The 57,671-nt window shown below is 53.3% G+C and carries 33 protein-coding genes (1 of these 33 running past the window's edge); 18 read left to right on the plus strand and 15 right to left on the minus strand.

The genetic code is table 11. From position 1 onward, the window contains the following. On the plus strand, positions 1-2,270 hold the 3' portion of the coding sequence (locus LOC67_RS13620) for a beta strand repeat-containing protein (protein WP_230263156.1). It extends 1,945 nt beyond the left edge of the window; only the last 2,270 of its 4,215 coding nucleotides appear in the window; the start codon falls outside the window, past its left edge; the stop codon is at positions 2,268-2,270. A 206-nt stretch (positions 2,271-2,476) separates the two neighbouring features. Here LOC67_RS13620 and LOC67_RS13625 read toward each other — a convergent pair whose 3' ends face one another. From LOC67_RS13625 to LOC67_RS13645, 5 genes are all read right to left on the minus strand, one after another. After that, positions 2,477-3,331 (minus strand): hypothetical protein, encoded by an 855-nt coding sequence (locus tag LOC67_RS13625; protein ID WP_230263157.1) that lies wholly within the window; start codon positions 3,329-3,331, stop codon positions 2,477-2,479. Continuing rightward, the gene (locus LOC67_RS13630; protein WP_230263158.1) at positions 3,328-4,158 is read right to left on the minus strand and encodes a hypothetical protein; all 831 of its coding nucleotides are present in this window, start codon (positions 4,156-4,158) and stop codon (positions 3,328-3,330) included. Before LOC67_RS13630 ends, LOC67_RS13625 begins: the two co-directional genes overlap by 4 nt. A 29-nt stretch (positions 4,159-4,187) precedes the next feature. Continuing rightward, positions 4,188-5,120, minus strand: coding sequence for a putative 2-dehydropantoate 2-reductase (locus LOC67_RS13635; protein WP_230263159.1), 933 nt, complete (start codon positions 5,118-5,120; stop codon positions 4,188-4,190). Between the two features lie 54 nt (positions 5,121-5,174). Further along, the gene (locus LOC67_RS13640; RefSeq protein WP_230263160.1) at positions 5,175-5,825 is read right to left on the minus strand and encodes a hypothetical protein; all 651 of its coding nucleotides are present in this window, start codon (positions 5,823-5,825) and stop codon (positions 5,175-5,177) included. Positions 5,826-6,106: 281 nt separating this feature from the next. Then, positions 6,107-7,228, minus strand: coding sequence for an SDR family oxidoreductase (locus LOC67_RS13645; RefSeq protein ID WP_410001136.1), 1,122 nt, complete (start codon positions 7,226-7,228; stop codon positions 6,107-6,109). 487 nt (positions 7,229-7,715) lie between these two features. On the opposite strand from LOC67_RS13645, the gene LOC67_RS13650 reads away from it, so the two are divergent. From LOC67_RS13650 to LOC67_RS13700, 11 genes are all read left to right on the plus strand, one after another. Continuing rightward, positions 7,716-10,259, plus strand: a complete 2,544-nt coding sequence (locus tag LOC67_RS13650; RefSeq protein ID WP_230263161.1) for a polysaccharide biosynthesis tyrosine autokinase — start codon at positions 7,716-7,718, stop codon at positions 10,257-10,259. A 79-nt stretch (positions 10,260-10,338) separates the two neighbouring features. Further along, positions 10,339-12,243, plus strand: a complete 1,905-nt coding sequence (xrtU, locus tag LOC67_RS13655; RefSeq protein ID WP_230263162.1) for an exosortase U — start codon at positions 10,339-10,341, stop codon at positions 12,241-12,243. A 1-nt stretch (position 12,244) separates the two neighbouring features. Further along, the gene (locus tag LOC67_RS13660) at positions 12,245-13,861 is read left to right on the plus strand and encodes a hypothetical protein (RefSeq protein ID WP_230263163.1); all 1,617 of its coding nucleotides are present in this window, start codon (positions 12,245-12,247) and stop codon (positions 13,859-13,861) included. A 236-nt stretch (positions 13,862-14,097) separates the two neighbouring features. Beyond that, positions 14,098-14,487, plus strand: a complete 390-nt coding sequence (locus LOC67_RS13665; RefSeq protein WP_230263164.1) for a hypothetical protein — start codon at positions 14,098-14,100, stop codon at positions 14,485-14,487. 386 nt (positions 14,488-14,873) lie between these two features. Further along, on the plus strand, positions 14,874-16,469 hold the full coding sequence (gene cimA, locus LOC67_RS13670; protein ID WP_230263165.1) for a citramalate synthase: 1,596 nt from the start codon (positions 14,874-14,876) through the stop codon (positions 16,467-16,469). Then, positions 16,466-19,567 (plus strand): valine--tRNA ligase, encoded by a 3,102-nt coding sequence (locus LOC67_RS13675; protein ID WP_230263166.1) that lies wholly within the window; start codon positions 16,466-16,468, stop codon positions 19,565-19,567. Before cimA ends, LOC67_RS13675 begins: the two co-directional genes overlap by 4 nt. Positions 19,568-19,659: 92 nt before the next feature. After that, complete coding sequence (locus LOC67_RS13680) at positions 19,660-19,908, plus strand: hypothetical protein (RefSeq protein ID WP_230263167.1); 249 nt, start codon at positions 19,660-19,662, stop codon at positions 19,906-19,908. A 173-nt stretch (positions 19,909-20,081) separates the two neighbouring features. After that, complete coding sequence (locus LOC67_RS13685; RefSeq protein WP_230263168.1) at positions 20,082-23,960, plus strand: CARDB domain-containing protein; 3,879 nt, start codon at positions 20,082-20,084, stop codon at positions 23,958-23,960. A 113-nt stretch (positions 23,961-24,073) separates the two neighbouring features. Further along, positions 24,074-24,844, plus strand: a complete 771-nt coding sequence (locus tag LOC67_RS13690) for a hypothetical protein (RefSeq protein WP_230263169.1) — start codon at positions 24,074-24,076, stop codon at positions 24,842-24,844. Between the two features lie 69 nt (positions 24,845-24,913). Next, positions 24,914-25,450 (plus strand): sigma-70 family RNA polymerase sigma factor, encoded by a 537-nt coding sequence (locus tag LOC67_RS13695; protein ID WP_230263170.1) that lies wholly within the window; start codon positions 24,914-24,916, stop codon positions 25,448-25,450. Positions 25,451-25,495: 45 nt separating this feature from the next. Then, positions 25,496-28,999, plus strand: a complete 3,504-nt coding sequence (locus LOC67_RS13700) for a serine/threonine-protein kinase (RefSeq protein ID WP_230263171.1) — start codon at positions 25,496-25,498, stop codon at positions 28,997-28,999. Here LOC67_RS13700 and ggt read toward each other — a convergent pair. Together ggt and LOC67_RS13710 are read right to left on the minus strand one after the other, a co-directional pair. Then, positions 28,918-30,678 (minus strand): gamma-glutamyltransferase, encoded by a 1,761-nt coding sequence (ggt, locus tag LOC67_RS13705; RefSeq protein ID WP_230263172.1) that lies wholly within the window; start codon positions 30,676-30,678, stop codon positions 28,918-28,920. The genes LOC67_RS13700 and ggt overlap by 82 nt on opposite strands. 54 nt (positions 30,679-30,732) lie before the next feature. Next, positions 30,733-32,313, minus strand: a complete 1,581-nt coding sequence (locus LOC67_RS13710) for an arylsulfatase (RefSeq protein WP_230263173.1) — start codon at positions 32,311-32,313, stop codon at positions 30,733-30,735. A gap of 243 nt (positions 32,314-32,556) precedes the next feature. Here LOC67_RS13710 and LOC67_RS13715 point away from each other — a divergent pair, with 243 nt between their 5' ends. The 6 genes from LOC67_RS13715 (at position 32,557) to LOC67_RS13740 (ending at position 43,864) form a co-directional block, all read left to right on the plus strand. Next, entirely contained in the window at positions 32,557-33,387 is an 831-nt protein-coding gene (locus LOC67_RS13715; RefSeq protein WP_230263174.1) for a hypothetical protein, read from the plus strand. A gap of 578 nt (positions 33,388-33,965) precedes the next feature. Beyond that, the gene (locus LOC67_RS13720; protein WP_230263175.1) at positions 33,966-35,267 is read left to right on the plus strand and encodes a DUF1501 domain-containing protein; all 1,302 of its coding nucleotides are present in this window, start codon (positions 33,966-33,968) and stop codon (positions 35,265-35,267) included. An 82-nt stretch (positions 35,268-35,349) separates the two neighbouring features. Beyond that, entirely contained in the window at positions 35,350-37,794 is a 2,445-nt protein-coding gene (locus LOC67_RS13725) for a pre-peptidase C-terminal domain-containing protein (protein WP_230263176.1), read from the plus strand. A gap of 77 nt (positions 37,795-37,871) precedes the next feature. Further along, positions 37,872-40,340 (plus strand): DUF1549 and DUF1553 domain-containing protein, encoded by a 2,469-nt coding sequence (locus LOC67_RS13730; RefSeq protein ID WP_230263177.1) that lies wholly within the window; start codon positions 37,872-37,874, stop codon positions 40,338-40,340. Between the two features lie 14 nt (positions 40,341-40,354). Then, complete coding sequence (locus tag LOC67_RS13735; RefSeq protein WP_230263178.1) at positions 40,355-42,361, plus strand: c-type cytochrome domain-containing protein; 2,007 nt, start codon at positions 40,355-40,357, stop codon at positions 42,359-42,361. 495 nt (positions 42,362-42,856) lie between these two features. Beyond that, positions 42,857-43,864 carry a PIN/TRAM domain-containing protein gene (locus LOC67_RS13740; protein WP_230263179.1) on the plus strand — a complete coding sequence of 336 codons (1,008 nt, stop codon included), beginning with the start codon at positions 42,857-42,859 and terminating at the stop codon, positions 43,862-43,864. Positions 43,865-43,894: 30 nt separating this feature from the next. Here the strand turns inward: LOC67_RS13740 and LOC67_RS13745 are convergent, their stop codons facing one another. The 8 genes from LOC67_RS13745 to LOC67_RS13780 all read right to left on the minus strand — a co-directional run bounded on the left by LOC67_RS13745 (position 43,895) and on the right by LOC67_RS13780 (position 57,650). Further along, positions 43,895-45,430 (minus strand): anti-sigma factor family protein, encoded by a 1,536-nt coding sequence (locus LOC67_RS13745; protein ID WP_230263180.1) that lies wholly within the window; start codon positions 45,428-45,430, stop codon positions 43,895-43,897. Continuing rightward, positions 45,423-46,061, minus strand: a complete 639-nt coding sequence (locus tag LOC67_RS13750; protein ID WP_230263181.1) for an RNA polymerase sigma factor — start codon at positions 46,059-46,061, stop codon at positions 45,423-45,425. The genes LOC67_RS13745 and LOC67_RS13750 overlap by 8 nt, the downstream gene beginning before the upstream one ends. Positions 46,062-46,453: 392 nt before the next feature. Then, positions 46,454-47,554, minus strand: coding sequence for a YbhN family protein (locus LOC67_RS13755; RefSeq protein ID WP_230263182.1), 1,101 nt, complete (start codon positions 47,552-47,554; stop codon positions 46,454-46,456). Further along, positions 47,551-50,172 (minus strand): hypothetical protein, encoded by a 2,622-nt coding sequence (locus LOC67_RS13760; RefSeq protein ID WP_230263183.1) that lies wholly within the window; start codon positions 50,170-50,172, stop codon positions 47,551-47,553. The genes LOC67_RS13755 and LOC67_RS13760 overlap by 4 nt, the downstream gene beginning before the upstream one ends. Before the next feature lie 227 nt (positions 50,173-50,399). Further along, positions 50,400-51,323: a DUF4339 domain-containing protein gene (locus LOC67_RS13765; RefSeq protein WP_230263184.1), complete on the minus strand. Its 924-nt coding sequence runs from the start codon at positions 51,321-51,323 to the stop codon at positions 50,400-50,402. Positions 51,324-51,329: 6 nt separating this feature from the next. Next, entirely contained in the window at positions 51,330-54,203 is a 2,874-nt protein-coding gene (locus LOC67_RS13770) for a hypothetical protein (RefSeq protein WP_230263185.1), read from the minus strand. A gap of 7 nt (positions 54,204-54,210) precedes the next feature. Beyond that, on the minus strand, positions 54,211-56,241 hold the full coding sequence (locus LOC67_RS13775; protein WP_230263186.1) for a hypothetical protein: 2,031 nt from the start codon (positions 56,239-56,241) through the stop codon (positions 54,211-54,213). 80 nt (positions 56,242-56,321) lie between these two features. After that, a complete protein-coding gene (locus tag LOC67_RS13780; RefSeq protein WP_230263187.1) occupies positions 56,322-57,650 on the minus strand; it encodes a hypothetical protein in 1,329 nt (442 codons plus the stop codon). Between the last annotated feature and the right edge of the window lie 21 nt (positions 57,651-57,671).

Consider the following 57,671-nt stretch of genomic DNA (forward strand, 5'->3'; position numbering starts at 1 on the left):
AAGACGACAACACGACCGGTTCGGTCATCGCCGGTGAACAGTTCACCTATACGATTACCGTGTTCAATGATGGGCCCAATACGGCCACCGGCATCGTAGTAACAGACAATCTGCCAGCGGACCTGTCATTCGTCAGCGCATCGTTCACGACCGGTTCAGGAACCGTGACCGAGACGCCCGCAGCCAGCGGTCAGTTGACAATCAATGTTGATGACTTGGCAGATCAAGCCAGTGCGGTCATCGACGTGATTGTCTTGGTCGATGCGGCCGCCGGGACATCGATCGTCAACACCGCAACCGTTGTCGGCTCGCCGGATATCGACCCGGACACGAGCGACAACACCGCAACCGAGACAACCCCGGTTGTGCGGAACGTTGATGTCGGTGTGACCAAGTCCACCACGGACACTGCCGTCGCCGGCAGCAGTCTGACTTATACCTTCGCGGTAACCAACAATGGTCCAGGCGATGCTCGCGCCGTAACGGTGACCGACACCTTGGATTCTGCATTGACGTTTAGCTCGTTTGATGCCGGAACGTCGGGCGTCACGATTACCCAGAATGGTCAAGACTTGACCTTCGACGTCGGAACACTCGTCGACGGTCAAACGGAAACGTTTACGATCACGGTTGACATCGCTTCGTCAGCAACCGGGACGATTAACAACCAAGCCGACATCACCACCTCGGACAACGATACGCAAGCGAGTAACGATAGCAGCGATATCGATATCGTCATCAATCGAACCACCGATTTGATTCTGACCAAGACTGTCGATTCGGCGACCGCGATACCAGGCCAGGACACGCTGACCTATACGATCACGATTGAGCATGACACGGACAGTATTAGCGATTCGGGGATCGTAACTGTGACCGATGTTTTGCCAGCGGGATTGACCTTGGGACAGATCTCCGCGCCGAATGCGACATCGCAAGGCTTTGACAGTGGATCAAGCACGATTACGGTCGTCTTTGATCCGATCGCGATCGGTTCGACAGAGTCCTTCACATTCACCGCAACGGTGGACGAAGATGCGACCGGAACGATCGACAACACGGCAACACTGTCGGTGGCCGGTGGAGATATCGATACCAGCAACGATAGCGATGACGCCCAATCGACGCTTTCGCCCGAATTCGATGTCACGATCGCAAAGAGTGCATCAGATTCGACGCCGGCTTCGGGTTCCAACGTTACTTACACGATCGATCTGACGAACGATGGGCCGAGTACGGCCACCGGAGTGATCCTGACCGACGATATCCCATCAGGTCTGACATTTGTCAGTGGGACCTTGGATGGTCAGTCGGCGACATCCAACGGAACGACGGTGACGTTCCCTTCGGTCACATTGTCTGACGGCGAAACGAAGTCTGCGACATTGGTTTTCACCGTTGGTGCTACCCAAGACGGGACGATCACTAACACCGCATCGGTGACGGCGGATGCCGGAGAAACCGATACGTCCAACAACAGTGATTCCGTAGACGTGACGGCGACGCCAGAAGCTGATCTGACTGTCGCGAAAACAGTCGATTCGGCAAACGCACAAGCCGGTGACACCTTGGTCTACACCATTACGATCACCAACGACGGGATTTCGACGGCGGAAGGCGTGACGGCCGCGGACGTCTTGCCGAGCGGTTTGACGTTCGTCAGTGCGAATACGCCGGGTGGCGAAACGGTAACAACGAACGGTCAGACGGTCAGTGTGGACGTCGGCGATATCGTCGCCAGCGGAACGTTTACATTCACCATCAACGCGAGCGTCGATAACACGGCGCCAGCGACTGTCACGAACACGGTTTCTGTCCAAACCACAACCGGTGAAACTGATTTGACGAATAACTCCGCGACAGCAGAAACCGCTGTCGAGGCGTTCCAGAGCTCGATCGGTGGTGTTGTCTATGTCGACGCAAACGACAACGGTGTTCAAGATTCGGGTGAAGCCGGAATCGCTGGCGTTACGATAACACTGACTGGGACGAATGTCTTCAACGAGTCGGTTACACGTGTCGTTACGACCAACGATGACGGCGAATACTTGTTCTCGCAACTGGCAGCGGGAACTTACGACATCACCGAGACTCAGCCAGAGGACTTTGTCGATGGCCAAGAGACCGCAGGGACTGGTGCTTCAGCGACCATCAATCCCAACGCCTTCAACAGTTTGACCTTTGACGACAGTCCGGGCACCGCAGTCGATTTTAACTTTGGTGAAATCGCGGCGGTCCTGTCAAAACGACGTTTCCTCGCTTCTTCCTGATAACGCACTCATGACTTGTTTATAGCAACGTGATCGAAAATGCTGCCAACGGGAGCCGGTGGTGAATGTAGCAGCATGCGAGTCGGACGCGACGAGGAAATCAGTAACGCACGGTCTTTCGGGGGGAAGGCCGTGCGTTTTCTATTTGCACAGGGATCAAAATCTGGATTGGGTTGTTGATCCAATCATTCTTTGCTCGATCAATCTTAGTTCGACGCAGCAAACGGCCACTCGGTGAACGGCACATAGACTTGGTAGGTCCCATCGCCCAGGTAATCCCCCAGCCAATCATCGCGAGCGACGATGGTTGCGTTATCAACCAACGTCGCTGGAATCCGGCTGGGGCCGTTGGAAATTAAACTGACTTTCGCGATCCAATTCGCTCCCGATTCACGAGAGTGACGATCGGGTTGAATCGTCGCCAATGTCACGGAAGGACGTAGGTCTGGACTTCCCTGCGGACTGATGATCGACCGAGCATTGATTTGATTCGGATAGACGACTTCAGATCGATTCAGCTGCGCAACGTACCAAGTCGATGGCAATTGAAGATCAATTGTCATTGCACCGAAATGTCGATCAGAACCGTCAATTGCGAGTTGCAGTTTGCTTGGTGTGTCTGGCGGCGTTTGAAAGTCCAAGAGATAGCTGCATTGACCCGCCAACGGAATCAGCCGAGGTTCGTCTTCGTTCGGGCTCTGGACTTTCAGGAAATGCTCACCGCTCGGAACGTAAACCTTCATCGGCTTTCGCGGTCGAGCTGCGATGACGAAGAACGGGACATCAAGCCGAGGCATTTCCTCGGGCGTACGACATGGTTCAAGCAGTTGCGGTAGTAGCCGATCGTGGCTGCGCCCCCGCTGGCCAATGAATTCCATTCTGTCGACGGCATCGTGCATCTCGTTGACTGCGGTTGAGGCTGCCTCGATCTGTCTTTTGATAGACCGCGATCTTTCTACCAAGAACCCGAGAACGGACAATTGAATGCCAACCATGACGCAGAATAAGACCTTCAGACGGTAGCGTTTCTTGCGTCCTGGTGCCGGTGAATTCGATGTCATTGGTCAGCACTTCCTTCGATTGGATCGGAAGGAAACGGCTGTAAATCAGATGAACGATCACTGAGCCAAACAGCGAGCCAACGCTGGTCACGTTCATTGCCGTTTGCATCAATTTCGATTTTGATGTCGCCCTGTGGTGCGCGATTCGGCTTGATCTGCAAACCGAGCACAGGAAGCCTCTGGCTATCGTTAAATGTCTGCTTGGATTCAATCGCTGCAACCATCCAACGCGCGCTCGTTTTGAAAGGGAATCTAAATGTCAATCCATCGATCTTGATCTGCAACGTTTCGTCGCTGTGAATCAACGCGATGCCGTGGGGCTGTGCCGAAAGACGGCGCTGGAAAGATTCCGCCGCCAGAAGCTCGCTATCTAGAATGCGTGATGAATATGGCGGCTCTTCTGTCGATTTGATGATGCCGACTTTTAAAAAGCATGGGCGAGTTGCGGGAACGTTCAAATGGTATTGAGTGATCAGCCCCAGTTCCCTTTTCGATCCAACCCATGAAAGCTGTGGGAACGATTGAATCGCAAAAGTTTCCGGAGTGAAAGAGATCTCGTCGATTTGTTTTTGCCGAACGGCGATGATGTTCTTTTGGGCAATCTCGACGGCTTCGTTCAGAATCGCTTCTTGCTCGAACAACTTGGTATGTCGATCTTTGACACCTGGCATGTCCCACTGAAGTCGTCTGGTCAACTGCTGGTGGACTATCTGAGCTTCCTGCAGTACAGATGTTGCGCGTTGCAAAGTGGTGTAGCGTTGCCAGATCGCAAAGCTCAATGAGACGACCAGACTGATTGCCAGAAGAGAGCGGATCGAAAACTGCATTGTCGCAACCAATCAAGCCAGGTTCGATCCTAGCGATTTTGAAGCCGGTTTTGCATAAAGCACAGCGTCTGGAAAAGCATCTCCGTCTTGGGCATCGAGACGCCGACTTCTTTGGCGGCAGCGATTGGGTTTGCAAGGATCGCCTGCAGCTCCATCTCACGACCAGCTAGATAATCCAATCGCATGCTGCTGTCGTACGGAACCATGGTCCGCGTATGATCGATTGTTTTTTCGATCCAGCTATCGTCGATCTGGGCACCGCTCGCGACTGCTGCTCGGTGGACTTCGGTGATGATATCGCGGATCAGTGCGACGCTACATTCGTCCCCGATCAATTTGTCGGTCGAGGCATCCAAGGCTACAGACAAACCGTTAAACGGGATGTTCCACATCAGTTTGCGCCAGCGGACGAGGTTTAAGTCGTCGGAGGTCTGTGCTTCGATCCCGGAGGCAACAAGTTCTTCACAGATGCGTTCGGCGAGGCCAATCGAATCGGGAGAGTTTTGGAATGGGCCAAAGACGATGCGTCCATAGTCGATGTGCCGAATATGGCCGGGGCCAACCTTGTTGCTACACAAGAAACAGCAACCGCCCAGCACGCGTTCGGGGCCGAACAGATTGGCGACCTGAGCTTCGACGCCAAGTCCGTTTTGCAAAACGAGCACCACACCTCTGTCGCCCATGGGGCTTGGCAATAGACGAGGCAACAAGTCATTCTTGACGGTTTTCAGCGCCAAGATGGTCACGTCACATGGCGGAAGGTTTTCTGCGGATTGGTAAACATTGACGTCGGGCAGTTCGAAGTCGCCCCAATGACTTTCGATGTTCCATCCGTGTTCTTTGACATGATCAAAATCGCTTCGACAAAGGAAGTGAACCTCGTGGCCTTGGCGTGCGAGCATGGCTCCGTAAAGGCCGCCAACGGCGCCGCTTCCGATGATTGCGTAACTTAGTTTTGACATTGTCTATGGTTGGTGCGAATGGGGCCAACTTGAGCCATTCTGAACGCGGGCTCGCTAGGCTTCTTCACCGTTTGGAGACGACTCAAGTTTGTTTGCCTCAAGTTCTTTCAAGGCAATCTTGTCGCGTTCCAGATCGTCTCCGGTCACTTGGTCTTCATCCAAGTTGGCTTCGGCGAGCAACATGATCTCTCCCATCTTTTCGCGATCATATTTGAAGTCATCCATGATGAACTTTTTGGACTTCCCATCGACTTCGTAATGAATCTTGGCAATTCCCTTCTCAGCCCATTTATGCTTGTCGATTTTGGAAATCGCTTCGATCGGGACGACTTGGCCTTTGCTGTTTCGGATGATCGTCTCGTCGCCTTCGACCCAGGTTCCCTGGCCTGACATGTATTTTAGCAGTGCGGGAATCGCAAAGATCCCGCATAGGACTGCCATCATGAATTGGCTGCCGATTTTGTGCCGCATCTCTTCAGCCGAATTGGCGGGTGTCCGGGTCGGCCAGCCCTTTTCGGTCGCCAAGTCTTTCCAGGCATCTTGCCGGCCGTCTTCGGGCAATGCTTCATACGCCTCTGACATGCTTAGCTTTTTAGGGTAGGCAACTAAACCGTCGTATAGACAGTAGGCGCCAAAGGCGATGCATCCCAAAAAGACGAATAGGAATTTTCGAAAGAACGGCGTGTGGACTTCGGCGCGAATCATTGACGGGAATGTCGAACGGGTAGGGGCAGCGTTTATTTGGCGATGATCGTCGGAAGCCGAAACTGAACAGGTAGCTTTTCGCGTTTGTTGCCGACGTCAAATTCACAACGACGTCCAGCGGGACGGCAGATAGCCACCGCAGGGAGCGACAAGCCGGGCAGTGTTAGCTTCGACAGATCTAGTGTAGACAGCGGGATCAATCATCCGTCGACCAGGCATACCGACCGTTGTGGTGCAACTATTATGCTCGCTGGACGCCTGAGGAGAACCCACGCAGCTGCCTAACTCTTTGCGGAGCTACCAGCTGGGCTGCAAATCGATCGATAGTATTCCACGCTTTGCTGGAGTCCTACGTCGATCGTCACCGAAGGCTCGAACAGCAAATGCGTTCTCGCTTCGGTGATATCAGCGAGCGAATCTTTGACGTCGCCAATTCTGGGCGGGTCGTGGATCGGCTGAATATCCTGCCCCAAGATCTCGCGAAGGTTTGTCAGCAGATCCAACAGTGTCGTGCGGCGACCGCATGCGATGTTGAACGTCTTGCCCGAGATCCCCGGAACGGTTGCCGCCAGTAGGTTCGCTCGAGCGACGTCACCGACGTAAACGAAATCTCGCGACTGTTCGCCATCGCCGTAGATGATCGGGCGTTCGCCAGTAAGGATCATCGAGACGAAGCGTGGGATCACCGCGCTGTACTCGCTTTTGGGATCCTGACGCGGGCCATAGACATTGAAGTATCGCAGGATAACAGTTTCGACGTCCGAGGTACGAGCGAAGGATTGCATGTACGCTTCGGCAGATAACTTGGCTGCCGCATAGGGGGACAGCGGCGCAGGCGGGTCGGATTCCCGTTTGCTAACCCAGGTCGAGTTCCCGTAAATCGCACTCGTGCTGGCGACGACAACACGCCGGATGCCGTGCTCCTGAGCTGCGGCCAGCAAGTTGACGGTGCTTGTTGCGCACCAGGCGTGACACAGTTGCGGTTCACGCATGCTCCGCGGAACGCTCGCCATCGCGGCGAGGTGAAAGATGTAGTCACAGCCTTTTGTTGCGTCCATGACGGTGTCAGCACACGCCGCGTCTCCTTCGATCAGTTCGACTTTGGCGTCATCCGGGCGGTGTTCCAGGTTGGTTCGAAAGCCGGTGCTGAAGTTATCCAGGATTTGAACGCTGGCGCCTTGCGCCAATAGTGCATCGACGACATGTGAACCGATGAAGCCCGCACCGCCAGTGACGAGACATCGTGAGCCTTTCAGCGAGGCTGCTGATTCGGGAAGCGTAAACGGAGCAGTCATATTGGAACGTAGGGGTGTAGGGCTGTAGCGAATCGGTGCAGAAGCGAATCGGTGACGAACGCGAAGCACCATTAGAGTGGTCGCTGGATTGTTCTTGTCAGTTCGCATTCACGCAAGGCTGTGCATAAAACCGTCGCCCGCCTTGTCGCAATTTAGGGGATCAAGAGATTTAACGAATCTAGCGATCAGAACACTCGAAACCTTCATGCTCGAAAGTGTCGCTATTCGCCCGAGAATATGTGGGTCAGCACGGATTTGACGACTCTTGGCCGATTTTGACACCCGTGAAACTCAAAACCGCTATGGACCTCACAAATTGAGGGTTAAACTACAACAGCACGGGGTCCGGTACTTGTTGGGAGAACTGTTTTGACAGGGCTCCGGGACAGCCAGGCCCAAAATGACTGCCCCACAAACAATTGAGCTGAACAAGTCGACCTTTCGTGCGTCTAAGGTGACGGATTGCCCTAAGCGACGCTGATTCGCTGGATGAATGCTTGTGTCCAGGTTTCTTCGCGACCAGACTGCCGACCCCCGACTGGCACCCTGACCAGCCGGTCAACTCAAAGCTCTGCCGAACAAGACATTTCCCCACATGATCGCAGAATCATCGAAACCCGAAACGAGCCATCGCAATCGTCAGGTTTCCAGAAGCCGTCAAATCTCGCCTGCAGCTCAGCCGCTTGATATCGCCGGTGCACTTTGGCGATATCGCTGGGCGGTTGTCCTCCCGGCGATCCTGTTTGGGGTCATCGGCTTCCTCGCTTACCTAAAGCTGGAGGAAACCTACCGCAGTTCCACACGGCTGATGGTTGAATCCATCCGCCCACCCGTGCTGGACACTGTTACAGGTGAAGTTCTTGGCGGTGTGCCCGATATCGAAGTATTGCAGGCACAGTTGTACAGTGATCGTTTGGCCAAAATGGCGTTCGAGCATCCTCGCATGCAGCCTTTCAAAGAGCTGTATGACAACAACCTGAATCAGTTTTCACGCGACGTTCAAAAATCGTTGTCGCTTGAACCCGAAGTCACGGACGTGAAATCTGCACAGTCGTTGATCACGCTGTTGCACTTCGATCACCCGAATCCCGAGCACTGCGAAGCGGCGACACATGCTTACAGCGATTCGTTGCAAGAGTTCTACAACGAACGACACAAGAACACGCAGCATGGCCTGACCGAGGTCATGAACAAAGCCATCAGCGAGATTCAGCCTAACTTGGCAATGATCGAGCGACGCTACAACGAATTCCGCCGCGACGCTCCGTTGGATTGGGACAGCGAAGGCAACGCGATCAACCCGCACCGGGAACGTCACCTGTCGCTTGTGGAAGAGCGGTCCAAGCAATTCCAGCTGTTGCGTGCTCAGGAAATCGTGCTGGGCCAAATGGAAGGCGTGATCGAGCAATCCAAAGATCCACGGATCGTGTTGAACGTGATGAGCCAGTTGCTCGGCGTGAAAGTCAACACGGTTTCGGACAGCAAACGTGAACCAGACCCACTGGTCGGCGACAGTGCCCTGGCCGCAATTGACGTGCAAAAGACGTTGTTGCCTCTAATGGTCGAGCGAAACATGAACGCTCGGGAATTCGGTGAGTCTCACCCGACGGTCAAGGCGTTTGATGAGCAACTTGAAACCACGCGTGACGAATTGCTCAGCCTGGTCCAACAGCAATCCGATCGTATCACGCAACTGCGCGAGAAGTGGTACGAGGCCATGTACGGTGATCCGATCGCCCGTGCGAAGGAAACCGTCGACGCGGTTCTGTATTCACACAAAACGATGGTCAAGATGCAGCAATTGCACATCAAAGAACTTGATGAGCAAATCGCATTGGAAAAACGCGAAGCGGCCGAATTGGCCCAATATGAACAAGAAAACGCAGGCATGGTCCGAGAGATCGAACAGCACCGCGAGCTGCTGCACCAGTTGACCGAAAGCCTTCGCAAAACCAAGCTTAGCGACGACGAAAGCGTTACGCAGATTCACGAGCTTTGGGAACCAACCCGAGCCAGCTTGGTCGGACCGACATTGTTGAAGACCGTCGGTTTGGGAACCGTGCTAGGAATCCTGCTCGGCAGTGGCCTTGCTGTTCTGCTGGAAAAGAACGCCAACACATTCCGCGACCCAGAAGAGGTCAGTGCGACATTGGGCGTAGCGATTCTGGCACACGTACCATATTTTCGCGGCAAGCGTCGCAAGACCAAGAAGGGCGAACTGGATCCCTACAAATCGCTTTCGACGGACTTGGCGGTGGTTCATCAACCGGCCAGCATCACTGCCGAAGCGATACGTTCTTTGCGTACGGCGACCTTCTTTGACATGAGCGGCTTTGACCGTGGCCGAATCATTCAGGTCACCAGCCCACTGCCTGGCGACGGTAAAAGCACGATCGCGTGCAACCTTGCCTGCTCGATCGCCCAGAGTGGCAAACGGGTCTTGGCGATCGATTGCGATTTGCGTCGACCACAATTGACGGACAACTTTGCCAGTGAAGACAAGCTTGGTTTGACCAACGTCTTGAACGGTGAATGTGATCCGCTGGACGCCGCCCATGCGACTCCGCTTCCGAAGTTGCACGTGATGCCATCGGGGCCGATCCCATCCAACCCGGCAGAAGCGTTGACCTTGCCGATGATGAACGAACTGTTGGACTACCTACGTGAACAGTTCGACTACATCATCCTTGACACGCCGCCGTTGTTGGTCGTCACCGACCCAAGCATCACCGCCAGCATGGCCGACGCCGTTGTGCTTACACTGCGGATCCGCCGTAAGAGCAAGCCCAATGCACGTGAGTCGCTGAATATCTTGAACGGTATCGGTGCGAACGTCTTGGGTGTGGTCATCAACAACTCAGACGAGGCGACCGGTGCGGACGGATATTCCGGCTATGGCTACTACCGATACGGTCGTTACGGCGGTCAGTACTATCGTCGCAATAACCAGGGAACTCCTGCGACCGTCACGGTAACGAATAATCGCTCGTTGAAGAAATCCGGAAGCAGCAGCTCCAACGGGTTTGCGTCGGAGCAGATCGCTACCAACGGATCGAGCAGTAACAGTTCGACCGCCGTGTTGCAAACCAAGACCAAACAGCTGCAATTGGATTCGGAAACGGACAATCTGGATCAGTAAGAAGCTACCCACCGCTTCAGTGCATGATTTGAACTGAGCCGTGCTTCGATAAGGTTGTTGGGTACGGTTCGTTTGTAAATTGAATACTCGAACACCGTCACCCAACACCATGTCGTCTGCGGATTCTCCCCAGGTGGAGAGCTCGGCTGCAGAGCCACCGATCTCTTCATCGTCCGGTCGCGATAGCTCATTCACCCCACACCCCAATTGGCGTTGGTTCTGGTTGGCACTCGGCATCGTTTCGGTGCCATTGCTGGTCCCATACCTGATGACGCTATGGGCAAATCCCAGCTATCACTACATGCCATTTGTGTTTGGCATTGTCGGTTGGCTGGCTTATCAACGGAGCGATGGGCATCTCTATCCGCCACGCGGGACTACCAGTTGGTTGGCAATCGCGTTCGGATTGTTCTTGGTGGTGTTTGGCGCGGTATTGAAGTTCCCTTGGTTTGGCGGCGTCGCGTTCGTCATCTTTGCTGCGGCGATGCTGCGATCGATGCGAGGCCCTTCTGATCGGTCCTTGCTCGTTCTCGCACTGCCATTGCTTTTGATAATTCAACTGGTCCGTTTGGACACGTTGTTGGTCATTCGGCTTCAGCGAATTACCACTTGGATGTCCAGTGTTTTGCTGGATGGATTGGCGATCCCACACGCGGTGGCAAACAATGTCATTCAGCTTGCCGACCGAGAGCTTTTCGTGGCGGAGGCTTGCAGCGGAATCCAGTCCGTTTTCACACTCGCCTTTTTAGCGCTCGCGGTTGTCGCTTGGAGGCGTCGTCGGATTTGGACAGCGCCGATCTACTTGGCCATCGCATGTTTGCTTGCCGTGTTCTCGAACGTCATGCGAGTGACCGTCGTCGCTGTTGCGGAGAGTTCTTACCAGATTGATCTCGCTCAAGGTTGGCCGCACGAATTACTCGGCTACATCGCACTCGCGTTGTCGTTCGGATTTCTGTTGTCGTTCGACTACTTGATCACCACCATGTTCCATGAGGTTGCCGACGAAAGCGACTACAACCCGCTGGTGAATGCTTGGAACTGGATCGCGGTTCGACAGGGTGACGAGGATGGTAGTCGATCGACACAGCGAGAAACGGTTCAGTGGAATGAATCTGATCGGAAAGGTTTCTTATTTGAAAAAGCGCAGGGGCTCGTACTCAATCGAAATGCTCAGATTGCTTTCCTAGTAGTCATCGTCTTGATCGGTGGTTTGTCGATCTATCAAGTCGCTTCGTCGCGTCGCCCGGAAGACCGTGTCCAAGGTGAAACTGATTTGGTGTTTGACCCACCGAGCGACCTTATTGGCGCGTTGCAAACGTTGACCGTGGTAGGTCATATCTCCAACCGCAATTACGAAGTTCCCTACCTGGGAGCGAACTCCGACGTCTGGGAGTGTTCCTGGGATGACATGACCGCCCAGATCGTACTTAGTCAGCCACACCAAGGTTGGCACGAATTGTGTGACTGTTACGAGCGTCTGGACTGGGATCTGTTAGATCGCGATATCAAATCACCCGACGCGATGGATAGTTTTGAAGTCGAAGCTCGCAACCCCGATGCTTTGAATACGACCTACGTCGTTGCAAGATTCAAGCAAGGTCCGACGGCACGCGGCTATCTATTGTTTTCGGGGATCGGTAGTGACGGGACATTGATAGACGCACCCAACAGTTTGGCCGCTTTCACGCACCGTGTTTGGAACCGTATCGATTCCACAGGAGTTTGGGATCAGAACGAAGTGTTGATGTTTCAGATGTGGGTGATCGTTCCGGACAAGCTTGACCCCAAGCGGCTCAGCGCGTTGGAACAAGACTTTATCGCCATGCGTGCCAAGATCGCCGATGAAATTGCGGCGAACGCTGGGCGTCAGCTCCCTTCTGTGAATACACCGAAAACGGAATCAAACCCGACCGCCGCGATACAGACGCAAGTCGAAAGCGAAGTCGCTGCCGGAAACGCACAAGCCACTGCGGAGGTTCACTGAAATGGAATCGCTCAATCCACTCGTTTGGTTCCGCTGGGTTGCCGAATTTGTACGCGGCTGGTTCGTCGGAATTCCCTGGCGTGACGCACCAAAAGCAATCCCTGCGATGATTCTTTCGATCGTGCTATTCGTGACCGGGTTCATCGCCTTTAGCGGGGGCACGGGTTGGCGAAATCGCCGGCTGGATCGCCAATGGCTGGTCTCCATGGAAAAGGATGATTTCCCAACGGCCGAAATTGTGATCCGTCGCCAATTGGAAGCCGAGCCGGAAAATTTGGAGCTACTGCATCGTTTCGCTTGGGTGCGGAATGCACAAAACGAAACCGAGGAAGCGACAAGGATCATGCGCAAGCTGGTCCAACGCGGTCATGTCCCGGCAGCTCGTTGGTTGCTACAGAATGAGATGTTGGGAAAGAAGTGGACCGACTTCGATGAGGAGCAACTCGATGAAGCCGGTTTGATTCTGGAAACATTGACGGAGGCTGATAAGAAGGACCTCAACCTCAAAAAGATGTATGCCGACTACACGATCTTTCGTCAGCGCTATGCCACCGCGATCGAAATGCTCAATGAACTTTCCCAGGCGGAGCCACTGTTGGGTTTAAAGGCTGCCGAGCTTTCGCGTCGAATTGGCGATACCGACCAAGCCGAATTGCTGGCTGAGAAAACGCTTGAGACCGTTCAGGAAATGCAAAAAGACAGCCCTATGGATGCGAATTTGGCATTCATGGTTGCCCGCAACTTGCTGTTTTTGGACCGCTATAGCGAAGCGATCCGTGCCTTGAATCGTAGTCTTGCGATTGCGCAAGCACCGCAGGAGAAAAAGCTGTTAACGCTGGCTCTTGGTGATGCGATCGTCGCATACGTCAACTTCATTGAGCAGTCGCCGACGGATACCGTCAGTGAGCGATTGCGGGTGATGAAGATGTTGGAGCTGGCAATCCAGATCGCGCCAAACAACCCTCGCGTCGTGACGATGTTGGCCGACCACGTTCTGGCAAACCTGGACGAAACCAACGAAGAAATCATCAGCGTCCGCAACGGACTGGTGAAGGGATCGCCTCTCTGGATTTCACACTTCATCAAAGGAACCGCGGCCTTGATGAAGGATGACCAAAAAAATGCCGAGCTGCATTTGGGATTGGCAGCAGACTTGTCCGAAGATCGCAAGAGTGCAGCGGTGCTGAACAATCTGGCCGTCGCGCTGGCGATGAGGGAGGAACCGGATCTGGAACGCGCCTACACTGTCTCTGATGAAGCGATCAAATTGGCCGGATCTGCCTCGCCCCACTTTTACGAAACACGCGGACAAATCCTGTACCGTTTGGAACGATTCCGCGATGCGATTACGGACCTTGAACGGGCACTTCCTGCGCCCTCATTAAAGCTGAATGCACATCGCATGCTGGCGAAATGTTACGACGAAGTCGGTGACAGCGAACTCGCACAGCAGCATCGTGATGAAATTGCCAAGCTGGAAAAAGAGTCGGCGGCGGGCAATTTAGATTTTGGCGGGAACGGCAAAAAGCAGGACTCAGCCATCGAAGAGTCAAATGACAACGAGTCAGCGGAGTCAGATGAGGCGGCGTCATCAGCGGAAGTGACTCCGTCGCAGTGACGACAGTTTTGTCCGGCATCAGCCGTAGCCAAAGCTGCGATTGTCGATTTGGCGATGCGTCGCCGTTATAAGCGGAATCCGCAGGCGAAATTTTTCAGATATTGACGCCTGTGGAGATTGGTGGATTTATCCATTTGGGCTGACATTGCCGACTGATCAGAGGTAGGATTGGTAGCGGATCGGTCAGCCGATCTACTACCTACATGGCGGTACTCCTAGGTTGAAAAAGTCGGTCAATGGCGCGGTTTGGCATCGTATCTGGACTTTTGTTGTGTATTGACACCGCGATGGCGCTGTTCGGGTCCATCGAAAAAGTCCCTCTGCTATTTATCCCCATGATGTTGGGGATTCCGATCCTGTTTTTCGGGGTTGTGGCACTGAATCCCCATCGAAAGCGGCAAGCATTGGCGACCGCTGCAGGGGTTGGCAGTTTGGGGTTATTGATCGGCTGTGGCCAAATTTTTCATTTTATGGCCGTCTGGAAAAACGCCGGTAATGTGAACCTGCATTTTGCCAGAATTGTCGCGGTGATGATCGCGATTTGCATCGCGTTTGTGATTGGCTATTGCTGGACAATGGTTCGCGGCCAAGGATTTCGCCTGCGACGGTCGACATCGGTCCGCTAGTGATCGGTTCGTGAATGATTAAATCGGCGGCAGCCTGTCGGTGAGTTTCTAAGCTGTCGGCTGACATCTGTCCTTTGCCGCCGTGGACCGGGTGAATTGACACGATTGACGAACGTTACGTCCAAACGTATTCTCAGCGGACGTCGAAAAACGCAACCACAACATCGAAAATGTCTCCAAAGACTGTAAGTGCCATTTTTACCGGCGTCATTACTTGCCGCGTCCCTGGCTCGATTTGCCAGTGATGACGCGGGGGAAACGACGCCCTGGAATTCCCTTCACGATCGCTTCGACGTGAAGACAGAACCCGGAGACGCGGCAGTTCAAGCATACAGCACCCCCGTAGCATTCCCGCTTCGGGGGTTTTTTTGTAAATCAAAGTAGCCATGACTTCCAAATCAATCCAAATCTACGACACCACACTCCGCGATGGCTCGCAGGGCGAAGGTGTCAGTTTCTCGCTCAACGACAAGATTCAGATCGCCTTGCGGTTAGCCGAAACCGGAGTCGACTTTATCGAAGGCGGCTATCCGCTGAGCAACGAAAAGGACGTCGCCTTCTTTGAGAATATCCGCAAGCATGACTTGGGCGGAACGAAGGTTTGCGCGTTCGGAATGACTCGTCGCCGGTCGATGAAAGCCGAAGATGATCCGGGCATGCAAGCCTTGGTCGCCGCACAAACGCCTGTCATCACCGTTGTAGGTAAGACTTGGGACTACCACGCGACTGAAGTCTTGCGTGTCTCGCTACAAGAAAACGTCGACATGATCGGCGAAAGCGTTGCGTTTTTGAAAAAGTCTGCGGACGTCATTTACGACGCCGAACACTTCTTTGATGGGTATCGTGCCAACCCAGAATACGCGATCGAAACTTTGCGCGCGGCCGCTGCCGGTGGCGCAACCACGATGGCGCTGTGCGACACCAATGGAGGATCCCTGCCTGAGCAGATCGCGGAAATTACCAAAGCTGCGATGGAAGGGTTGAAGGATTTCCCCGAAGTCATCTTTGGGATCCATTGCCACAACGATAGCGAACTTGCCGTCGCGAACTCTTTGGCTGCCGTTGATGTTGGCGCGATGCAAGTCCAAGGCACTATCAACGGAATCGGCGAACGTTGCGGCAACGCCGACTTGTTGTCCGTGATTGGTAACTTGGCCTTGAAGAAAAAAGGCTACACGGTCTTGGGCGGGAAAGGACTTCAGCACCTAACTGAACTGAGTCGCTTCGTCTATGAAACCGCAAACCTGCAATGGCGTGGCAATCAGCCCTTCGTGGGGCAGAGTGCATTTGCACACAAAGGCGGAATGCATGTCCATGCGATCAACAAAGCGGCCTCGACTTACGAGCACATCAATCCTGAATTGGTCGGGAATGAACGCCGGATTTTGGTGAGCGAGCTATCAGGACGCAGCAATATCGCGGCGGTGGCAAGCCAGCACAGCATCGAAAACGATCGTGAAGTTCAGGACAAAATCTTGTCCGAAGTGGTGCGTCTGGAGAACCAGGGCTTTCAGTATGAGAACGCCGCGGGCTCATTCGACTTGCTAATCAAACGCACAATTGGATCGTTTACGCCGCATTTCAGCCCGATCAAATACCGAGTCGTGGCGGGGGAAACATCGGCCGATGAGAAAGATGTTTACGCCGAAGCGATTCTGAAAATCCGTGTCGGCGACCAAGATTGCTTCGCCGCTGCCGAGGGGCACGGACCTGTTAACGCGCTCGATTCGGCACTGCGTCAGGTGTTGTTGCCGTTCTATCCGTCGCTACGCGAAATGCACTTGGTCGATTACAAGGTGCGGATCTTTAATAACGGCAGCGGGACCGCTGCGGGAACACGCGTCAACATTGAAAGTGCCGACCAAAACGAAAGCTGGGGCACGATCGGCGTCAGCGACAACATCATCGAAGCTAGTTTCCAGGCTTTAATCGATTCAGTCGAATACAAATTGCACAAAGACAACATTACTCCAGCGACATGAACGAAAACTCCATCCCGATTCGGTTCGATCACTCAACCGCGGCCGAAGAAATCGCACAGCGGTGGGAAAAAGCTGGATGTAGCCACGCAGAGGTCAATCCAGACAAAAAGCCCTACACGATTGTTATTCCGCCGCCTAATGTCACCGGTGCGCTGCACCTCGGTCACGGTTTGAACAACACCCTGCAGGATGTTTTGATTCGAACCAAACGCATGCAGGGATTTGAAACCCTCTGGATGCCTGGCACGGACCATGCCGGGATCGCTACCCAGGCGGTCGTCGAACGTCGATTAAAATCACAAGAGAATCTTTCGCGTCACGATATCGGACGCGAAGGGCTGGTGAGCCGTATCTGGGATTGGAAAGATCAATACGAGAAACGAATCCTTGGACAGCTTAAACGCATGGGCTGTAGCTGCGACTGGCGGCGAACCAGATTCACGTTGGATCCGATGTGTGCCGCCGCAGTACGGGCAACTTTCTTCGATCTGTTCAATAAGCAGCTGATCTATCGCGGCAAACGCTTGGTCAACTGGGACACGTTTTTGCAGACAGCTGTCAGCAATGACGAAGTCGAAAATGTGACCAAGAAAGGTCACTTCTATCACTTCCGTTATCCGGTTATCGATCCCCAAGAAGGCGAGCCCGCGTTCGTTGAAATCGCAACGACTCGGCCTGAGACGATGCTGGGCGATACCGCGGTCGCGGTTCATCCCGATCCGGCTGCGGCTCTCGACAAGCTCGAAAAAGAACTTCAGGAAAAGCTCTCGTCGGTGGCTACGAAAGAGAAGCCTGAAATTCAGTCACAGCTTGATGCGATCATCGAACGTCGTCAGACAATGTTGCCGAAGTTGGAATTGCTGCGCGACATGGCTGCTGACGGTCGGAAATTGATGCTGCCCTTGGCCGATCGAGAGATCCCCTTGGTCACCGACCAATGGGCGAAGCCCGAACTGGGCTCCGGCTGCGTGAAAATCACGCCAGCACACGACCCGAATGACTATGAAGTTGGGAAGCGGCAACAGCTGCCGATGATCAACATTCTGAATGCGGACGGAACGATCAATAATGTCGTTCCCGCTTACGAAGGCTTGACCATTCCGCAAGCACGCAAACGCGTCGTTGCCGATCTGGAAGCCGCCGAACTGCTCGGTGATATCGAAGACCGCGATATCGAAATGCCGCTATCGGATCGAAGCAAGACCGCAATCGAGCCCTACTTGGCGGATCAGTGGTTCGTCAAAATGGACGAGCTTGCCCAGTCAGCGATGGATGCTGTCAGCGACGAACGGGTCAAGATTTTTCCGACTCGCTACCGCAAAGGGTACTTGGACTGGTTGGGGGAAAAGCGTGACTGGCCTGTCAGTCGTCAGCTTTGGTGGGGACACCGAATTCCAATTTGGTCCGCGACGTTTGATACCGAATCCGAAGCCACTGCGATTTGCGACAAAGCAAAATCGTTGGGCGATGATAGTCAGCTGTCGGCAATCGTTCAGGCAGACGAAGATGCCGGAACCTTCAGTGTGTTCGTTTGCTTGCGAGCTGAGGATTCCCCGATCGAACCCAAGCTCGAAGCGCTGCGTTTGGTACGCGATCCCGATGTTCTGGATACATGGTTTTCTTCTGCGCTCTGGCCGCACAGCACGCTGGGCTGGCCACAGAAAACGGCGGAACTGGAATACTTTTATCCGACGTCAACACTTTGCACGTCCCGCGACATCATCACCCTTTGGGTTGCCCGAATGGTCTTGATGGGGCTTAACAACCTCGGCGAAATCCCATTCGATCAGGTCTACATCCACCCGACCATCCTGGATGGCCATGGGGAACGGATGAGCAAGAGCAAGGGGAACGGTGTTGACCCAATTGATGTGATCGAAAAGTTTGGTCCGGACGCTCTACGATTCGGATTGACCGAGATCGCGACGGAAACACAAGACGTTCGGATGCCGGTGCAGTACGAGTGCCCGCATTGCGAAAAGCTGGTCGACCAAACAAAGAAGAATCGCACATCGCCGACGATCAAATGCCCCGGTTGCAAAGAGATCTTTTCAACACAGTGGGCCGAAAGCGAGGAAGACAAGACGCACCCGAAAGGCGCCGTCGTCAGCGAAAAATTTGAGAACAGTCGCAACTTTGTAAACAAGTTCTGGAACGCGTCTCGTTTCGTACTGATGAATTTGGAAGGCTTCAAGCCAGAACAAATCGACGTCGCGACCTTGCCTGTTGAAGACCGATGGTTGCTAAGTCGGCTGTCTGCGGTCACGCAACAAGTCACCGATGCGATCGAGCATTTCCGGTTCGCAGAAGCTCGCAGTGTGATCTACGACTTTGCGTGGAATGAATTCTGCAGCTTCTACGTCGAAATCGCAAAACCACGATTGTCCGATGAGTCCACACGAGGTCTAAGCCAGAACGTGATCGTTCACGGTTTGGATACGTTGCTGAAACTTTTGCACCCGATTACGCCGTTTGTCACCGAATCGATTTGGGGCTTCTTAGGCGAAATCGCTCCTGAGCGTGGACTGGATCCGAAAGCGGCAAGCGAGTTGTTGATGGTTGCCCCCTGGCCGATCGCTGACTTGTCGCACCAAGATAAATCGATCGAACGACAGTTTTCCGAATTCCAGCAAGTCGTTGGTGCGATCCGCCAGATTCGTGCAAGCCAGTCGATCAAGCCACAGGAAACGGTGCCGGTTTCGATCACTTGCAGCGAGTCCAGCCAGAAACTGCTCAAGCCGATGTCGGCATACTTCGGAGCCCTTGCCGGCGCCGAGGTCGTTGCTGTTGGCCCCGATACGAAGCCATTCGAAACGGACGCTCCACTGACGATCCCGGGAATCGGCATCGAAGTCCATGTTGACCTTGAAAAGTTCATTGACGTTGAAGCCGAGCTTTCGCGGTTGGAAAAACTGCTTGGGCAGATCGTCAAGCAAGTGGCCGGAAAGGAATCGAAACTGTCAAACGAAAACTTTGTTTCGAGAGCACCTGCCGACGTTGTCGAAAAGGAACGTTCTTCTTTAAGCGACTTGATTGCTCGGCAGGCTTCTGTGGAAGCGGATATCAAAAAGCTGCAGGAGAAAGCATCATCCGACTGAACCACGACCCACAATTTGATAAAGGCCAACCGGAGCGTACCGAGTTTGTACGCCATGCCATCCGGGTTGCGCTGAAAGATCGCAAGCTGGCTATGAAAGGGCACGTTGCAGCGGAAGGCGTCTGCCGTGTTCTGTTGGAATTGGCTGTCGATCATTTCGCCGAAGCCGGCAAAGACGAATTAACCGCATGGGAATTTGGTAGCAGCCAAGCCCTGGGGCAATTCGTTTTTCAGCTCGCCGACCAAGGTGCCATCGAACTTGCCGACAATGATCGCCCCGAAGATTTCGACGGTTGGTACGACTTGGGTAAAGATCCCAGTACCTGGGGCCTGCAGTGGTAGCCGACGATTCTTGTCGGACGCTGTTTCTTAAATGCTGGGATTGAATCCCGGATTTCAGAAGCGATTTGGAAAAAATCTAGTTTTCCATGTCGGGTAGATACATGAGTGGTCGCAGGGAAGTCACGGAAGGATATTTCCGTGCCCCGCCATTACTCATGTGTTAACGAAATCGCATGCGATTCTCTTTGCGCTCTGGATTGCCCTCAAAGCCTGCCGAAAAATCCCGGCGTCGACGTCATCGTACCCTTCTGAAAGTCGAAGTCCTGGAAGACCGCAGGGTTCTCGCTTCGTTGGGCGCTTTTGTTGATGACGGCAGCGATCGAGTCTATGTATTCGATCCCGAAACAGATCAGGTTACTGGTTGGGTGGCGATTTCTGATACTGAGTTGAAAGGCGACATTGATATCACCAGTGACGGATCAAAAGCATTTGTGACTGATTTTGCCAGGAGGATTTGGGTGGTCGATTTGACGCAAAGTCCGCCCAAGCTGGCATCGGGTAACAATCCGATTTCGATCAGCAATCGCGGGGAGGATGTCGAACTGACCGCAGACAATCGTTTTCTATTGGTGACCAATGGCAACGGATGTGATTCGCCACCGTGTACAGCCGAACCCATTTCTGTGGTGAATGTGGAAACGCAGCGAGAGGTTTCGACACAGCTATTGGGGAATTCGACTCCCAATGCGGTTGTCGTTACGAAGGACGGTACGGTGTTGGCGGGGCGATACGACGCGTCGTTGGTGCACCGATTGACGTTGGGCCCGAATGGGCAGTTGCAATACACGGGCGAAACGCTTGATGTAATAAAGCCTATTAACATCGCGAAGCACGTCGAAGATCGATATGCGGTGGTGTTTGGCTATGATCGTTCGACGTCTGTTGGAGCTCTGACAACTGTTGACTTGGATGACTTTTCGGTCAGCGATGTCGAGTACTTGCCAAGCGAAATGGCAGGTGTGGCCGGTATGTTTTCAGATGACGGAAGCATTCTGTATACACGCGTTCTTCATCTCGGAACATCAGCGGCCCGTCTTATGGCTCATCAATTCGATGGTAGTAGCGGACGCGTTGGGAACCTGCTGTTTGATGTTCCAGCTCCAACGTTAGTAGGCTATTTCGGCATCGAGCAGATCGCGATCAGTCCTGATAGCACGGAAGTCTTTGTTCCCAACGGCGAAGACAATCGCATTGACGTTTACGATGCGTTTGATGGTCAACTGCTGCGGTCCTTCACCGGCAGTGGCGTTGATGCACCGACGGGTATCCGTGTGCTTGACACTAATCAGGTTCCTATTGCCAACATCGGCGGCCCCTATGCTGTCGCGGTTGGACAGTCAGTAGTGCTGGATGCCGGTGCGACAACGGATGACGACCATTCGCTTGCAGAACTGCAGTTCACTTGGGACCTCGATGGTGACGGAATTTTTGGTGAAGTTGGATTGTCTGCGGCGCATGGAGACGAGGTCGGGAAGAATCCAATATTTCATTCGCTCGGTATTGGAGCTGGAACGCCGTTTCCGGTTTCAATGCAAGTGGTTGATCCACGTGGCGCGATATCCACCGATTCAACCACCGTCGAAGTCGGCTATGCACCTGATATAACCCTTCGGGCGAGCGACATTCGTATCACGTCCGGCGATCCGCAGCCCGGCGAAGACATTTTTGTGGTCGCTACCATTCGCAATGCTGGCCTTCGCGATACCGGAAATTTCCATGCAACGTTGTTCGATTTTGCTGACGAAGTGGCGGACGTCGAAGTCGGGAATTTGACGCCCGGTCAATCGATCGACGTGCACTTTCCCGCACAGCAATTTCCAGAAAGCTATCGCCTGTTCACTGTGAAGCTGGATCCGCAAAACTCTGTTATTGAACTTGAAGAACGAAACAATGAAAGCGGCATCGTCGTCAAAATTGGCGAGCCGATCTTTGGGACTGGTGATGCTTCTGTAGTATTCACAATGAGCGATATGTTTGGCGGCACTGCTTCAAACGCGATCATTGTCGGCGGATATGTGGACTATAACTTTGTCAACATTGTTGGCGAACGAGATTATCCCATGCAGGGTGCGTCCGTCGTCGTCAAGATTCTGAATCCGGTGACATTGGAACCGATATCCCAATTCAGTGGTTCACACACCAATTCGGAAGGGCGTTTTCGCCAGTCGGTATTACTGCCGACACAGACCGGAACTTATCCGATGCTGGTTGAAGTAAGCGACGGCACGCTGACTGATTCAAAACTGGTGCAACTCAATGTCGGAATCGCTACGACTTCGATCCCCAATAAACCGGCTGCAATAGCGCCACCTCCCGGCGGAACCGTGTCGGGGGGATCTCCGTTTGCAATCAGCGGAAGCGGCGGGCCGGGCGGCGCGCAGCCCAGCGATGTCTTTGTCTTCTCAGATGATATCGTGATTAGCCATCAACCTACGGATATTGGTGAAACCGTATCGGTGGGCGCGTTTATTCAGTATTTTGGCGAGCAAGCAGTTAATGATGTTCAAGTTTCCCTGAGCGACCTTTTCCCATCCAATGGTCAATGGGAAAGCTTACAAATTGCCTCTGCTGTTATCGATTTTCCGGTGGCGCCTGCCAGCATTCCTACTTTCGTCACTATCGCAGCACCTTGGACGAACACTCAAGCCGGCGCCCATCTGATTCAGGTCGCGATCGATGACCAGAACTTGACTGACGATTCCGGCGAAGTCGTATCCCAGTATCGAGGAAATGACCTTGCGACCAGATTGGTCAATGTGGGGGTACCTCCGAACGATCTGCCAATCAGTCACCAAGTTCAGTTGTTGATCGACGCTGACGGAAACGCCATTCCGACACCAGGTGATACGCTGCGATACGTTTCCACGATCGTCAACAACAGCCAACGAGTACTCACAAACGGCAAGTTGACAGCACAGTTCGACAGCCGAGTGGTCCAATCGATCTTTATCCAGACCGTCGGTGCATTTCGAAACGGAAATCAAGTACAGCGAGACCTACCAAGTCTAGCGCCCGGTGGATCTGCGACGATGACTGTTGATGTCGTACTCAATGAAATCCAACAGTTTCCTGCGGGATATGTCGACGTTCGAAGTGACTTGTTGTTTCAATCGGCGGTATCCATCCCTGTCGCTTCCTCGAACAAGCTTACCGTAGTTGGGGATATCCTTCCGCCTGAGTTGACCGGAAAAGTCGTACTGCAGTCGGATCCAAGTCAAACCGCCGTGCCGAACGGACAAGGTACCTTTCTACAACCTGTGCTGTTATCTGTTGAAGCTTTCGATCTCTTTCCAGGCTCCGGTTTAGAGCGTCTGGAAATTTCAACGGATGGCGAGCACTGGAATGATGTGCAGGGCAATGCGACGCTTGTTTCCTTAATTCAGAGCGGAACGACCACCGTTTATGCGAGAGCAATTGATCGATCAGGCAATGTCGCCACATCGTATTTTGATGTGGCCGTTGCCGCGGACTTCGAGGTTCAGTCGACTCAAATCAATCACGGTGAGGAGCAGCGATCGAATGTTACAGAAATCAAAATCGAATTTGATCAGGCAACTAATCTGCAAGACCTGATCGACAGTGGAACGATTTCTCAATTCGTTCGTGTGGTGGCCGTCGGCACAGGCAATGTCGTTGATCTTGACTCGGTCGTTCATTTTCGCGTCGACCAAACCACTCGGCAATTGACGATTGATTTGACAGTCGATGGGTTTGGCGGAAGCGAACAGGGCTTGCTAATCGATGGTCAATACGAAGTGCAACTGTTGTCCGACGGAATTCGATCAACCTTCGGGACACCGCTGCAGGACACAGACGGCGTGCATGATGAGGTCTTTCGGATTGAATTCCATCAACTAGGTGGTGACTTTAATGGCGATCGCGTCACAGATGTCAACGATCGCAATGCATGGTTCGATGTTTCGCTTGTCTTATTCAACACAACTCGGGGGACGAGTGGCTACAACGAAGCGTTTGATTTTGATCATGACGGACGAATCACGTCACGCGACTATTACTTTTGGCTGCGAGGATTAGTTGGGAACACGATTTGATCGAATTCAACCTCGTCTAGATTGATGCGTTCTTTGCGCAAAACGGGCAGGCAGCTCGGCGAAAAGTTGCCACCATTCACCATAGATTCATTCTCCTTGTCGGAATCATTTTCATGGACTCATCATTTTGCAGCGTGATAAAGCCTCTTTGGCGATGTGGCTTCCTACTGTTTGTTTTTTTATTTGCGGCCGGCAAAGTCGACGCAGGGCTGATGGCAACGTTGGCAATCAAGAATGTGACTCCATCGGTGGTCAATGGTGGTGATGTCGTTGGATTCGAAGTTTGGCTACAAGACTTCGTTGCCGATGCAGAGAATGCATCTGACATCATCGTCGGTATCGATTTAGATTTTTCGGCTAGTGATTCTGCATTGACGTCGAACTACTCGAGCATGAGTTTTCAACTCGATTCAAATTTAAATGGGGTGATTGGTGGGCTAGCTTTTGCGTTGGATGACAATGTCAGTGACGATGGTTTTGTTTCGTACAGCGCTGACTTGCCGCCCTTTGGCTCAGACACTGGTATTTCGACGCTCTTTGGCGATGTTCTGCTCGGTCAGTTGAATGTGATCGCTCCGAATGTTGCTGGGGTTTATCAAGTCGCGTTAAACGAGCCGCCAACGCATACCTTTGGTGCCACCACGCTGTTGCTAGAGCATGTTGATCTGTTCGGCTTTAGTTACCTAACAATGCCGGGCGATGGCGTATTGACAACGGTTGCTGCCGATTTTTCGGTTCAATCTTCTTCGATGAATACGGTGCCGGAACCGGCAACCTTGATCATCCTTTTTGCGATGCTGATCTTTTCAGTCTGTCATAGATCGCCTCGATGGCGGACCGGAAAAATCGACGAGTTTCAATTTGCATCAAGGCGTTTTGCTTGAACACCAATGGACAGACGGCTACTCTAGAAGTTCATGTTGCTTTGAACTTCTTGGATAGGTCCATTGTCGATGCAAAGCCAAACTGCCAGTCGGATTTTTTCCGAGTATGAAGCAACCTTCCGTTCCCTTGCGAGCCGAATGCTCGATGGCTTTCCCCGTGTTCGACGATGGGAAGAAACGGACGACATCGTCCAGGAGGCGATGTTTCGATTTCACACGGCGATTCAAGATCTTACGCCGACCTCTTCTATTCATTTGCGTCGCCTAATCGCGGTGCAAATTCGACGTCAGTTGCTTGATCTGAGCCGACGCTATGCGCGACCAAGCAATCAAGCGGCAAACTATGAATCGCGACATGGTGAGCCCGACGGATGCTGTAAGCACGTTTCGCTCGAAGAATGGTGCGAGTTTCATCAGCAGGTTGAGCGGCTTCCGAAAGCGGTCAAGGAAGTGTTTGAGTTGTCGTGGTATGCGGAATTGTCGCAAGAGGAAATTGCTAAAGAATTGTCGGTCAGCGTACGGCAGGTCCAGCGGCATTGGAGAACGGCACGCATCATTTTAGGGCAATCCATTTGCCTGAATTCGTTGCTGGGTGAGGAACGCTGATAGGGAGCGTGCTGGAAAAGCTTCCTTCGGTAATTCGGTACGGCAATGAACGAGACCCCCACAACTACTCAAACGCGCCCCAAGATTTCTGCGTCTGCGGTCGGGCTTGTGTTAACCGAAGAGGTGCATCGCCTACTTGAAAAGTGGGACGCGCTGCGCGAACGAGGCATTCTGCTTTCTCCAGAAGAACTCTGTCCGGACAAGCCCGAATTGGCAGGACATTTAAGAGCGTGCATCAAGTCGATGGAGGCTTTTGCCAAGTTCGATGCATCAGGCGAAGAGCTCGAATGTCAGCTGTCGGAAATCGGTGAATACAATGTTATTCGGCAGTTGGCCAGAGGCGGCTCTGCGGTGATCTATCTGGTTCAGCAGGAGCTTCCCAAACGGCAAATAGCGCTGAAGCTGCTCAACACTCCGATCGCACAGCTGCATTCTGAATCTCGGTTTCATTTGGAAATTCAGATTCTCGCCGCGATGAATCATCCCGGAATTGCTCAGATCTATGACGCTGGCGTGGTCGAAATCAACGGATCGAAACGTTGTTTCTTCACAATGGAATGGATTGAGGGCGAGGATCTACAGTCTTATGTGGAACGCCAAAGAACAAAAGCCTCTTGGTCAGCCAGAGACACCATCAAGTTAGCGATCGAAGTTTGCGATGCGCTTCGGCATGCCCATGCCGCCGGAATTGTCCACCGAGACTTGAAGCCGAGCAACATCCTGGTGCGTAAGGATGGCCGAGTGAAACTTATTGATTTCGGGATTGCGAGAGTTCTGTCACCGGAGTTTCTTGAAAACAAATTGTATCCGACCTCACATGTTTGGGCAGGCACTCGGCCGTTTATGAGCCCGGAACAATTCGGTATGGACGACATCCCGATCGATACACGGACCGACGTTTATTCGCTTGCTGTCGTGATCTACCAGCTATTGACGATGCAGTTTCCTTATCCAGTTGAAAATGCATCGACTTGGAAATCTGCGGAAGTGATCCGTCGCTCGCCTCCAACATTGATACGCCGACATGATCGGACACTGTCGTCGGATTTGGAGGTCATTTTGGATACGGCGCTTTCCAAGTCGCCCATCGACCGGTACGCAACCATCGCTGATTTTTCCAATGACCTCTGTCGCTATGTGGATGGAAGACGCATCCACGCAAAACGCCGCTCCGCGGTAGCGCAGCTTTTGCGATGGGGCATCGAGCACCGTGTAGCGGCATTCGGTACCGTTTCGATATTTGCCTTTTTGGTGTTGCTTAGTGGTTGGGCAATTTCATCCAGTCGGCTCGCTCATAAGCGAAACGAAGAGCTAGGAGAGGCGTATTTTCAAGGTGAACTTTCCAGGCAAAAGATCAAGCGACATGCCAATGAGATCGAAGCCCAGCGGGCGGAACTTAGTGAAGCGAACCGTGTGTTGTCGCAGACGAATGCTTCGCTGACTCGTGCGACACGAAATCGCAAGCTTGGGCATCTCGTTCAAATTGCGGACTTTCAACCGGATTACGTTCATGCCCAGTTGCGTGATCCGATTGAGTTCTCTGAATCATCGCGAGGATTCGCTTGGCGGCTCGTCAGTCAACTGGCGCACCGCGAGGTCGCAGGTTGGAAAGCGGAAGAACGGGAGCTATACCACATCGCCCTTTCACCCGATGGCAGGCTGATTGTCGTCGTCGGAGAGAGTGGTGTCAAAGTTTGGAATGTTCAGACCCAAAGCGTCATTGCTACAACACCTGAAAGTGTTTTGCCTCAACAGGACGTGAAGCCAGCGGTGAATTGGCAGGCAAAGCGAATCCTTTTCGCTGACAATCTAGGTCGATCGTTCATCTTCAATTGGGCTGATCATTCCTGTGAATCAGTCAGGCAATCCTCACCGGGAAGCCTTCGTGCATGCGCAGCGGTACAGGTGCCCATTCCAGCGAACGACATCGCGCCGTCAGGTAACTGGTTGGTCGGTGATGATCAAGGGATCGTATGTCTGCTAGATCTGCACGGCGCTGAAATTTGGCGAAAGCAGCTCTCAGGCAGCGCCATCGTAGGGATGCATGCGCATGAAAAAGGTCACGAATCATTGTCTGTCACAAATTCTGGCGAAGCTGTCTTCTTCAGTACAGACGGCGGCGACATTCTAGATCGTTATTTGATCGAAGTATTGAATCCACAAGCTTTGAAGTCGACAAGTTGTTCAGCCGACCTTCGGTGGGTGACGGTCGCTGAAATGAATGAAAGTTCGTTGCTGTGGGATCGTGATTCTGGAGAGACGGTTTGGCGTAAACGTTTTCAAGGGGATAGCCCACTGGCCGAATGGATAGGCCTTTCTAAATCAAATAATTCACCGATTGTCTGTATCGCAAGAAATGGTCGAGTTGAAACTTGGGAAGGTGAATCGCTGCAACAGCTACTGATGCAAGAGTACGCGCCGGCTTCAAATGTAGACGACGCATCACAAACCATTGGTGAAGGCCAATACCATTGGGGCCTGCTCAATCCTGTCCCTCGGGAACTTCGTCCCGTGTCGATCGATGTCGCTTCCGGGATCGGTTGGGTAGCAATCGGTAGGCGTTCGGGAGATATCGTGATTCGCCGATTGGCCAAGGTTTCTCCGGTCCGCCAAGTCCCGCATCAATTTGAAGCAGTCAATCGGCTTTGTGTGTCTGACGATGGGGAACTATTGGCGTTCAGTGGCGGTGCAGGTGAGATTAATGTGATTGATTTTAAAACGCGACAAGTGAGGATATCGCTTCCAGGGCATGGGAAGAGCACCCGAGATCTTTGGTTCGATAAGGCCAATGGGATGCTGGGCGTTTTGGATCAAGCGAGCGGAGTAGCGTTATGGGATCTCCACGATGGCCGACGATTATCGAAGTTTCCGACCTTTGGTTTGACAAGGCACACATTCAAAATCGGGGACGATCGGCTTATTGGATTCAATGGCGTCGAACCGATTTGGCTTTCCAATTTGGATTCGCGGGGTTTCGATCGCAGCGGATTCAATACGAAATTTCGTTGTGCTGACTACAACGTGGTGACGGGACGTTTATTACACGCTGGTGGTGACGACCGACTGTGCTTGCGAGAGTTCGGTTCGGGAACTTGGCATGATGTTGCTCAAGCGACGTTTGCTGATGTCCAAGTTGTCTCAATTAATTCGACGGGAGATCAAGCCGTCCTTTCGAATTCCGAAGGTGTCGTTACCGTGATCGCATTGCCTTCGTTGGAGACCATTGCGATCACTCAGCCCAGTGGTACACGGGTGACCGCAAGCGTTTTTTCAGCTGATGGCAGGACTCTCGCGACGGGGCAGTTTGATGGCCAGGTTCAAATCTGGGATATCGATAACTGGGAACCGCAAATTACAGTTCAAACCGGTTTAACACCGATTCGCTCGCTCGCCTTCACGCCCGACGGAAAGTCATTGATTGCAGCCGGCAAGGGGAATTACTTGTGTGTTATCGGCGGCGAACCAAGTCAACGATTTGGCTCCCAAACCGCTTCGGCGGATCCACCTCGTCGCCAATCCGAGACTCCTGTGGCGATTCCGGTACGTTGATCGATTTCGATCGCGTGAACGGACCCTTGCCGGCGGCCTGGCGATTGGATCACCTTGTGTCCCATCGATTCAACTTCTGAGCTACGTTCGGTTAGCTGGCGATCGTCCTCAAAGTAGACTTCATCGGGGAGCCATTGGTGATGAAATCGAGGTGCTTCGACAGCTTCTTCCAAAGATCTTTCAAAGCCCAAGTTCTGAACAATTACTTCGGTCACTGTGTTAATAATGGTCCGACCGCCAGGGCTCCCAACGATTAGTCTGGCACGACCGTTCTGGGCAACAATTGTCGGTGACATCGAACTGAGCATCCGTTTGCCAGGACCGACAAGATTCGGTTGGGTACCGATGCGTCCCTCGGTGTTCGTATAGCCCGGGTACCAATTGAAGTCTCCCATTTCGTTGTTCAATAGGAACCCTGCATCTTTGACAACGATCCAGCTGCCAAACGAATGTTCGAGGGTTGTCGTCGTGCTGACGGATAGCCCTTCGCGATCGATGACGGAATAGTGCGTGGTCTGTTCGCTTTCGTAAGGACCGGTGCTGATCGGGATGTCGCCCGCGATGTCTACGCTACGAGTCGCACGATTGCGATCGATCGACCTCGTAAGTTTTCTGACCGCTGCCGGATCGTACTGGTCGGTTGAAATCGTTGTTCGAGGATCGCCTAGGAACGCAGCTCGGTTGCGGAACGCACGACGCATCGATTCAACCATTAGATGAATCTGTGGAGCGGTCCATGCGATGTCTTTGACACTCGCCAGCTTCAATTGTTCCAGAATCTGCAGTTGTAATCCGACCGTCATGCCGCCTGAGCTTGGAGGCGGAGCACCATAGACATCATATCCAAGGTAGTTCGCATGGTACGCCGTCCTTTCGAGGGCTCGGTATTGTTGTAGATCGGAGAGGGTGATCAGTCCGTTGCCGCGTTCCATTTCGGCGGCAATCTTGTCCGCGACCTCACCTTTGTAAAAGCCATCGGAACCGCGGTCAGAAATGAGTTTCAACGTCTTGGCGAGGTCGGGTTGGGTGAGTCGATCACCAGACCTCCAAAGGCGACCTTCAGGGTGGCCAAAGACTCTACGGAACTCCTCATAGCGTGGGCCTTCAATCGCCGGATCAATCAACGCGGAGTTCAGCGAGTACGCCAAGTAGTCGTCAACGACAAAGCCTTCAGACGCAAGCTTGATCGCCGGTGCGAGAAGCTCTTTCCAGGGAAGATGACCAAACTTATCGTGAGCTAGTGCCATCCCGGCGACGGAACCCGGTGTACCCGACATTTTTGCATGGCGAGCATTGTTCCAGCCCACAAACGTTTTTTGGTGAGATCGATGAGGCGCCGTCTCGCGAAAATCAATGCAGACAACATCATTACGTGAGTCGATCTCTGGCGGCGCGATCAGCATAAATCCTCCGCCACCAATATTACCCGCCTCCGGCCAAGTCACTGCCAATGCGAATCCTACGGCGATTGCACTGTCGACCGCATTGCCGCCAGCTTGTAGGCAGTCACGTCCGACTCGGGATGCCAACGGGCTCGTCGATACAACCACTCCGTTTTTTCCCGATGCCGTATGGGCCGGAGCACGTGTGGGAATCGGATTGACTTGCTGAGCAATCGCGGTGCTAGATGACGGAATTGAAATCGCGATCCAAAGCACTGCCAATGACAGAGAACGCATTGTTGACCTTTGTGAGATTCGAAAATTGAGAGGGCCGGCCAGCGGACAAATTCTCTACTTGCGTTTTGTCGCCCACCAAGTTTCCCACTGCTGCTTTAGCTCGCGAACTTGCTCGGGCATTTGATCGCTAAGGTCGTTCAGCTCACAAGGATCTTCGCTGAGGTTGTAGAGCTCCCAAGGGCCTTTCGCGTACTGCACCAGTTTGAAAGTTTCGTTTCGAATCGCTTTCGCTTTTCCGAATTGCCAGTATATCGGCCATGGGCGATCGACGGATTCTCCATTCAATACCGGAGCAAGCGAATGTCCTGGCAGTTCCTCGGTGATTTCCGCGTTCGCCAAGTCCAACATCGTAGGCATAAAATCGACGAGGTGGCCAACGTGATCGGAAATCGTGCCGGGAGCAATCTTGTTCCGCCAATATGCGATCATTGGGGTGCGGGTCCCGCCTTCGTAGTCGGTCGTTTTGTATTTGCGAAACGGAGTGTTTGAGGCATTCGCCCAATTGCGTCCCTGAGTCATGTAACTGGTGACTTCCCAGGGCATCGATCCCTTGACGGTGGATCGGTCCGCAGAGTCTTCGCACGCACCATTGTCGGAAAGAAAGAAGACGACTGTGTTGTCGCCAGCGCCGATGTCATCGATCGTTCCTAACAACTTCCCGATGTTGCGGTCCATGCGATCGATCATTGCCGCGTAGGTTGCCATCCGCAGATCCCAAAGCTCACGTTCACCTGCCGGAATTTCGTCCCATGCTGGCAAGGCAGGATCGCGTGGTGAAAGTGTTGCCCCGGCTGGAAGGATGCCAATTTGCTTTTGACGCTCGAATCGTTCCGCGCGTAACCGGTCCCATCCGATCTCCGCATACTTGCCACGATATTTAGCGACGTCCTCTTCAGAAGCATGCATCGGATAGTGGGGCGCGGTGTAGGCAACGTACAGCAGGAACGGTCTATCGTTGTCTCTTCCATTCGTAAGGTATTCGATCGCTTTATCCGTAAACGCATCGGTGGTGTAAAAGTCTTTTCCCTCTGGCGTGAAGGGGGTGAACTCCTTTGAGTCATCGGCCCAACGCCGGACTTTTTTCTTGGCCGGTTCGGGTTCATCGGGGCGGGCGTGTCCCGGGTTCCAAAAGTTGCAACACCCATCGGTTAATCCGTAGTGATGTTCGAATCCTCGTTGAAACGGAGTTTGACCGGCGTGCCATTTCCCGGTCATCAGTGTTTGATAGCCGGCGTCACGCATTCGTTCTCCGAATGTTTCAGCCGCATAGTGAACCGTTGCAGAGGCACCGACATGGTGCCACCATCGACCGGTCAGGAGCGAAGCGCGTGTATGTTCACATTTCGCGTTGTTGTAAAACGTCCGAAATCGCATCCCACCTTTTGCGAGGCGGTCAATGTTGGGCGTTTCGATCTCACCGCCGTAGCAGCCGATGTCGCTCCAACCCATGTCGTCACACATGATCAACAAGATATTCGGCCGATCATCCGCGCTAGCCGATTGTTGAAGGTTGATAGCAGAGATGCAGACAAAAGTGGTCAACGTCGCGAATGCCATTCGCTTTGCCGCGAATCGAATCCGAGTGAACGGTCCCGTACCGTCATTCCTAGCAAGCTTTCGTTTCGAACGGGACATTTGGTGACTCTGTGGATGAAGGGCATTGGAGAGGAAGTACTGTGAGGAACTTCGATTATAGATGTTGGCGACGGCAACGTTTGTGCTTCTGCCAATTCGATCAACATGTCATTCGAGGTGAAGCTGTCTCGATTCAACCTTGCCAGAAACTGCTGCTGTTAGACATTGTGTCTGAATTGCGTTATGCTGGGGCCTGTCGATCCACGTTTCCTTTAACAGCAGGGCCGCCGCCCCGAGGTCAGCATGCCAAATCGATTGCGTGGTGCTCACATCGTCTTTGCCGTTTGGGTTCTTGTAGGTTGGACCTCGTTGTACGGCGAAGAGGGAGGAGTCAAGGAGCGCAGTGAGGTCCTGTTCGCGCACTTTGATCAAACGGGAAAGCAGCTGAGTCTAAAAACTCGAGCAGGCGAAACTTACCGCTGGGATTCGAAGCCGTTGTTCCGGTTTTCTTCCGAAGGCAAGCAATTCGGGAGTGTTTATGTATGGACCGATGCCGAGAATCGGTTGGCCGCCGTCGGTACGATCGGCTCGATACCGCTTGGCGAAGTTGACTATGAATTTGTTGAGCTGCACTTGGTGAAGCCATCGGCGATTGAGCCAATTGAACTTGGGAATCCGCCAAACAAAACTTGGAGGCCTGAAACCGATGAATTGACGATGAAGCCAGTTCCGTCAGCTCCGGCAGTTGGTGGAAACGAGAATGCTCGCTTGCGTCAGATGCGTTCGATCGCTCGGCAGTTTTCGGCCAAGATGCAGCATGATGGCAGAACGAACCAACTGCGTTTGCTGCCGCAGCCACTTTATCGGTATCCCGATTCCACCAGTGAGTTCGATGGCGCGTTGTTCGCATTCGTCTGGGACAACGGGACAGATCCTGAAGTCTTGTTGCAAATCGAGTTGGGGCGGTCCGAGGGAAAGGCGGTATGGACCTATCAACCGATCCGATTCACATGGCGTGCTGTCGAAGTCTCTGTCGCGGACAAGACGGTGTGGAAGAAAGCAGAGTTCTTCGAACGCAATCAAGCTCTTCAGACGACTCCGTATCTGACAGGTTTGACTGAGTCGATTCCTTAGAAACGCCTGCATTTTCCCGCTTTCGGAAATTGCGTGAGTAAGCCGACGCGTTTTCTTTTGCATTGTGGCGGATTTGCAATAAAACACGTCCGGCATCACGGAATTTCCGATACCTCCTGCCCGCAATAGGGGTGCAGTATTTGACGGATGGGCAGACTTTCGGTACGCTAACCGGGTCTTAGGTAAAAAGTGTTCAGTGATTTGTTCGAAAAGTTGGCTCTGCAATTATTTTGTCAGGTTCATCCTCGAACGATGTTCGTTGCAACACTAGGCGGTTTTTGAACAGGGTCCGCAATGGCTCCTGAGCTACCGACCGCAAATAGCGGGTAGCTGGATCGGCCTACGTTTGGCTCGACCCTTTATCCACCACCTAATGCACCCCACCTACCCCCAATCCCACCTTACGACAGGTCAGTGATTCCTTCCTTGGAAGATCTGGCATGTTCCCGCCCAACCATGATCTCGTCGCACTAGCTTGCCGCTATTGCTTCACCCACTCGATCGCCGAGGACCAGCCTCCGCGACGAGGATTGTTTGACAGATCTCAAGCACTTCAACATTGATTACGGAGTCGTTCGATGCGTTGTGAAGGAAGTCCATTAAATCGGCGCGGTTTCCTGACGGCCGGAGCTTTGGGAGGGCTGGGGCTGTCCTTGCCTGAGCTTTTGATGCGTGAAGCGATGGCCGAGCAGAAGCAATACGACTTTGTCGAAGCCAAAGCTAAAAGCGTCATCCACGTCTACCTACCTGGCGGGATGGCCCATCAAGAGTCCTTCGATCCCAAGCCTTACAGTCCGCTTGAGTATCGCGGTGAAATGCGAACGATCAAAACGAACACCGGTGAAGTGTTCGCGGAGACGGTTCCTCAGCTCGCAAAGCGAGCAGACAAGTTCAGCATCATTCGCTCGATGACCCACGGTGAAGCTGCTCACGAACGTGGAACACACAACATGTTCACGGGGTATAAGCCTAGCCCAGCGCTGCAATACCCTTGTTTCGGTTCGGTGGTCAGTCACGAGTATGGCCCTCGGAACAATTTGCCACCGTACATCTGCATTCCCAACGTTCCCAACGAGTTCGCCGGAACGGGCTACCTGCCCAGTAGTTATGGCGGATTCGCGTTAGGCTCTGATCCGGCGCAGAACGGGTTCAAGGTTCGTGACTTGGATCTCGCTGGTGGTGTCGACGGCGAGCGATTTATGCGTCGCAAACAAGCCCTGGAGTTAGTTAACAACAACTTCGTTTCGGCGACCGCAGCTGACAACGTCAATGCGATGAACACGTTCTACGAGCGTGCTTACAGTCTGCTTGATACACCAGCTGCGAAAGAAGCGTTTGATATTGAAAAAGAAGACGCAAAGCTTCGTGATCGATATGGACGTAACCAAGCGGGACAACGACTGCTAATGGCACGTCGCTTGGTCGAAGCGGGCACTCGATTGGTCACCCTGACCTATGGCGGTTGGGATATGCACCAAAACATCACGCAGGGTTTCCGCAACCAGATGCCATCACTTGATGTCGGCTTGTCGGTGTTGCTGGATGACCTGAGCGAACGAGGCCTTTTGGACGAGACACTGGTGATGGTGAGCAGTGAATTCGGCCGGACTCCAAAGATCAATCCCGACGCCGGTCGTGACCACTGGCCCAAGGTCTTCAGTGTGATGTTGGCCGGTGGCGGAATCAAAGGCGGCATGATCTACGGATCATCCGATTCGACCGCGGCTGAACCTGAAGACAATCCGGTCTCACCAGCCGATTTGGCGACCACGATGTATCGCCTTTTGGGCATCGTCGCTGACAAGGAGCTGATGGCCCCTGGCGACCGTCCTATCGAAATCGTCGATGGCGGAAACCTGCTCACTCCATTGATGGTCTAAGCGACCGGTTCATTGATCGCCACCCGCACGCTCGGGTGGCGTTTTTTAGCAACACCGATCCTCAATCGTTAGCGAATCGACGATGTTGAATCCAAACGCAATTCGCGTTTTCTGTGCGACTGTATTCCTTCTAGTCGCGACGAGCACTTGTTCGAAAGCACTTGCGACGATCCCGGAAGTCACCAAGCTTGAACCACGTGGCGTCGTCCGCGGTGAAGAAACCGTGGTGAAGTTTCGGGGCAATCGATTAAGTGATGCGTCGGAAGTGCTATGTGACTTGCCCGGCATCGAGATCTTGGAAGTTAAGGCTGTCAACAATTCCGAAGTCGATGTCAAAGTCAAAGCAGCTGCTGACCTGACCCCGGGCCTCTATCCGATTCGGTTGGTGACCAAAAGCGGCATCGCGAATTTGCGACTGTTGGGTGTCGGAGCTTTGCCAGTCGTTACCGAAGCGGAGCCCAACAATGAATTCGAAACTCCACAGAAAATCGAGCTGAATTCAACCGTCGATGGCGTGGTGACTCGTGAAGACGTTGATCACTATCAAGTCCATTTGACGAAAGGGCAAACGTTGAATGTCGAGATTGAAGGCATTCGTATCGCTTTCTCACTTCGCAATCAAAACATTCTCGATCCGTATATCGCGATCCTTGATGAGGGACGCTTCGAAGTCGCTTCGAGCGACGACAGCGACCTATTACAACAAGACGGGATGTGCAGTTTCACTGCTCCGGAAGACGGCAACTACACCATCTTGGTCCGCGATAGTTCGTTTCAAGGCAGCGACCAAGGCGTCTATCGATTGCACATCGGTACCTTTCCTCGGCCGGTCGCGGTCATCCCGGCGGGAGGCCAGCCTAGCACGGAATTAAACGCCAAGTTGGTCATGTCCGATGGCTCCGAGCGGACTGCGAGTATTCCGTTGCCAAGTGAACCCAAGGCGCAATGGGGAGTCGTCACACAAGACGAAACTGGTGTTACCCCATCGCCCAACTGGGTTCGCGTCAATGAACTACCCGTGGTGATGGAAGAGGAACCTAACGACGATCGTGCCAAAGCACCGGTTGTTCAAGTTCCGGGCGCTTACTGTGGAGTCATTTCACAGCCCGATGATTATGACTGCTTCGCCTTCGAAGCGAAAAAGGGAACGCGATACAAAGTCGAGGTCTTCGCACGAAATGTTTTGCGATCGCCACTCGATGCGGTTATCAATGTCTTTGCCCCCAACAATTCAACTCTCGTATCCAGTGACGATAGTCGTGGGCGAATCGATCCATTTTTAGAATTTGATGCAAAGGAAGATGGTCCGCATAAAGTGCGGATCTACGATCACCTTCGTGGTGGCGGACCGACCTACAATTACCGAATTGAGGTCAGCACTCCAACGCCTTCTGTCAATCTAACTTTAAAAGAACTGCGTCGTGACGAGGCCCAGGTGGTCGCAGTTCCGATCGGTGGCAGGAGTGCGATGATGGTATCGGTCAATCGAGACCGATACGGTGGAGTGGTCAATCTGAATGTCGATGGTCTGCCTGCGGGAGTGACCGCTCAGGCGTTCCCAATACCCAATGGACGTCCCGAAGCTCCCGTGGTGTTCACCGCGGCTGCCGACGCAAACTACAACGCTTCGCTTTATACCGTTTATGGCAAAGGCGACGAAAACAATCCACTTGTTGGCGGAAAGCTTTCGCAGTCGCACAACATGGTGCTTGGTCAGAACCGGCGTGCGATGTGGACGTACGATACCGATCGAGCTGCGATGGCTGTGACGGATCCAGTTCCTTTCGAGATCGAACTGGTTCAGCCGCAGACGCCGATCGTGCGAGACGGAAGCAAAAACCTGCTTGTCAGAATCAAACGCCACGAGGGGTTCGAAGAAACGGTTTCACTGCGAACTTTGTATAACCCGCCTGGTATCGGGATCAACAATGGCCGGTCTATCCCGAAGGATAAGTCCGAAGTTGAGATCCCGATTACTGCAAATGGCGGAGCCGGAATCGGCGAATGGCCAATCATTTTCATGGCCTACTACAACACCAAGAATGGTCAGGCCGTGACCGCGACACCACCGATCAACTTGGTCGTCGAAACCCAGTTGTTCAAATATGACTTTCCGAAGTCAGCAGGTGAATTGGGGGCCGAAGTCGCATATCAGTTGCCCGTCGAAACTCTGCGAGAATTCCAAGGCGAAGCTGAAGTACAACTTGTCGGTCTGCCAGCTGGTGTGACTTGCGATGCACCGACTCAGCCGATCGCGGCAGGCGCCGAAGCGGTGACGTTCCTACTTAAGGTCACCCCGGACGCCAAAGTCGGTTTGCACAAAACTTTGAATGCACAAAGTCGTGTCAAAGTGAATGATGAGGTCATCGTCCAAACCAACGGAACTGGAGAGCTGCGGATTGATAAACCGTTGCCCCCAAAAGTTGACGAACCAAAGAAAGAAGAGCCAAAGCCAGAGGTGAAGAAACCCGCTGCACCGAAGCCTTTGAGCCGCTTAGAACAACTAAGACAACAGAAGAACCAGTAGCATCAGTGTTTGGTGTGACGGGCGTTCGAGCCCAAATAGATCACGAAGAAATTTAACTCTACTGAGCGCAATTCCAAATGATGATCCGAACAGTAACTCCATTGTTGATCGCGGCGGCAATCGCCAGCGTCTCATTGGCCGTTACGCCGGCCGAAGAAGCCTCCAGTCAACCGAACAATGCGGCGCGCCGTCCGGATTTGTCGGTCTATCCGCCGGAAATCAAGCTCAACTCCGCTCGCGATCATCAGTCGTTTGTCGCCGTCATTCGACGTGACGATGGCATCACCGAAGACGCAAGCGACCGAGTGATCTGGAAGGTTGCCGACGAGTCCAAAGTTCGTCGCGATGGCTTCAAGCTGTTGCCCGTCGCAGACGGTCAGACCGAATTGATTGGCGAATACCTTGGTGCGACGATCAAGATTCCGGTGACGGTTTCAAACGCGTCGGTCACTCCACCGATCAGCTTCACCAACGACGTAATGCCGGTATTGACGCGAGCTGGTTGCAACACCGGTTCGTGCCATGGTGCGGCTCGCGGTAAAGATGGTTTTCGTCTGAGTCTGTTCGGGTTCGATCCGGCTGGCGACTACGACCGCATCACTCGCGAGATCGGATTTCGACGTATCAACCTGGCGATTCCCGAAGAAAGCCTGTTTGTGAAAAAGGCGATCGGAACCGTCCCGCATACAGGCGGAAAGCTCTTCGGTACCGAATCAGAATACTATGCGACGATTCTGGAATGGTTGTCCGCCGGCGCGAAGAACGATCCACAGGACAAGCAACCGCCTACAGTCGATTCCGTCGCGATCTATCCGCCCCAAGCTGTCATCGAGGGTGAGGGCAGCCAACAGCGTTTTGTCGCCGTCGCAACCTACAGCGATGGGACCACACGCGACGTCACGACACTTGCTGCGTTCACGTCTAATAACTCAGGTACCGCAGATATCGACAACGTCGGTATGGTGACCGCCGGTCGTCGTGGCGAAGCCTTTGTGATGGCTCGGTACGATACGCATACCGTCGGTAGCCAAGTTCTCGCGTTGCCGGTTGGTGTTCAGTACGAACCGCCCACGGTGACCGGCAACTACATCGATCAGCTTGTCGGCAAGAAGCTTCAGCAGCTACGGATTCTTCCCAGCGGGATTTGCTCGGACGAAGAGTTTCTGCGGCGAGTGACGATCGACATTACTGGATTGCTGCCAACCGAAGAAGAGTACCATCGATTTATCTCGGATACTGCCGATGACAAACGTGCTCGGTTGATCGATCAACTGCTTGAACGCAAAGAGTTCAGCGAAATCTGGGCGATGAAGTTCGCGCAGCTGCTGATGGTCAAAAGCACCAACCAGGTTAGCTACAAGTCTGCGTACTTATACGCGAACTGGTTGACCGACAAATTCGCGAAGAACGTTCCCGTTGACCAAATGGTTCGTGAGCTGCTGACCAGCACGGGCGGAACGTTTTCTTCACCGGCAACGAACTTCTATGAGATCGAACGCGATACGCTGAAGACTGCGGAAAATGTCGCTCAAGTCTTCATGGGGATTCGCACCCAATGTGCACAATGCCACAATCACCCCTTCGATCGCTGGACGATGAACGATTACTACGGTTTCGCATCGTTCTTTTCCCAGATCGGACGGAAGGGAGCTGAGGACTATCGCGAGCGGATCATCTACAACCGTGGCGGTGGAGAGGTCAATCACTTGGTGACCAAGAAACCGGTCCCGCCAACTTTCCTTGGTGGTGATGCACCCGACACTCGCGGCAAAGATCGTCGTGAAGTCTTGGCCAATTGGCTAACTCAGCCTGATAACCCATTCTTTGCAAAGTCGATCGCCAATCGTGTTTGGGCACATTACATGGGCGTTGGCTTGGTTGACCAAGTTGACGATATCCGTGTCAGCAACCCGCCGAGCAACCCTGAGTTGTTTGAAACGCTGGGTGACAAATTGGTCGAATACAAGTTCGATTTCCGTCAACTCGTTCGCGACATTTGCAACAGCGAAGCTTATCAACGAAGCAGCGAGACCAATCCTACCAACGCACATGACACACGAAACTACGCCTACGCGTTGACTCGTCGTGTTCCCTCGGAAAGCTTGTTGGATTGTATCTGTCAGGCGACCGAGTCTCCTGACAAGTTCCGCGGACTGCCGCTTGGTGCTCGTGCGGTACAGATTGCTGACGGTCAAACATCGAATTACTTCTTGACGACATTCGGTCGGTCTCCTCGTGCAACTGTTTGCGAGTGTGAAGCATCGACCGATCCATCGCTTTCCCAGGCGTTGCACCTATTAAACGGAAGCAGCGTCAGCCAAAAGGTTGCAAGCGGCGGCAAAGTCAAGCAGTGGATGGAGAAGGAACAGCTCTCCGAAGATCAAGTCATTGAACGGATTTATGTTCGTTGCCTATCGCGGAAGCCATCTGGTGACGAAGTCGCACAATTGAAGGGGATGTTGGAAAAGACAGAGAACAAAGTCGCGGCCCTGGAAGATGTCTACTGGGCAGTGCTTAACAGTCGCGAATTTGTATTCAATCACTGAGGCGAATCACCACGATGTTCCTAAAGTTAAATCCACCGATGTTGAAACGATTCGCGTTCTTGGCCGCAGGCATTTGTTCGGCGGCTACCGGTTATGGGAAGGATGTACCGGATAAGGTGACATTCGAAGAGCATGTCAAACCGATCTTCCGTCAACACTGTTTGAACTGCCATCACCAAGGTGACAAGAAAGGCGGTTTGGCGCTCGATACCTTCGGCTCCGTCGTCGAAGGCGGCGGCAGTGGTGAAGTCGTCTATGATGACGGCGATCTAGAAGGCAGTCGTCTATGGCAGTTGGTCAGCCACGCCGACACACCGATCATGCCCCCGAACCAAGACAAGCTTCCCGAGCCACAGTTGGCGATCATCAAAGCTTGGATTGAAGGCGGCATCCTGGAAAACTCCGGTTCGAAAGCCAAAAAGAAAAAAGCCAACGCACTTGCTTTTGTCGCGTCGACCGGAGGCAAGCCTGACGGCCCTGCCGCGATGCCAGAATCAACCCCGTTGGCAACGCCCGTAGTCACCGACCGTGCAGCAGCGATTACCGCGATTGCCGCAAGCCCCTGGGCTCCGCTGGTTGCGATTGCAGGCCAACAACAGATCGTGATGTACCACAGCGACAGTGGCGAACTGTTGGGTATCTTGCCGTTTGAGGAAGGGATCGCTCAGGATCTGAAGTTCAGCCGTGACGGTTCCTATTTGATCGCTGGCGGTGGCGAGCACTCATTAAAAGGTCTGGTCGCGATTTACAACGTCAAGACTGGCGAACGCGTCGCATCGGTTGGTGATGAATTGGATGTCGTTTTCGGCGCCGACGCTAACGATGCGATGAGCCGTGTTGCTCTTGGTGGTCCGCAAAAAATGTTGCGTATCTTTGACGCAACCAATGGTGAGATGCTTTTCGATTTGAAGAAGCATACCGATTGGATCTACAGCGTGGCATACAGCCCGGATGGAATCCTTGTCGCTTCGGGCGACCGTTCGGGTGGGCTTTGCGTTTGGGAAGCCGATACGGGACGCTTGTATTTGGACCTCACCGGCCACAAAGGGGCCATCCATTCGTTGGCTTGGCGAGATGACTCGAATGTGCTTGCCAGTGCGAGCGAAGACGGCACCGTCAAATTATGGGAAATGGAAGGTGGCAAAGCGTTGCGAACGATCAATGCCCATGGCGGTGGTGTGACGAGCGTGAAGTTTGATCACCAAGGCCAGCTCGCGACCAGTGGTGCCGATCGGCGTGCAAAGCTTTGGGCAGCAGATGGCAAAGAGCTCAAGAACCTCCAGCACGGCGGTGAGCCGATGTTGGAAGTCGCGATCACACACGACGGAAAGCGGTTGGTCTACGGAAACTGGGCTGGAGAAGTTTTCAACACGCCGGTCGATGACCCCAATGCGATGATGCCTCTGGCCGCCAATCCGCCGGCTACCTCACAACGTCTCGAGTCCGCCAAAACGACTCTCGTTTCAGTGCAGCAGAAACTGGAACCTGTCAAGGCTGAGCTAAATCAGGCGTTGTCGGGACTTGAAGCTGCCAAGAAGCCGCTTGCGGAACTCGATCAGAAGATCGCGACGTTGCGGCAACAAGCTGCCGAGAGTGAAGCGGCCGCGAAGGCTGCTGAGCAGGCGATTGCGAAGATCAATGAACAGATTCCTGTCGCATCGAATCAGTCGCGTGATCTTCAGGATCAAATGATCGCTCTACGTGTGGCCGTTGCTGCAGATAGCACCAAGGCGATCGCGCTCGCCGAAGCCGAAGAAACCTTGGCAGCTAAGCTGCTCGAATCAGCCAAACTGCGTCGTCAACATGCTGCCCAGCAACAAGCTGTTGGAGAGCATCGTAAGAAGGCTGCTGATCAAGTCGCACAGGCCGAGCAACTTTCGACAACGCGAGGCCCATTCGAAGAAGCGATTCAAAAGGCACAAGCGGTGGTGAATGCAGCTCAGAAGAACCACGATGCGGTCGCGGCTGAAGCTGAGGAGGTTCAATCCAAGATTGACCGGTTAATGGCGAGCGTCAACTGATCGATCGCGAAAGTGTATCCAGGTTGATAGCGCAACTCGTTGCATCCAACTCTCAAGGTCGTAGTTTGATTTCTACAAACTGCGGCCTTGCGTGATATTGGTCAACAGTTTGTGGATCGAACTCGGTGGCATTTCCTGTCAGCGAGCTGTTTGCTGCTGACCCATACTTTGTCCGATCCGATCAATTGCCAGGGAAACTTCATGACGGATCTGTTCAGTTGGAAAGTGCGAATGTTCCCTTTGACACAGTCGCAGCTGGCCTTTCCGGGACAACTGATCTGAGTTTCGAGTCGGAAGGACACCCATTTTCATCCACGTTCCCGTAGCCTTGGGGGCCGATTATGATAGCTCTATCGACATTAATCGGCTTTTTACCCCTCCCTCGTGCCTTGAATGCAAACGGCCCCTTGGGACAAAGCAGACGTCTCATCTAAACTAACACGGTCTCCCTTTATCTGAGATACGTTTCCCCACTCAAGATTCGTCGAATTCCCGATGGAACTAATCATTCTCCGTTGCGTGTTTTTGTTGTGCGCAGGCGGGGTCACTTGGATCATCAACACATCCCTGCCGAGCGATGCGGACGTCAATCCGTATTTGGTCTTGGTTGGTGTGATGGGGGTCGCTGTTGCGGCGATCCTGGTCGATATTTTCATCTCCAGCAAGCGGATCGATACGATCACGGCGGTTTACTTTGGCGTCCTAATCGGATTCCTGTTGACCTACGTGTTATGGATCGCGATCGCGCCTTTGTTTGCGCAATCAGTTCTGCTGGGCAATGCAATCCAGTCAATCATGGGGATGCTGTTGTGCTATATCTGCACCAGTATTCTGATGCAGACAAAAGATGACTTCAGATTCCTGATCCCCTACGTTGAATTCGTCAGGGAAGTCAAAGGATTCAAGCCTTTGATCTTGGACACCAGCGTTGTCATTGACGGACGAATTGCAGACTTGGTGAATACCGGCGTGTTTGACAACCAGCTGATCATGCCCCGTTTCGCACTAAGCGAACTACAGGCCATCGCCGACAGCAGTGACAAGCTGCGACGCGTTCGTGGCCGTCGTGGCTTGGACGTGCTAAACCGCATGCGTGCAGATGACAACGTTGACTTGATGATCTTCGATCGTGATCTTCCCGAACTTGCTGGGCAGACCGTCGATTTGAAACTGGTACTGTTGGCAAAGCACCTTGAAGGCAAGGTTGTGACAGGCGACTACAACCTGAACAAAGTTGCCAAGCTTCACAACGTTCCAGTCATCAATCTGAACGAGATTAGCAATTCACTTCGGCCAGTCTATCTGCCAGACGAAAACTTCCTGGTGAAGATCATCAAACCAGGTGAAGGTTCCGAGCAGGGAGTTGGCTACCTGGACGACGGAACCATGGTTGTCGTCGAAGGTGCCCGAAATCGAATCGGGCAGGAGCTTGATGTGCGAGTCACCAGCACCCTGCAAACGAATGCAGGCAAGATGATTTTTGCGAAGTACGAATCGCACTAATCACGTAAGACTTGATCTACTTGCCGATGCCTAACGCGGCGATTGAAAGCGCCGTTTGTCGAAGATCTCTTTCTTGATCTCCGCAGGCGGCTGCAGATCCAGAGTGTCGCGATCATCGCCGAAGCGGTGGTCTTCTTTGTCGTAGTTCAGGTATCGCTCTAGCGTTGTCTCGTCGCCTTGTCGTCGCAATTCAGCGATATGCCGTCGCACAGATTCTTGGGCCCAAGTACGCAGCGTCGTATACACAGCCGCCTCACCGGCAAACTGTGTCGAATAGCTGGTTAGTGCATCCAAAGTTTGCAAAGCATCTTTGTCCAGCAGATTTCGCAGGACGTTGTATTCCTCGTTCGTCACGCGGCGTGGACGCAGTGATTCAGGACGCCCATTGGGATCGTTTCTGTTCGAACGATCGGGGTCATCTGGCGGAGGTGGTGGACGATCACCGGAGGGCGGTTGATCGGGTCGAAAGCTAAACAGCGGATTACGACCGAATCCAAAGCGGCGTCGCCCACGCTGGTCAGGGTCATCGAGCATCTGGTGCATGGCGACCATCTTGAAGAAGTCCGCATTCGAATTCGGTTGAAGCTGACTGTTGCGAATTCGCTCCGCAATCTCCACCGGCAGTTCATCAACACGCTCCCAAAAGAGAGCTTCCAGCCAAGCGAATATACGATCAGAAGTTGATTCGCTGATCAGCTTTCCGGAGTCAAAGGACAATTCCGCCATCGTGTACTGGATCGCTTCTTCGATCGCGCCGGTACGCAGTGCTTCGTCGTCGCTTCGGATTTGGTCTCGCATTTCATCGGGAAGGTCTTCCAACCAAACCGATGCAACTTTCATGGTTGTAAGCAGCGAATCACGTTCTTCACGCGAATTGACTTTCGTCGCTGTTTGACGCAGTTCTCGCTTGGTCGATTCGTCGAAGGATTCAAATCGGTTCCATTTAACCAACAGCTTTTCGCGTTGATCACTTGGCAAGCTTTCGATCGCTTCGCTGATTGTTTCCTGGGGAAGTGACTCAACAACGCGTTGCGGTTCCATCGACCTTTCGCTGATTTGCTGCATCGCTTCGGCCATGGCTTGCCAACGTGGATTGGTGGCCAGCTGACTGAAGAATTTGAAATCCGGGCCCAGGCTGTAGGCTTCTAATTCTTCCGCGACTGCAAGATCTGCAAACTGCTTTTCCAGCGTCATTCGACGCGCGAAAGTCGTTCCGGCAATTCCGACACCGAACGCCGTAACAATCACGCCGACGGTCCCGACCAGACGGCGGTTTTTAGAGAACCAATTCGGCCGTTCGGTCTGCGACGGTGCTATATCGGAAACGACCAATTCGATCGTCGATTCGACAAGCTTTTCGTCGATCGATTCGCTAGGGATTTCGTCAAGCCAATCCCAACCGGTTTGCAGCATCTGCAATCGGTGACGAAACGGTGGTTCGGCGACCAATCGTTTCTCGACGACTTGACGTTTATCCTCCTCTAGTTCGTTGTCGAGGTAGGCAACTAGCAATTCGTCGTCAGGATCGACCGGATGATCATCCGTCAGAAGAACACTCTCACTCATTCTCGTCCCCCGTCTTAGGAACGGTTCCAGCTTCGATGTATGGCTGAAGTAGTTCCCGCAAATTAACTCGTGCTCGGCTGAGCAACGATTTGACCGCTTTCGTGGTCAGCCCCATTGTTTCGGCGATTTCCGCGTAGCTAAGGTTTTCGAAACGGGAAAGCATCAGCGCTGTTCGCTGACGTTCACCCAATGTTTTGACTGCGTGCAGAACGATGTCTCCTCGCTCGACGCCTTCAACGACGCGGCTTGGCATCAGTCCGCTCGCTTCCAATGCGGTGGCCGTCACGATGCCCACCGCTTGTGATCCGTCTCCACCTGTCGGCGCATCAACCTCGTTGACCTCTTGCCGACGCCCTTGACTGCGAGTCGCATTCCTCGCGACGTTTGCAGCGATTGTGAACAGCCAAGTCGAAAATTTTGCCCCTGGTTCGTAGCGTTCTCTTGCACGCCAGACCCGCATAAACGTTTCCTGCGCCAAGTCCTCCGCCATGTCGGCTCGCGGTCCCATCGCTCGCAACAGTCGGACCAAGCGCGGGTGATATTTGCGCAACAGTTCCTCATAAGCTGCCGCATCATCATTCTTGACACGCAACATCAATCGCACATCGGGATCCGATTGGCGATAACGCAATGCTGTGGATTCGCTGACAGACAACCGAGATGCACAACTCTAGAGGAAACAGGGATGATTCACGGCTGACGGCAAAGGTATCGCTAAGCGAACGAACGGGTTCGGTGGTCGCGACAACGGTTGGACGCAGCATATTGAATCACGTCAAATAATGGTCGCTGTTCGCGACCAACGCCTGAATTCTAATCTACCACGTTGAAACCCAAAACTTGGGTTGGGTTTCGCAGATTTGTCTGCCGTCAGAAAACCGGGCAAAAAATGTGATTCGCAACACGCAATCGAAAACACTGCCGCGTGGTTGACCAAGGATGAAGGCTTGCGGTTCAGGAAGGGAATAGGGATTCCTGGCAACGTGAAAACGGGACCAGCAGGAGTTCCGGTAGTCGCAGATCCTATTCCACTCTGTGTTCTGTAGCGGCTGACAGATCTGGTTGTGACGAATTGCGAAGTTTGGCAAAGCCACCCAGAGCAAACGCGAGAGCGAGTTCGACTGCCACGAAAAGCAGTCGTGTTAGGATCGCAGCAACAAGGGCCGTCGTCGGGCCAACGACCGGTGAAAGGATCACCGTCAAAGTTAGTTCACGTACCCCAGCCCCCCCTGGGATCAGGGACGCGAATCCCAACACCATGGCAAGGGCCATTGCCGCGACGGAAGCGAGAAAAAGCGTTAGCGAAGTAGTTTCGGGTAATCGTCCAGGGAGGCTGAAAACGATCAGGGCGAACGCTCCACCGATCAAGAACCATCCCCAAAGATGCCAAAACCAGGCTGCGGCAAAAAATCGCCACGAACGACCTGATGAACCTTCCGCGATATCTTGGTCAGTTTCCTTTTCTTCAGATCGTTGCACGCCAAGTTTTCGAATAATCCGTCCAAGGATCGGCGGCAGGCTTAGCATCGCACCAGCAATCCCACCAAGAAGGGCGCACCACGCGATCCAGCGATCCACCGGAAGGAACATGATCAAGGTTCCTGCCAATGCGGCACCAACAGCCATCATCATGATCGTTTCCATGAAGACCGATGTTGATCCCGCTAGCCAGGGGACACCCTGTTCTCGCAAGCGTCCCGCGCGGAGGACAACAACCATTGCCTTTCCGGGAACATATTTTCCCAAGTGACCGACGGTTTGAAACGCGATCGCATCTTTAGCGGTGACTCGATAACCCAGTAGGCGAGTCGCTTCACGCAGAACCAAACCACCGGTGGCCAGTCCGAGCGTATAGACCAACCCTGCGATGATGATCGTTGGCCAGTTGACGTTCGCCAGCGAAGGAAAGGCCTCGATCACTTGCTGGCGTTTTTGCCGAAGCGTTTGGCGCTCATTGTCACTGGCGGCGTTTGCGATTTGGTCGTCAAAAATCGCGACTTGGTCATCAAGTGATGACCGCTGAACCGCCAATTCGTCGATCGACTTTTTAATCGTCAATCCCAAGCCGAAAACAACCAGCAAAGCAATCACAAGCTTCGCGATTGCTTTGACATTCGTTTTCATTCTGCCTCGGGATATCGGATCGATTCCTTTTTCAGTCGGACTTTCCATTTCTTGACGATGTCTTCGCGGCGTGATTCGACGACTTCTTCCGGCCGGAAGAAAAGTGTCGTGCCACTGATATCACGAAGATGTTCCGATGCCAAGACGCGGACGGGAATCGAAGCAGATTCCAAGTGGGATACCAACTCGGCATCTCCACCTGTTTTCAGTTGGTCTTGTGAATAGCCGACTAACAGTTTGAAAAGGGTGTCGCCGTCGGCGTTGTCCAAAGCTTCGTTTTGTCCCGCGATAGCCGTTCGAACCGCAGCCGCATCGTCAACACTGCGGTCCAGCATGTCACGGATCGCGTCAAGGTGCGATGACCAGTAAAGACGCTGTTTCCCAACGCTTAGCAGTCCATCAACGCCAAAGTATGCCGACGCGTCATTGAGAGCCAACATCGTTTTTCCGGCCAACGCGGCAACTTCGTTTCTGCGGAAACCCAAGGCAACTCGCAGGGACAATGTCAATGAATCTGTCTTGTCGCTACGAACGAGTTCAAGGAGATCCGATGCGGCCTGTGCTTCCAGTGAACCGGTATCGAATTCGGGGTCGACCCACGATGGCAAAGACTCGAGGGCGGCAACCGCTGGGGCTTTCGAGGTTTCATCACATACGATAAACGAAACGGATTCATTTTCAGCGAGCTCGAAGTCGCCCGGCGGTTCACAATCAAGTTGCGACGTTGCCACTATGGTTTGCCCTTTGAAGGACAGATCGCCGGCGATGCTGAATAGCTGAATTTCGGTCTTATGGTTTTCGGGGATCATTGGATCAATCCCCAACAGCCGCTGGTGGTCAACCTGGTAGCCAAACGATGCGACCTCCGACTCTGCGGTTACCAGCACTGCGATATCTTTAAATCGCAAAACGATTTGGTCCCCTGCATCAGCGAGTTGCACGATCCCTCTACCAAATCGGGCATCGATGCTGATTGTGGAATCATCATCCGGTGTTCCTGATCGGAAGACCACTTGGCTTGCACCGACCAGTGTCAAAGACTTGTTCGGTTTATCCATCGTGAACGTTGCACGATATTCGGGCCCGCAAGCGATGCGTCGCTCTGTCAGGATATCAGCGTCCGGAGCCACCAATTTCCAGTCATCGTCAACTTGCATTGCGACCATTGCATTGTCTGAAACCAATTTGGCGATTGCCGTCGCTGCTCGGTTGACGTCTTCCACAGACGAAGCAGGTTTTTCGATTAGGTCCTTCTCTGCGTTTGTCGGATCAAGGTCCGACATATCGGTAGCGGGGGACGTTGTATCTGCGTTTGCGATTCGTTCGTCGGGGCTATTTTCAACTGTGCCCATCTCGGGTTCGGTACCCATCCCTGTTTCCGTGTCGCCCGCGATTTCGATTGACGGCGGAACAGGTGGGGCTTCAGAGGTAACCTCGTCTGCAACCGCGGGATTGACCATTTCGGGATCAACCTCCGCCGATTCGGATGACTTGTCCGACGGTGTATCCATCGGAATCGGTGGTGCCGAAAACTCCACTTCGACTTCAGTCTCGGGTTCGTCCGATGTCTTCGCGGTGGACGCGTTGCTTGGCGAATCTGAGCTTGTTGGCGGTTTGGTATCCGGTGCAACGGGCTTTGCTTCGTCATCGGAAACGACTTCAGCTTCGTCACTGGGTTCGATCACCGCTGACATCTGTTGATCGTCAGTCGTTTTCGATGCCTGCGGACCCATCATTGGCGCAAAAACTTTGCTGATCGCAAATAAGAGCACTCCCACAAGTGCCAGCGAAACCAGCCATGGCGTAATGCGTGAGGGGCGGATGTCGCCTTCATAGAAATCCGATCGCTCGAGTTCACGTAGCGGTCGACTTCCTGCAAGAGGGCTGCCATCGTCCATGAAGTTTGCGGCGACCGCGAATTGTTCCGATTGTTCTCTCAGCTTGGTTGCCGCTTGAAAGACACCGCTATCACCAGCATCGACCGGCTTGACCTCGTGTGGTACTTGCGTCGTTTGGTCGGACAGACTTGGTGGGGGCATCACGCTCGGGGGGATCGATCCGATCGTAGCTTCGTCCGGGATGTCAAACGACGGCGGCTCAGGCGTTATTGTCGAGCTTTCGGCTGCCTCTTCGGACAGTTCGATGCTGGAATAACGCGGACCGATCCCGCCTGCGATCGCTGCCCCGGTTCCGAATAGGTCTTGCGCGTCCTCGGTCGCTCGAACATTGCCAACCTCATCAACCATTGCAAAGATTCGGCTGCGAAGTTCGTCGGATGCTTTCGCTGGCTGGCCCAGAACCATGGTCAAAATCTGATGACACGCGCCGGCTTCAGCCAAGCTCGGCAATGAGTCCAAACACGCTTTCTCAAGTTCGGCCGTCTGTTCCGGCGAAAGCGTGCTATCGAGGTAGTCACTCATCATGTTCGCGTCCTCGATCGGGTGAACCGATTCGGGCGCGGGGGCGGACAACTGCGGATTAGTGATGCACGCTCGGATTGCCTGGACAAGCTGAGTGGCCTGTCCGCTTCGCTCAAGTTTGTCACGTAGGATCTCGCGGTCACGCGGATCCAAGGTGTCATCCAAGTAGGCGAGCAGGGTGCGAAGAGTCAGTCTCATGATGGTCACTGTGAGGGTTCGACATTGGACGGTGACGATCAGCTTGGGGCCCACCGCGGAGTGGTGCGATGGATCGTGATCCCAAGCGAGTTTCAGCGTCTATGTCGTTAGTGACATGGAAGACAATCGGCCGTGCAACCAACTGAGAAAAATCTTAGAAAACTACAGCAGCAGAAAGTTCGCGCAATGGCGCAAACAGTCCGCGTTGCCCGAGACGGCGAATTTCGCTAGCCAAGAACTTTGGTGATCGGAAGGCTCATCGCGAACGTCGCGATCGCGGTCAGGATGACAGCAGCGGTCCAAATGACTGCGATGATGGATCCGACCATCCAAAACTGGCTTAGCGACTTTGCGGCAACCAACGCGGCAACGGGAGAACTGGATTCGGCAGCCGCTTTTAGCTTGGTGGAAACCTGGATCGCTAGTGCGCCAAAGATGCTGCCTGCAACGGCGGAGACACTGAAAATGGAAGCCGAATAGTAGTCGGAATAGAGTTTCTGGCCGCCTTCATTGAGCTTTAAAAACTGAACGACAAGGAAAATCAAACAGCCGACGATGAGGCCGATACCAAGCATCAGTATCCATCCATGATTTTGGCAAATCTCATTGGTGAGTGCGTTTCCGGAGGGAGAATCTGCACTGATCAAATCCTCGGAGACGCTACCTTCTGAGTTGCCCGCAGAAGGTTTGGGTTTTCCGCCGAATAGTTCGGGTAGAGCCTCGGATGCTGCAGTCCAAGACTGCATGCCGTTCTTCCAAACCAAGGAATCCTTTTTCAAAATTTTGGCTTCTGCATAGAGCCGCATTTGGTCCATCGAGACAGGGCCTTGCTTTTCCCCTTGGACATGAGCGTACCACTGGGCGGTTGCGTTTTCGTTTGGTGCGATGCAACCAGCTTGCCCTGCCGCCCCTTCACCTGGTGGGACAACCGAACCGTCAGCAGCCATGTCACCGGCGATAGCACCCATGGCGCTGGCGCGTGGAAAGAAGTTCCCGAATTCTTCAGCCTTGGTCCAACTGAGACCGTCCGCGGACAGTTCGTGTACGCGGGTGACCTGCCCACGACGAACCATTTCTTTGACTTTATCTGGAGCCAGCGGACCAATCGTTCGGCCACGAAATCGAATGAAGACGCGTTCAATCTGTGTCATGCGTGCTTATTTCGGAAACAGGAAAAGAGGTCGGCCGGGGATAAGATCGACGGGGTTCGATGTGAGCTGAACATGGCCTTGATTGAGTTCACCAATTTTATTCAGCGCTGTTTCGGCGTTGCCTTCACGAGCCTCCACGGCGACAAAAATGGATCCGTCGCCCACGGGGTGTGGATCGCGTAAATGATAGCCGATTTGGTTGTCCGCCGTTCGACTGAGAAAGCCGATCCACTGCAACTTGGAATTCCCAATTGCGGTGAAGTCGCTGAGCGGATCGCTGAAACGAGGGAACGCGATGCTCAATTCCGACTTGATTGTGTTTTCAACGTCAGCTGGCAATTCGCTGGTGAAAGGTCGCGGTTCATACCATCGCTGGAAATTGTCTGCTCGCCGCTGCAGCGTAGCCATCGTTTGAGGGATTGCTTGGGTCAAACGTTCGCTGCCACGGGTCGCGCCTTCAAGTAATCGAAAGATCATCCATTCTTTGATTCTCGCATCGAGATCCGGGCGTTTGGTCATGATCTCGCTGACCAGTCGGATAAAGGTTTGTTCCCAAAGTGAAGCCAAGTCGATCGCACGGGTGCGTTTCTGTTCAAGCAACCAATCGATCGAAGCCATCGGTTCGTTGTCAACGTCGTCCAACGGGCCTTCGAAACCTTCGTTGCGAACTGAACCGGTCGAATCCTTGACGACCATGACGCCCAAGCTGCCGCTGCGTTTCATACGGTCGGCGTTGTCTTCGGCGTATGTCTTTGTGATCAGATACTGCTGCCCCTTGGCATTTAACGTGACCAACTGGGCGAGCGGATGGTTTTCAAAGATGCGGAATGTTTCGTCTTGAATCCGTTGACGGCGGCGAATCTCTTGCATCGAATCGACGAACTTCGGCATCGCATCGAGTACCGGGTTCGGTGAAACACGACCGCGTAGCAAAGCGGCCGACTCCATCAACTCGGTTGCTTCGCCGCTTGTCACACCTTGGTCTAGTCTTTGGTTTAGTTGTTTCAGCCAGTCATTGGTGCGATCAACATTGACCCAATTGTCTTCTTCATCGATGACTTTTTCGAAGTCGACAAAACCGGTGTCGGCGACGGTACGGCGAGACAATTCGCGAAGTCGATCTGCATAGACTTCAAGACTTCTTGCGTTGACCAATGTGTCGATCGCTTCATTGAGCTGCGATTCCGACTGCATCTGACGTTTCATCTGATCGATCGTCGACGTAATCGAACTGCGAAGTTGTTCCTGCTTCGTAATCGCGGTTTCTGAACGAAGTGGATATTGTGAAGAGAGTCGGATCACCTGGGTCCGCAATTGTTCAAGCGAAGTTAGGTTGGTCGAGGAATTGCCACGCGATTGCAGCTGTCCGAACGTTGTCCAAAACTGCCCAATCTTTTCGACCATTTCGTCACTTTGTTTGGTCGCAACCGATTCGGTGTAAGCTTGCTTTCGCTTGCGGATATCATCGATCCTGGCACGTTCGGCGTCGGTTGCAGCGAGTTCTTCCAATTGTGGAATCAGCAACTCGTCGATCAATGCCGGATCATCAACATTGGCTTGACGAAGCAGGTCTTCGAAACGACTTGCGCGATTGTTTTCTTTGTCGACGGCTTCGTTCGCTTGTGAATACAGTGCAACCATTTTGGGCAGTGCGGTGACATCGGGAGCGGTTGCCCCGATCGATTGAAAGAAATCGATCGCCTCAGCGTATTGGTTCCCGCTGACAAAGTTTTCCATCTGCCGAACGTATTCGATTCGCTGCTTGCTGCGTTGCGACGCGGAATAGACCATGTATGACGAGATCAATCCGATGATCAGGACTGCGGCAGCAGCGATTCCGATCGCCATCCACTTTTGCTTCGCTCGCTTTGCGGGGGCGTCCGCCAATTCTTGGACTCGCTGCGCAAGTTCGACTGGCAACGGTTCACCAAATCGTGTGGCATTGGCGGCAGCCTGTTGAATTTCCTCGGCTGAATGGTTTCCATCCAGATAGGACTGCAAGGTTTGAAGGGCGATCTGACGTTCGCTTTCCATCATCGCTTGGCGATCGATATCTTCGAGCCACTGCAAGCTCGGAGCGACCGCCGCTTCCATCTCTGATGGCACGCCAATCTTGTAGCGAGCGCGGCTGGACTGCCATTTGGTTCGCAATGCGCGAGCGCTCGATTCGTCCCGATCTTCAAACGCTTGAATTAGCTTGGGTGCGATCTGGCCAAGCTCCTGCTGCATGTTTTGCCGAACATAGGATTCGGCGGCGAACTGGCTTTGCTCAACCAAACGGCCAGACGGTTTGATGCGCCATTGGCTGGATTTCAGTTCCTCGTTCAACAGGAATAGTTCCCTTGAATCTTCCCGTTCAAGAGCATCGTTTAGTTCTCGGTCAATCTGTCCTAGACGGATCTTCTCCCATGTCTCGACGTCCTCGGACCAAACCGAATTGCCGGGATCGACGTGGGCGATTTGCCGGAGCGTTCGGAGTCTGACGCCAAGTGGAGCTTTCGCGATCGCCAATCTGCGGTGACGACGTAGCAATGCGTCCAGCGGCAAGCTTTCGATGATCGCTTCGTTGATTTGGGCGACGTAGTCCAAATTCAATTTTTGCGGTAGCGGAATGCCAAGGAACTGCAAGATCTCGGTCCATTCATCCCATTCGGGAAATTCCAGTTCGGCTGCCAGGTCGAGCGCATTGGGAGTCATCTCGATGCGTTGGATGGCTTCACTGCGCAAGCCTTTGCGAAGCAACATGACGGCTTCATCAAGTCGCTTGTTGACGCTTTGCACTTCGACTTTGTAGGCATCCGCCAAAGGACGCATTTCTTCCTCGGCGATACCGTCCCGCTTTTCCAGGGCGCGTCGGATTCTATCAACGGTCGTGGGCATTTGACTGTTACCAGGAAAAATGAATGCGTAGGGGGATGCGTCGAATGATTGATCGTCCCGCATCGAAAAAAATCAGATCTGGGACGTCGACCCAGCACCCGTCCTTTAGTGTTTGATGTGCTTTACGCACTCGATTGACCAACAGCGGGATTTCACCACATGCCGAGACGATATTTAGCAAAGCCTTTTGCTCGTCACGTTCAAGTGGGTTGGCGAGTTCCTCTGCTTTCGATTGCAGTCGTTTGCGAAGCAAGCTGGTTTCTTCCACAAAGTCATCGTTGGTCGGAATCGATCGGAACAGATAGTTCAACTGCGTTTCTTTCGAGCGATTCATCCGAACCAAGAAAGATGAAATCAAAGTGTCAAAGGTGGGCGGGATCTGTTCGCCATTTTCGCGGATCGATTCGACCGTTTGAATCAGATCGTTAAGCGATTGCCCGAATTCCCGATAGGCACTGGCTTGCAAGTCCTTTGCGAAAGGCGCTTCGCCAAGTTCGATTTTTGCATTTCCGATAAAGTAGCCGGACTCATCGTGCCAGTAAAAGTCGGAACCGTTTAGCTGCGAAGGAATCTTGCGTAGTTTGCGAGCGTCGACAGTCCTGCGGTCATCGACCAGTTCGGTCTGTTCGATCTCATAGGGCGCCGGTTCTTGCAGACTAAACGCATCGGCTCCCCAAGACACCGTGATAACTTTGGGAGTGGCTGCGGGCGGTTGGTCAGTCGAGGGAGAATCACGCTCCGTTTTGGGCTCGATTTGAATCCTGACACCACCGCGAGCGCTGACAATCCTGGGCGGTTCATTGGACTCGCCAACCTCGTTTAGGATCCATGCAAAAAGCTGCTTTTTGTCGTAGCGCAGCGTCAGGATGGTTTTGGGTGTTTCATCGGGAACAACGACGGGGGGCGATTCGACCGGTTCGGTTTGTTGATCCGATACCGGTTCCTCAACGGCGATATCGATCGGCGGCGCGAACGCTGGCGGTTTGGCTGGCGAAAACTGAGTTGCGATAAACCAAGTCGTGACAGCAAGCATCAGGAACGCGATCAATGCCGCGGCCAGCCATCGGGTTTTGTTGCTTCGTCGGTGGTCGTCTATCCCTGGCGGAAGCGCCGGTGGCTCCATCGAAGGAGGCGGTCCGACATCGTTTTCATCTTCGTGTTGCCAGTTCGCATTGATTTGCAGCGGTTCGCTTGAGTCGGTCTCTTCAACAGACCTATCGATCGGAGAAGCAATCGCGGGTTTCGCAGTTCCGCGAGCCAGTTCGACCCAAGGCGAAACTGTTTTGATCGATGGCGACTTGGTCAAGTTGATGCATCGATTGCCACCGATTGCGTTTTTAGCCTCATCCGTGCCAATAGGAACAAAACGCAATTTGCAGTTCGCGTCTGGCGGTAGCTTTACTCCAAAGGTGCTGAACGTTGCTTGCCAACGACGTTCAACTGGCAACAACGCGATGGCTTCGTCGATAAGTTCCAAGAGGATGTCGCGTTGTTCGATCGAGTAAACAACCCACAGAGGTGACTGATCATTTGACGTGAATGCTTCGGCAATGACGCCACCCCAACCAGAGTCACCGGCGACGTTTTTCCATGTGGTACAAATCCGAGGCGATTGATTTGATCTCGGGATCGATGGGCCTGCTGTTGGCGTTTCGCAGATGCCCAGCCACTCCGAGCGAATGATCGGTTGTTGAAGAAGCCATGCTGGCCCGGCGGAGGGCATCTCATGGGGTTCAAGAACAACGTGATGAGCGATCTTGTTGCTGGGTCGCCCGGTGTAGTCGATCCCGTAGGGGCCGATGCGCGAAAGCACCGAAGTCGGTTTGCCGGCAATCGAATAAACCTGGTGCGAAAAAGCGATCGGGTTTTCTTGGTATCGCGGATGGTCCGCCATATAGAACTGGCGATAGCCCGAAATCGATTCCAGTTTGCTGATCACATTGATGGGCATTCCCGCAGTCGATAACACGGTGCAGAAACCTTTAGCGCCGTGTCGTAGGCCCTGGGGCGCGGACGTATAAAGAAGCTCGCTACTCATCTAAGTTGACCGTCAAAAAGAATCCTCGATCGTTGGATAGGTTCGGCCAATCAATTGGGATTGGCCTTTAGAATTGATCGTTAAAGTTTTTCGATAATCCAACGACCGTCATCCATGCCTGAACCTGGGGCGGATGCACCGACCAAGCCACCCGCCCAGTTGTGCAGCGCCATCAGCATCGGGATTTCCACCCAGAACGGTTGCATGTCGCGCGGGCGAATTCCCAGCGCACCCGTGGCCGGATCCAACGTCGGGTGAGTTCCGCTGGCGCTAACCGGGATGAATGTCAGGCTGGTGGAGAAGCCTTCGGCAGCGGCAACGATTTCGGGACAGATTTCGGACATCAATTCGCCGACTTTTTCGCTGGTCGATTTGATCCGCTGGCTATCCAAGGAGAACAGCTTTGAATTCTCGATCGGCAAGTAAGGTTCGTCGGTAGAAACGTCTGGCAACAAGTTTTTCCATGCGTCCCATTTCGTGACGATGATCACCAGGGGCCGTTGATGCAGTTCATCATCGCGAAGGCCTGCGTGACGCCGAACACGTTGAATCGCTTCTAGCAAGATTGTGTCTTGGCGAATGGTCGTTTCGCGAGCGAGGCGAGTGGTTCGCGAAGCCATTTGTGGGTCATCCGATTTGCCCTCGCATGCGCGGCGGAAGCGGGTGTCCTGGGTCGGATCAAAACAGAAAAACAGACACTTTGATTTCGCAAGGTGACGTGTCACCGGGCTGATCGTTTTGTCGGCCCCGGGAAAGAAGCTTTCGCCAGCGTTGTCGTACAGACAGACGATCTTCGAAATCTCACGATTGCGTTTGTATCGCGGGTGACTTGAAAGCGGCTGTAGGTTGTACATGAAGGGACGAGGAAAACTGACCGTGTGGTCTCCCATGTCGACGGTGTCGTACATGTCGCCTTGTTCTTCCGTTTTGGCAAGCGCTACCGGCGTGTCCAAATCGGGGTTCATGAACTGCTGTTCTTCGTACTCGTGGATTCGAGCGTTGGTTTCGGCATCCACATCACTTAACGAAACCGCAAATCGCTTGGGAAGTGTCTGCCGCAGTTTCCAAGACATCGAGGTCAGGAAGTAACTTTTTCCGCACGCGGGGGCGCCAAAGATACTGAAGAACAGGCTGGGAACCTGATGCATCGAACGGGGGACGTTCAAGTGACACTTGGGACAAGCCATCCGAGTGGCATGCTGCCCGAGTTCGTCAATCGCATCGCCTTTGGGCGTGAATCGACTTGGAAGAAAACGTTTGGCGTGCTGGAAACCTAGTTTGGCGTCGCCCAACAAGTCTGGATGCTCGGCGATCCACAACGATTCCTCCGGGGCGTACTGGCTCCAACAATGGGGGCAAGTAACGCGGTTGAGAAGCGTGGTTGCAGGAGAATAAACAAGACTCGCCATAGGTTTCGTTAATCGCGTCCA

Origin of the sequence: Stieleria sp. JC731, from assembly GCF_020966635.1 — a bacterium.
Classification (GTDB): Bacteria; Planctomycetota; Planctomycetia; order Pirellulales; family Pirellulaceae; genus Stieleria.

Bases quoted from the DNA above. Each gene is read 5' to 3' on its own strand.
- LOC67_RS13735 (WP_230263178.1), top strand. From the start codon at position 40,355: ATGTTCCTAAAGTTAAATCCACCGATGTTGAAACGATTCGCGTTCTTG.
- LOC67_RS13780 (WP_230263187.1), bottom strand. From the start codon at position 57,650: ATGGCGAGTCTTGTTTATTCTCCTGCAACCACGCTTCTCAACCGCGTT.
- LOC67_RS13680 (WP_230263167.1), top strand. From the start codon at position 19,660: ATGAAAGGGCACGTTGCAGCGGAAGGCGTCTGCCGTGTTCTGTTGGAA.
- LOC67_RS13710 (WP_230263173.1), bottom strand. From the start codon at position 32,313: ATGTCCCGTTCGAAACGAAAGCTTGCTAGGAATGACGGTACGGGACCG.
- LOC67_RS13645 (WP_410001136.1), bottom strand. From the start codon at position 7,228: ATGCGAACTGACAAGAACAATCCAGCGACCACTCTAATGGTGCTTCGC.
- LOC67_RS13630 (WP_230263158.1), bottom strand. From the start codon at position 4,158: ATGCAGTTTTCGATCCGCTCTCTTCTGGCAATCAGTCTGGTCGTCTCA.
- LOC67_RS13775 (WP_230263186.1), bottom strand. From the start codon at position 56,241: ATGAGTAGCGAGCTTCTTTATACGTCCGCGCCCCAGGGCCTACGACAC.
- LOC67_RS13650 (WP_230263161.1), top strand. From the start codon at position 7,716: ATGATCGCAGAATCATCGAAACCCGAAACGAGCCATCGCAATCGTCAG.
- LOC67_RS13665 (WP_230263164.1), top strand. From the start codon at position 14,098: ATGGCGCGGTTTGGCATCGTATCTGGACTTTTGTTGTGTATTGACACC.
- LOC67_RS13765 (WP_230263184.1), bottom strand. From the start codon at position 51,323: ATGACACAGATTGAACGCGTCTTCATTCGATTTCGTGGCCGAACGATT.
- LOC67_RS13675 (WP_230263166.1), top strand. From the start codon at position 16,466: ATGAACGAAAACTCCATCCCGATTCGGTTCGATCACTCAACCGCGGCC.
- LOC67_RS13740 (WP_230263179.1), top strand. From the start codon at position 42,857: ATGGAACTAATCATTCTCCGTTGCGTGTTTTTGTTGTGCGCAGGCGGG.
- LOC67_RS13690 (WP_230263169.1), top strand. From the start codon at position 24,074: ATGGACTCATCATTTTGCAGCGTGATAAAGCCTCTTTGGCGATGTGGC.
- ggt (WP_230263172.1), bottom strand. From the start codon at position 30,678: ATGCGTTCTCTGTCATTGGCAGTGCTTTGGATCGCGATTTCAATTCCG.
- LOC67_RS13685 (WP_230263168.1), top strand. From the start codon at position 20,082: ATGCGATTCTCTTTGCGCTCTGGATTGCCCTCAAAGCCTGCCGAAAAA.
- LOC67_RS13715 (WP_230263174.1), top strand. From the start codon at position 32,557: ATGCCAAATCGATTGCGTGGTGCTCACATCGTCTTTGCCGTTTGGGTT.
- cimA (WP_230263165.1), top strand. From the start codon at position 14,874: ATGACTTCCAAATCAATCCAAATCTACGACACCACACTCCGCGATGGC.
- LOC67_RS13640 (WP_230263160.1), bottom strand. From the start codon at position 5,825: ATGATTCGCGCCGAAGTCCACACGCCGTTCTTTCGAAAATTCCTATTC.
- LOC67_RS13625 (WP_230263157.1), bottom strand. From the start codon at position 3,331: ATGACATCGAATTCACCGGCACCAGGACGCAAGAAACGCTACCGTCTG.
- LOC67_RS13700 (WP_230263171.1), top strand. From the start codon at position 25,496: ATGAACGAGACCCCCACAACTACTCAAACGCGCCCCAAGATTTCTGCG.
- LOC67_RS13720 (WP_230263175.1), top strand. From the start codon at position 33,966: ATGCGTTGTGAAGGAAGTCCATTAAATCGGCGCGGTTTCCTGACGGCC.
- LOC67_RS13755 (WP_230263182.1), bottom strand. From the start codon at position 47,554: ATGAAAACGAATGTCAAAGCAATCGCGAAGCTTGTGATTGCTTTGCTG.
- LOC67_RS13770 (WP_230263185.1), bottom strand. From the start codon at position 54,203: ATGCCCACGACCGTTGATAGAATCCGACGCGCCCTGGAAAAGCGGGAC.
- LOC67_RS13745 (WP_230263180.1), bottom strand. From the start codon at position 45,430: ATGAGTGAGAGTGTTCTTCTGACGGATGATCATCCGGTCGATCCTGAC.
- LOC67_RS13730 (WP_230263177.1), top strand. From the start codon at position 37,872: ATGATGATCCGAACAGTAACTCCATTGTTGATCGCGGCGGCAATCGCC.
- LOC67_RS13725 (WP_230263176.1), top strand. From the start codon at position 35,350: ATGTTGAATCCAAACGCAATTCGCGTTTTCTGTGCGACTGTATTCCTT.
- LOC67_RS13660 (WP_230263163.1), top strand. From the start codon at position 12,245: ATGGAATCGCTCAATCCACTCGTTTGGTTCCGCTGGGTTGCCGAATTT.
- LOC67_RS13760 (WP_230263183.1), bottom strand. From the start codon at position 50,172: ATGAGACTGACTCTTCGCACCCTGCTCGCCTACTTGGATGACACCTTG.
- LOC67_RS13635 (WP_230263159.1), bottom strand. From the start codon at position 5,120: ATGTCAAAACTAAGTTACGCAATCATCGGAAGCGGCGCCGTTGGCGGC.
- LOC67_RS13695 (WP_230263170.1), top strand. From the start codon at position 24,914: ATGCAAAGCCAAACTGCCAGTCGGATTTTTTCCGAGTATGAAGCAACC.